The organism is Methylobacterium frigidaeris, assembly GCF_022179185.1.
Classification (GTDB): domain Bacteria; phylum Pseudomonadota; class Alphaproteobacteria; order Rhizobiales; family Beijerinckiaceae; genus Methylobacterium; species Methylobacterium frigidaeris.
This window is the reverse complement of the sequence record NZ_BPQJ01000034.1, coordinates 1-54674: the sequence shown is the minus strand read 5'-3', so window position 1 is coordinate 54674 and position 54674 is coordinate 1. Positions and strand designations below refer to the sequence as shown.

The 54674-nt window shown below is 70.0% G+C and carries 55 protein-coding genes and 1 pseudogene (1 of these 56 running past the window's edge); 24 read left to right on the top strand and 32 right to left on the bottom strand.

All coding sequences use genetic code 11. The features are described from left to right. Positions 1–370: the final stretch of an RluA family pseudouridine synthase gene (locus tag MFF64_RS26550; RefSeq protein WP_099906166.1), read on the top strand. The gene continues 620 nt to the left of window position 1, outside the view; only the last 370 of its 990 coding nucleotides appear in the window; its start codon lies off the left edge, out of view; its stop codon occupies positions 368–370. A 270-nt stretch (positions 371–640) separates the two neighbouring features. Next, on the top strand, positions 641–1531 hold the full coding sequence (gene rpoH, locus MFF64_RS26545; RefSeq protein ID WP_099906163.1) for an RNA polymerase sigma factor RpoH: 891 nt from the start codon (positions 641–643) through the stop codon (positions 1529–1531). A 31-nt stretch (positions 1532–1562) separates the two neighbouring features. On the opposite strand, the gene MFF64_RS26540 is transcribed toward rpoH, so the two are convergent. Beyond that, positions 1563–2495: an AEC family transporter gene (locus tag MFF64_RS26540; RefSeq protein ID WP_099906161.1), complete on the bottom strand. Its 933-nt coding sequence runs from the start codon at positions 2493–2495 to the stop codon at positions 1563–1565. 129 nt (positions 2496–2624) lie between these two features. Between MFF64_RS26540 and MFF64_RS26535 the strand changes: the two genes are divergently transcribed. After that, positions 2625–2783: a hypothetical protein gene (locus MFF64_RS26535; RefSeq protein ID WP_165795821.1), complete on the top strand. Its 159-nt coding sequence runs from the start codon at positions 2625–2627 to the stop codon at positions 2781–2783. Between the two features lie 73 nt (positions 2784–2856). On the opposite strand, the gene MFF64_RS26530 is transcribed toward MFF64_RS26535, so the two are convergent. The 4 genes from MFF64_RS26530 to MFF64_RS26515 all read right to left on the bottom strand — a co-directional run bounded on the left by MFF64_RS26530 (position 2857) and on the right by MFF64_RS26515 (position 7014). Beyond that, positions 2857–4179: a histidine kinase gene (locus MFF64_RS26530; protein WP_099906159.1), complete on the bottom strand. Its 1323-nt coding sequence runs from the start codon at positions 4177–4179 to the stop codon at positions 2857–2859. Positions 4180–4251: 72 nt separating this feature from the next. Then, the gene (locus MFF64_RS26525; protein ID WP_238192814.1) at positions 4252–5544 is read right to left on the bottom strand and encodes an adenylosuccinate synthase; all 1293 of its coding nucleotides are present in this window, start codon (positions 5542–5544) and stop codon (positions 4252–4254) included. A 160-nt stretch (positions 5545–5704) separates the two neighbouring features. After that, entirely contained in the window at positions 5705–6067 is a 363-nt protein-coding gene (locus MFF64_RS26520) for a hypothetical protein (RefSeq protein WP_238192813.1), read from the bottom strand. Between the two features lie 95 nt (positions 6068–6162). Beyond that, positions 6163–7014, bottom strand: a complete 852-nt coding sequence (locus MFF64_RS26515) for a D-amino-acid transaminase (RefSeq protein ID WP_099901631.1) — start codon at positions 7012–7014, stop codon at positions 6163–6165. Between the two features lie 209 nt (positions 7015–7223). Here MFF64_RS26515 and MFF64_RS26510 point away from each other — a divergent pair, with 209 nt between their 5' ends. Then, complete coding sequence (locus MFF64_RS26510) at positions 7224–8150, top strand: dihydrodipicolinate synthase family protein (protein ID WP_238192812.1); 927 nt, start codon at positions 7224–7226, stop codon at positions 8148–8150. A gap of 8 nt (positions 8151–8158) precedes the next feature. On the opposite strand, the gene MFF64_RS26505 is transcribed toward MFF64_RS26510, so the two are convergent. The 3 genes from MFF64_RS26505 to purB form a co-directional block, all read right to left on the bottom strand. Next, positions 8159–8455, bottom strand: coding sequence for a helix-turn-helix domain-containing protein (locus tag MFF64_RS26505; RefSeq protein ID WP_273557174.1), 297 nt, complete (start codon positions 8453–8455; stop codon positions 8159–8161). 20 nt (positions 8456–8475) lie between these two features. Next, positions 8476–9747, bottom strand: a complete 1272-nt coding sequence (locus MFF64_RS26500) for an SAM-dependent methyltransferase (RefSeq protein ID WP_238192810.1) — start codon at positions 9745–9747, stop codon at positions 8476–8478. Positions 9748–9908: 161 nt separating this feature from the next. Further along, on the bottom strand, positions 9909–11219 hold the full coding sequence (purB, locus tag MFF64_RS26495; protein ID WP_238192809.1) for an adenylosuccinate lyase: 1311 nt from the start codon (positions 11217–11219) through the stop codon (positions 9909–9911). 311 nt (positions 11220–11530) lie between these two features. Here purB and MFF64_RS26490 point away from each other — a divergent pair, with 311 nt between their 5' ends. Next, on the top strand, positions 11531–11875 hold the full coding sequence (locus MFF64_RS26490; protein ID WP_238192808.1) for a hypothetical protein: 345 nt from the start codon (positions 11531–11533) through the stop codon (positions 11873–11875). A gap of 59 nt (positions 11876–11934) precedes the next feature. Here MFF64_RS26490 and MFF64_RS26485 read toward each other — a convergent pair whose 3' ends face one another. The 5 genes from MFF64_RS26485 to MFF64_RS26465 form a co-directional block, all read right to left on the bottom strand. Continuing rightward, positions 11935–12309, bottom strand: coding sequence for an autotransporter domain-containing protein (locus MFF64_RS26485; RefSeq protein WP_099900258.1), 375 nt, complete (start codon positions 12307–12309; stop codon positions 11935–11937). Continuing rightward, the gene (locus MFF64_RS26480; protein ID WP_099900260.1) at positions 12303–12524 is read right to left on the bottom strand and encodes a hypothetical protein; all 222 of its coding nucleotides are present in this window, start codon (positions 12522–12524) and stop codon (positions 12303–12305) included. Before MFF64_RS26480 ends, MFF64_RS26485 begins: the two co-directional genes overlap by 7 nt. Before the next feature lie 121 nt (positions 12525–12645). Then, positions 12646–13059, bottom strand: coding sequence for an SGNH/GDSL hydrolase family protein (locus MFF64_RS26475; RefSeq protein ID WP_099900262.1), 414 nt, complete (start codon positions 13057–13059; stop codon positions 12646–12648). 288 nt (positions 13060–13347) lie between these two features. Further along, complete coding sequence (locus MFF64_RS26470) at positions 13348–14100, bottom strand: arginyltransferase (protein WP_238192807.1); 753 nt, start codon at positions 14098–14100, stop codon at positions 13348–13350. 160 nt (positions 14101–14260) lie between these two features. Continuing rightward, positions 14261–14788: an RDD family protein gene (locus MFF64_RS26465; protein WP_099904540.1), complete on the bottom strand. Its 528-nt coding sequence runs from the start codon at positions 14786–14788 to the stop codon at positions 14261–14263. 304 nt (positions 14789–15092) lie between these two features. On the opposite strand from MFF64_RS26465, the gene MFF64_RS26460 reads away from it, so the two are divergent. Together MFF64_RS26460 and MFF64_RS26455 are read left to right on the top strand one after the other, a co-directional pair. Then, entirely contained in the window at positions 15093–15380 is a 288-nt protein-coding gene (locus MFF64_RS26460) for a hypothetical protein (RefSeq protein WP_099904534.1), read from the top strand. A gap of 320 nt (positions 15381–15700) precedes the next feature. Further along, on the top strand, positions 15701–16630 hold the full coding sequence (locus tag MFF64_RS26455) for a transporter (RefSeq protein WP_238192806.1): 930 nt from the start codon (positions 15701–15703) through the stop codon (positions 16628–16630). A gap of 34 nt (positions 16631–16664) precedes the next feature. Here the strand turns inward: MFF64_RS26455 and MFF64_RS26450 are convergent, their stop codons facing one another. From MFF64_RS26450 to hemB, 3 genes are read right to left on the bottom strand one after another with little or no spacing between them, the layout of a single operon-like run. Further along, complete coding sequence (locus tag MFF64_RS26450) at positions 16665–17906, bottom strand: threonine ammonia-lyase (protein ID WP_099904536.1); 1242 nt, start codon at positions 17904–17906, stop codon at positions 16665–16667. A 47-nt stretch (positions 17907–17953) separates the two neighbouring features. Beyond that, positions 17954–18337, bottom strand: a complete 384-nt coding sequence (locus MFF64_RS26445) for a hypothetical protein (RefSeq protein ID WP_099904538.1) — start codon at positions 18335–18337, stop codon at positions 17954–17956. Positions 18338–18347: 10 nt separating this feature from the next. Continuing rightward, the gene (gene hemB / locus MFF64_RS26440; protein ID WP_238192805.1) at positions 18348–19397 is read right to left on the bottom strand and encodes a porphobilinogen synthase; all 1050 of its coding nucleotides are present in this window, start codon (positions 19395–19397) and stop codon (positions 18348–18350) included. Between the two features lie 236 nt (positions 19398–19633). On the opposite strand from hemB, the gene MFF64_RS26435 reads away from it, so the two are divergent. From MFF64_RS26435 to fcl, 5 genes are all read left to right on the top strand, one after another. After that, on the top strand, positions 19634–20686 hold the full coding sequence (locus tag MFF64_RS26435; protein WP_238192804.1) for an enoyl-CoA hydratase/isomerase family protein: 1053 nt from the start codon (positions 19634–19636) through the stop codon (positions 20684–20686). Between the two features lie 2 nt (positions 20687–20688). Then, positions 20689–21150, top strand: coding sequence for a DUF6163 family protein (locus MFF64_RS26430; RefSeq protein ID WP_099905364.1), 462 nt, complete (start codon positions 20689–20691; stop codon positions 21148–21150). 173 nt (positions 21151–21323) lie between these two features. After that, positions 21324–21839, top strand: coding sequence for a transcriptional regulator LdtR (gene ldtR / locus MFF64_RS26425; RefSeq protein WP_099905362.1), 516 nt, complete (start codon positions 21324–21326; stop codon positions 21837–21839). 234 nt (positions 21840–22073) lie between these two features. Then, positions 22074–23150, top strand: a complete 1077-nt coding sequence (gene gmd, locus MFF64_RS26420) for a GDP-mannose 4,6-dehydratase (protein WP_099905360.1) — start codon at positions 22074–22076, stop codon at positions 23148–23150. Then, positions 23140–24096 (top strand): GDP-L-fucose synthase, encoded by a 957-nt coding sequence (gene fcl / locus MFF64_RS26415; protein WP_099905358.1) that lies wholly within the window; start codon positions 23140–23142, stop codon positions 24094–24096. The genes gmd and fcl overlap by 11 nt, the downstream gene beginning before the upstream one ends. Before the next feature lie 51 nt (positions 24097–24147). Here fcl and MFF64_RS26410 read toward each other — a convergent pair whose 3' ends face one another. The 9 genes from MFF64_RS26410 to MFF64_RS26370 form a co-directional block, all read right to left on the bottom strand. Beyond that, a complete protein-coding gene (locus MFF64_RS26410; RefSeq protein ID WP_099905356.1) occupies positions 24148–24405 on the bottom strand; it encodes a DUF6894 family protein in 258 nt (85 codons plus the stop codon). A 253-nt stretch (positions 24406–24658) separates the two neighbouring features. Next, positions 24659–25144: a F0F1 ATP synthase subunit B family protein gene (locus MFF64_RS26405; protein WP_099905366.1), complete on the bottom strand. Its 486-nt coding sequence runs from the start codon at positions 25142–25144 to the stop codon at positions 24659–24661. A 21-nt stretch (positions 25145–25165) separates the two neighbouring features. Further along, positions 25166–25741 (bottom strand): F0F1 ATP synthase subunit B family protein, encoded by a 576-nt coding sequence (locus MFF64_RS26400; protein ID WP_099905354.1) that lies wholly within the window; start codon positions 25739–25741, stop codon positions 25166–25168. A 194-nt stretch (positions 25742–25935) separates the two neighbouring features. Further along, positions 25936–26163, bottom strand: coding sequence for a F0F1 ATP synthase subunit C (locus MFF64_RS26395; protein ID WP_012336551.1), 228 nt, complete (start codon positions 26161–26163; stop codon positions 25936–25938). Between the two features lie 126 nt (positions 26164–26289). Beyond that, complete coding sequence (locus tag MFF64_RS26390; protein ID WP_099905649.1) at positions 26290–27045, bottom strand: F0F1 ATP synthase subunit A; 756 nt, start codon at positions 27043–27045, stop codon at positions 26290–26292. Between the two features lie 91 nt (positions 27046–27136). Then, positions 27137–27514 carry an AtpZ/AtpI family protein gene (locus tag MFF64_RS26385; RefSeq protein ID WP_099905647.1) on the bottom strand — a complete coding sequence of 126 codons (378 nt, stop codon included), beginning with the start codon at positions 27512–27514 and terminating at the stop codon, positions 27137–27139. Positions 27515–27671: 157 nt separating this feature from the next. After that, positions 27672–31115 (bottom strand): chromosome segregation SMC family protein, encoded by a 3444-nt coding sequence (locus tag MFF64_RS26380; RefSeq protein WP_099905645.1) that lies wholly within the window; start codon positions 31113–31115, stop codon positions 27672–27674. A 120-nt stretch (positions 31116–31235) separates the two neighbouring features. Further along, entirely contained in the window at positions 31236–31895 is a 660-nt protein-coding gene (locus MFF64_RS26375; RefSeq protein ID WP_099905643.1) for a DsbA family protein, read from the bottom strand. A gap of 215 nt (positions 31896–32110) precedes the next feature. Continuing rightward, a complete protein-coding gene (locus MFF64_RS26370; protein ID WP_238192803.1) occupies positions 32111–32596 on the bottom strand; it encodes a DUF721 domain-containing protein in 486 nt (161 codons plus the stop codon). A gap of 171 nt (positions 32597–32767) precedes the next feature. Between MFF64_RS26370 and mutY the strand changes: the two genes are divergently transcribed. After that, the gene (gene mutY, locus MFF64_RS26365; RefSeq protein WP_099906059.1) at positions 32768–34006 is read left to right on the top strand and encodes an A/G-specific adenine glycosylase; all 1239 of its coding nucleotides are present in this window, start codon (positions 32768–32770) and stop codon (positions 34004–34006) included. Between the two features lie 12 nt (positions 34007–34018). Here the strand turns inward: mutY and MFF64_RS26360 are convergent, their stop codons facing one another. Further along, the gene (locus MFF64_RS26360; RefSeq protein WP_099906057.1) at positions 34019–35209 is read right to left on the bottom strand and encodes a site-specific DNA-methyltransferase; all 1191 of its coding nucleotides are present in this window, start codon (positions 35207–35209) and stop codon (positions 34019–34021) included. Between the two features lie 781 nt (positions 35210–35990). Here MFF64_RS26360 and MFF64_RS26355 point away from each other — a divergent pair. From MFF64_RS26355 to MFF64_RS26345, 3 genes are all read left to right on the top strand, one after another. Then, complete coding sequence (locus MFF64_RS26355; RefSeq protein WP_099906055.1) at positions 35991–36374, top strand: septal ring lytic transglycosylase RlpA family protein; 384 nt, start codon at positions 35991–35993, stop codon at positions 36372–36374. 70 nt (positions 36375–36444) lie between these two features. Beyond that, on the top strand, positions 36445–36759 hold the full coding sequence (locus tag MFF64_RS26350) for a polyhydroxyalkanoic acid system family protein (RefSeq protein ID WP_099906061.1): 315 nt from the start codon (positions 36445–36447) through the stop codon (positions 36757–36759). A gap of 63 nt (positions 36760–36822) precedes the next feature. Further along, the gene (locus MFF64_RS26345) at positions 36823–37044 is read left to right on the top strand and encodes a hypothetical protein (RefSeq protein WP_099906053.1); all 222 of its coding nucleotides are present in this window, start codon (positions 36823–36825) and stop codon (positions 37042–37044) included. Between the two features lie 5 nt (positions 37045–37049). Here MFF64_RS26345 and MFF64_RS26340 read toward each other — a convergent pair whose 3' ends face one another. Next, positions 37050–38882, bottom strand: a complete 1833-nt coding sequence (locus MFF64_RS26340; RefSeq protein ID WP_099906051.1) for a gamma-glutamyltransferase family protein — start codon at positions 38880–38882, stop codon at positions 37050–37052. A gap of 153 nt (positions 38883–39035) precedes the next feature. On the opposite strand from MFF64_RS26340, the gene MFF64_RS26335 reads away from it, so the two are divergent. The 4 genes from MFF64_RS26335 to MFF64_RS26320 all read left to right on the top strand — a co-directional run bounded on the left by MFF64_RS26335 (position 39036) and on the right by MFF64_RS26320 (position 45260). Further along, positions 39036–40856 (top strand): ABC-F family ATP-binding cassette domain-containing protein, encoded by a 1821-nt coding sequence (locus MFF64_RS26335; protein ID WP_238192802.1) that lies wholly within the window; start codon positions 39036–39038, stop codon positions 40854–40856. 374 nt (positions 40857–41230) lie between these two features. Beyond that, complete coding sequence (locus tag MFF64_RS26330; RefSeq protein WP_099904760.1) at positions 41231–42889, top strand: porin; 1659 nt, start codon at positions 41231–41233, stop codon at positions 42887–42889. Positions 42890–43083: 194 nt separating this feature from the next. Next, positions 43084–44946 (top strand): OmpA family protein, encoded by a 1863-nt coding sequence (locus MFF64_RS26325; RefSeq protein ID WP_238192818.1) that lies wholly within the window; start codon positions 43084–43086, stop codon positions 44944–44946. Positions 44947–44954: 8 nt separating this feature from the next. Continuing rightward, positions 44955–45260: a hypothetical protein gene (locus tag MFF64_RS26320; RefSeq protein WP_238192801.1), complete on the top strand. Its 306-nt coding sequence runs from the start codon at positions 44955–44957 to the stop codon at positions 45258–45260. Between the two features lie 71 nt (positions 45261–45331). Here the strand turns inward: MFF64_RS26320 and MFF64_RS26315 are convergent, their stop codons facing one another. Both MFF64_RS26315 and serA read right to left on the bottom strand, forming a co-directional pair. Continuing rightward, positions 45332–47428, bottom strand: coding sequence for a putative bifunctional diguanylate cyclase/phosphodiesterase (locus MFF64_RS26315; RefSeq protein WP_238192800.1), 2097 nt, complete (start codon positions 47426–47428; stop codon positions 45332–45334). 140 nt (positions 47429–47568) lie between these two features. After that, complete coding sequence (gene serA, locus MFF64_RS26310) at positions 47569–48816, bottom strand: phosphoglycerate dehydrogenase (protein ID WP_099902063.1); 1248 nt, start codon at positions 48814–48816, stop codon at positions 47569–47571. Between the two features lie 297 nt (positions 48817–49113). Here serA and MFF64_RS26305 point away from each other — a divergent pair, with 297 nt between their 5' ends. Further along, positions 49114–49707: an SCO family protein gene (locus MFF64_RS26305; protein ID WP_238192799.1), complete on the top strand. Its 594-nt coding sequence runs from the start codon at positions 49114–49116 to the stop codon at positions 49705–49707. Positions 49708–49716: 9 nt separating this feature from the next. On the opposite strand, the pseudogene MFF64_RS26300 reads toward MFF64_RS26305, so the two are convergent. Beyond that, positions 49717–50775: pseudogene (locus MFF64_RS26300) on the bottom strand (glycosyltransferase family 2 protein); the annotation flags it as partial. Positions 50776–50902: 127 nt separating this feature from the next. On the opposite strand from MFF64_RS26300, the gene MFF64_RS26295 reads away from it, so the two are divergent. Continuing rightward, positions 50903–51514 carry a hypothetical protein gene (locus MFF64_RS26295; protein WP_238192798.1) on the top strand — a complete coding sequence of 204 codons (612 nt, stop codon included), beginning with the start codon at positions 50903–50905 and terminating at the stop codon, positions 51512–51514. Between the two features lie 400 nt (positions 51515–51914). On the opposite strand, the gene MFF64_RS26290 is transcribed toward MFF64_RS26295, so the two are convergent. Next, positions 51915–52172: a helix-turn-helix domain-containing protein gene (locus tag MFF64_RS26290; protein WP_238192797.1), complete on the bottom strand. Its 258-nt coding sequence runs from the start codon at positions 52170–52172 to the stop codon at positions 51915–51917. Between the two features lie 113 nt (positions 52173–52285). On the opposite strand from MFF64_RS26290, the gene MFF64_RS26285 reads away from it, so the two are divergent. Both MFF64_RS26285 and MFF64_RS26280 read left to right on the top strand, forming a co-directional pair. Then, the gene (locus tag MFF64_RS26285; RefSeq protein ID WP_238192796.1) at positions 52286–53257 is read left to right on the top strand and encodes an IS1595 family transposase; all 972 of its coding nucleotides are present in this window, start codon (positions 52286–52288) and stop codon (positions 53255–53257) included. Then, positions 53257–53691, top strand: a complete 435-nt coding sequence (locus tag MFF64_RS26280) for a hypothetical protein (RefSeq protein WP_238192795.1) — start codon at positions 53257–53259, stop codon at positions 53689–53691. Before MFF64_RS26285 ends, MFF64_RS26280 begins: the two co-directional genes overlap by 1 nt. Positions 53692–53740: 49 nt before the next feature. On the opposite strand, the gene MFF64_RS26275 is transcribed toward MFF64_RS26280, so the two are convergent. Continuing rightward, positions 53741–54526, bottom strand: coding sequence for a hypothetical protein (locus MFF64_RS26275; RefSeq protein ID WP_238192794.1), 786 nt, complete (start codon positions 54524–54526; stop codon positions 53741–53743). Positions 54527–54674 lie beyond the last annotated feature (148 nt).

Here is a 54674-nt window from a genome sequence, read left to right as displayed (position 1 = left end):
GATCGCGGTGGTGCGCGAAGGACGTGGCCGCCACGCGATCACCCATTACCGCCTCGAGGCCGCGCTCGGGGAGCAGGAGCCGGTGGGGCTGGTGCGCTGCCGGCTCGAGACCGGGCGCACCCATCAGATCCGCGTGCATCTGGCCCATCGCGGCCATCCCCTGCTCGGGGACGCGGTCTACGGCGCGGCGTTCCGCACCAAGGCGAACCGCTTGGGAGCGGAGGCTCGCGCGGCGCTCGACGCCCTCGGCCGTCAGGCGCTGCACGCGGCGCTCCTCGGCTTCCGCCATCCCCGCACCGGCGAGTCGCTGCGCTTCGAGAGCCCGCCGCCGGACGACATGGCCCGCCTGATCGCGGCCCTGACGCCCTGAAAGCGGGGCTTTGTTGGACCTTGGCGGGACGAAAATCCCTTTCCCGTACGTTTCATTGACGGGGGCGGGCTCGCGTCTCACCCTACGGCAGTGCGGCACCGCACGCGGCGAACCGCCACGGCAGCACAAAACGCCGTCTCACGCGTTAGTCGCGACACCCGTCGCTACCCGGCCGGACCGCTCTCTGCTATGGTGGCAGATCGAACGACCGGCCAACGGGAGGTCGTTCGCGCTCGCCCATGTTGTCCGGGGAGCTTTGAGGAGGTTGGAATGGCTGCTGCACTTCCCGTGCTCGCCAATGAAGGGGGCCTGTCGCGCTACCTCGACGAGATCCGCCGGTTTCCGATGCTGGAGCCGACGGAGGAGTATATGCTCGCCAAGAGCTGGCGCGAACATGGCGATCGCGACGCCGCCCACAAGCTCGTGACCTCCCACCTGCGGCTCGTGGCCAAGATCGCCATGGGCTATCGCGGCTACGGCCTGCCGATCGGCGAGGTGGTGTCCGAGGGCAATGTCGGCCTGATGCAGGCCGTCAAGCGCTTCGATCCCGACAAGGGCTTCCGCCTCGCCACCTATGCGATGTGGTGGATCAAGGCGGCGATTCAAGAATACATCCTGCGCTCGTGGTCGCTCGTGAAGATGGGCACCACCGCGAACCAGAAGAAGCTGTTCTTCAACCTGCGCAAGGCCAAGGGGCGCATCTCCGCCCTCGACGAGGGCGACCTGCGCCCTGACCAGGTCAAGCAGATCGCCACCCGCCTCGGCGTGCCCGAGCAGGACGTGATCGACATGAACCGCCGTCTCGGCGGCGACGCGTCGCTCAACGCTCCCTTGCGCGAGGAAGGCGAGGGCGAGTGGCAGGACTGGCTCGTCGACGACACCCCGACCCAGGAGACCGTGCTCGCCCGCGAGGAGGAGGGGCAGAACCGCCTCGCCGCCCTCAAGGACGCGCTCGGCGTGCTCAACCCGCGCGAGCGCCGCATCTTCGAGGCCCGCCGCCTCGCCGACGACCCGATCACGCTTGAGGATCTGTCCAGCGAGTTCGGCGTCTCCCGCGAGCGGGTGCGGCAGATCGAGGTGCGGGCCTTCGAGAAGGTGCAGGACGCGGTCAAGCGCAACCTCGCCACCCGCGAGGCGCCGCGGGCGGGGGTGCCGGCCTGAACGGCCGGCCCCCGGTCCGGAGGACCGGCCTTCATCCCATCGGCACGAAAGCCGACAGGCCGATCAGCACCAGCGGCATCGCCACCAACGCCAGGACGGTCTGTACCGCCGTGATGCCGGCCATCAGCGGCGCATCGCCGCCGAGCTGACGCGCCAGGATGTAGGCCGAGGAGGCGGTCGGCAGCACCTGGAACAGCAGGGCCGTGGTCAGGGCCGGCCCATGCAGCCCGAGGCCGAGCGCTACCAGCACGGTCGCCGCCGGCATCGCCAGAAACTTCATCACCGAGGCCGACAGCACCGGCCGAATCCAGGTCCTGGCCCCCTCGAACGCGAGCGCCGCCCCGACGCAGAGCAGGCCGATCGGCAGCGAAGCCGCTCCCAGCGTGCGCAGGGCCGGCTCCAGCCCCGGCGGCAGCCCCCAGCCGAGGAGCCGGAAGGCCAGCCCCGCGAGCGATGACACGATCAGCGGGTTGGTCGCGAGCTGTCGGGCAATGCCCCGCGGCGTCAGCCGTGCCGCGCCATGGCGGGCGAAGACCAGCACGCACAGCGTGTTGACCGTCGGCACGATCGCCGCGTTGCAGATCGCCGCGAGCGCGATCCCTTGCGCCCCGAACAGACCGGCGGCCAGGGTGACGCCGACATAGTTGTTGAACCGAATGCTGCCCTGGAACACCGACGTGAAGGCCGGCCCGTCGACCCGGATCAGCGGCCGCACCGCGACGGCGAGGCTTGCGACGACGAGCGTCGAGAGGATCAGCGTGAGCGCGAGCGCGCCGACCGGCACCGCCTCGACCCGTGCGGTGGCGAGGCTGTGGAAGAACAGGCTCGGCAGCAGCACGAAGTAGCCCAGCCGCTCGGCCTGCGGCCAGAAGCTCTCCGCGAGAAACCGGCAGCGGCGCAGGGCCAGGCCGAGAGCCGTCAGAATAACAACGGGCAGGAGGGCCAGCAGGACGGCACCGGTCATGGTATGGGGTTCAACGTGAGACCATCTTCGATGGGCCGGGGATGCCGGCGGCGGGCTCGGGATGCGGGATCACGGCTCAGCTTAGCCTGCCGGATCGCGCCCTCACAGCCGATCGCGAGTAGGGCGGTCATGCGCGGATCGACGGGACCCGCCCGGGGCGCCTTCGAAGGCGGTACGCTGGCCTCGCGCATCGAGCCGGTGCTGGCCTCGGCCCCCGAGCTGTCGTGCCAGTCCGCGCACATCCCGGCCGGGGTGGCACGCTTCCTCGCCACGATCCAGGCCGCGTGAGTCCGACGAACCATCAACAGAGCGGGGTCCGTCGAATCCGGCGGGCTCGTCCGCTACGGCCGGGCGGCGGCGCTCACGGCTGCCACTGCTCGAACGCCTCCCGCAGCACCTTCTCCCCCGCATTTCCCTTCTCGAAGGTGAGGATCGCGCGGTTGCCGTTGGCGTAGCGGATCGGCAGGTCGATCCAGTTGCGCTTGAGCAGGAGGTCGGTGTTGCGCTCGATATCGGCCTTCAGGTTGGAGAGGCCGATCAGGAAGAGGTTGTCGCGCACCGGCACCGGCAGGCCGGAGACGGGAGAGCCGCGGCCGGATTCGTCATCCTTGAACTGGATCAGGCCGACGTCGCGAACGGTGCGATTCGGGTCGGTCGAGGTGAAGATGAGTTCGAGGATGTGCGACGCCGGCAGGGTCGCGTCGGTGTTGCGGCGCAGGACCATCGCTAGGCTCAGGCCCGCGTCGGGTACGTCCACATTCCCCCGCACCACGGTCTGGAGCGGCTGCCCCTGGCCGGCATTCACCGCGTCGAGGCGCCAGACCACCCGGGCCTGCGTCGCCTTCGGGGTATTGCCCTGGGCGCCGTTCTCCTCGTAGAGCGTGCCGCGCTGCGCGACCGCGATGTCGGGCGTCGGCGACGGGCGAGGGGCGCTGCCCTGCGGAGCGGCGGGGGCCGGCGCGGGCGCCGGGGCCTGGGGCGCCCGCTCGCCGCCGACCCGGTCGGCGAATTTCGAATCCTGGTTCTCGGCCGGCCGGTTGGGACCGTTCTCGGCGAAACCCGTCGGCAGGGCGGCGGGATTGTCGCGCAGGGACCAGGCGGTGACGGCGATGGCGCCCACCACTGCGGCCAGGACCGCGGCCACGATGCCGTTGCGCACCAGTCGCGACCGGTCTCGCTTCGGCGCCACCACGTCGAGGCGGGGGCGCTGCGGCACGGCGGCGTTCGCCTCCGAGGTCCCTGCCTCCTCCGCCGGTTCAGGCGTGCGCGGCCGCGCCGGCGGCAGCTTCAGCTCGACCGGTGGACCTGCCTCCGGCAGGGCGTCGGCGTGATACGGGGCCGGCGTCTCGGGGGATGGCGGCTCGGGCGGGGCAGCGGGTGCGACGGCGCGCGACAGCTCCGGCGGGCTCGACGGTTCCGGCGGAGGTTCCGGGGGGCGGGGCGGCTCGGGCGGGGCCGGCTCCGGTTCGGGCTGGCCGCCATGCTCGATCTCGAGCCGCGCGATCGCTCGGTCGAGGGAGACCCGCTCCGCTTCGATATCGGCCTCCGACAGGGGCGGATCGAGGGAGCGGAGCTGGCCGATCAGCGCCGCGCGGGCGCGCTCGTAGACCGTGTGCCGCAGGTCGGGCGAACGGTCCGGCAGGGCCTCGAGGGCGCGGGCGAGCAGGGGGTAGTAGTCGGCCATGGTCGCCGCATGCCTTGTCGTGCGGGGCGGCGGGCGTCAAGCTTCGCCCGCCGGGTGCGCGTAGGGTTCCCCTCAATCCTCGAAGGGGTTGTGGACCAGGATCGTGTCGTCCCGCTCCGGCGAGGTCGACAGAAGGGCGACCGGCGCGCCGATCAGCTCCTCGATCCGGCGCACGTACTTGATCGCCTGGGCCGGCAGGTCGGCCCAGGAGCGGCCGCCCGCGGTGGTCTCGCTCCAGCCCTCGAACGCCTCGTAGATCGGCTCGACCCGGGCCTGGTCGGCCTGGCTCGCCGGCAGATGGTCGATCTCGCGGCCGTCGAGGCGGTAGCCGGTGCAGATCTGGATGGTGTCGAAGCCGTCGAGGATATCGAGCTTGGTGAGCGCGATGCCGTCGATGCCCGACGTCCGCACGGTCTGGCGCACCAGGGCGGCGTCGAACCAGCCGCAGCGGCGCTTGCGCCCGGTGACGACGCCGAACTCGCGGCCGCGCTCGCCGATGCGCTCACCGATCGCGTCGGTGAGTTCCGTGGGGAACGGCCCCTCGCCGACCCGGGTGGTGTAGGCCTTGACGATGCCGAGCACGTAGCCGATCGCGCCCGGGCCGAGGCCCGAGCCCGTGGCCGCCTGCGCCGCCACGATGTTCGAGGAGGTCACGTAGGGGTAGGTGCCGTGGTCGACGTCGAGGAGGGCGCCCTGCGCGCCCTCGAACAGGATCCGCTTGCCGGCGCGCCGGGCGTCGTCGAGGAGCGACCACACCGTGTCGGCGAAGGGCAGGATCTTCGGGGCGATGGCCAGCAGCTCGGCCTTCAGCGCCGCGCCGTCGATCTCCTCGATGCCGAGGCCCCGGCGCAGGGCGTTGTGGTGGGCGAGCAGCCGGCCGATCTTGGCGTCGAGCATCTCGGCATCGGCGAGGTCGACGACACGGATCGCCCGGCGGCCGACCTTGTCCTCGTAGGCCGGGCCGATGCCGCGCTTGGTGGTGCCGATCTTGAGCACCGAATTCGAGGTCTCGCGAAAATGGTCGAGCTCGCGGTGCAGCGGCAGGATCAGGGTCGCGTTGTCGGCGATGCGCAGGTTCTCGGGCGTGATCGCCACGCCCTGCTGGCCGATCCGGGCGATCTCCTCGACGAGGTGCCAGGGATCGACCACGACGCCGTTGCCGATGACCGAGAGCGTGCCGCCGCGCACCACGCCGGACGGCAGCAGCGACAGCTTGTAGGTCACGCCGTCGATGACGAGGGTGTGGCCGGCATTGTGCCCGCCCTGGAAGCGCACCACGACGTCGGCTTGCTCGGAGAGCCAGTCGACGATCTTGCCCTTGCCCTCGTCGCCCCACTGGGCGCCCACGACGACGACGTTCGCCATATCACCAATACCCGTCCCTGCCCGCCGCGCGAAAAGCCCCGGCGCACGAGGCGCGGGGCTGATCGGCTGCGAATGGTGTCACGCGTGTGCGCTCTTCGGCGATCCGGGCCGGGAAATCAAGCGAGGGTCGACGGATGAGCCCTGCGCACAGGCTCCGGCTCTACTTCGCCTGCGTGTTCGGGCCCTGGCCCGGCAGTTCGCCCGGCTTGATCACCGGGGTCGAGTTCGGGGTCGGCTCCGGCGGCTTCACCGCCATGTCCGGGGTGCCGGTCGCCGGCGGCTTGATCACGCCGTCCGATTGCTGGAGCTTGTCGCTCAGGGTCGAGCCGGTGGTGTCGGACTTGTCGGCGTTCGAGGTCGCGTCGCCGGGCCGCACCTTCTCGGGGATCGTCTGGTTCAGGGGCGGCAGGTTCGGGTCGCGGTCGCGCCCCTTCAGAGGCACTTCGGGCGACTGGGCGAGGGCGGCGGTGGCGCCGGCGACGATCGCCAGCACGGCCAGCCCGCCGCGCATCAGCTTGGACATTCGGTTTCTCCCAGGATGGGGTCTCCTGAGGGAAACAGGGCCGGCACGTGTCAGTTCCGGCCCCGCTTGGCTTTCGCCGTCCGGCGCTGCCGGCTTCAGCCGGCCGCCGCCATCTCCAGGTAGAGGCCGCGCAGGCGCCGGGTCATCGGCCCGGGCTGGCCGCCGCCGACGCGGGTCCCGTCGATCTCGATCACCGGCATCACGAAGGCGGAGGCCGAGGTGAAGAACGCTTCGGCGGCCTGCATCGCCTCCTCGACCGTGAAGGCGCGCTCCTCGACCGTCAGGCCGTTCTCCTCGGCGAGGCGCATCACCGCCCTGCGGGTGATGCCCGGAAGGAGCGCCGTCGAGAGCGGGCGAGTGACGATGCGGCCGTCCTCGGTGATGATGAAGGCGGTCGAGGAGCCGCCTTCGGTAACGAAGCCGTCCTCGTGCATCCAGGCCTCGGCGACGCCGGCGGCGGCCGCCTGCTGCTTGGCCAGCACCTGGGCGAGGAGCGCCACCGACTTGATGTCCCGGCGCTTCCAGCGCAGGTCCTCGACGGTGATGACCTTGGCGCCGCGCTCGGCCAGCGGGTTCGCCGAGACGTTCTTGGCTTGCGTGAACATCACCACGGTCGGCGGCGTGCCCTCGGGTGGGAAGGCGAAGTCGCGCTCGGCCACCCCGCGTGTCACCTCCATGTAGACGAGGCCCTCCTTGAGGTCGTTGCGGGCGACCAGTTCCTCCTCGAGCCGCGTCCACTCGGCGAGGGTGTGGGGATTGCGGATGTGGATCTCGCCCAGCGAACGGTCGAGGCGGGCGAGATGGGCTTCGTTGTCGACGAGGCGCCCGTCCAGCACCGCGCTTACCTCGTAGATGCCGTCGGCAAACAGGAACCCGCGGTCCATGATCGGGATCGTCGCCTCCTCGAAGGGCACGAAGCGGCCGTTGACGTAGACGATGCGGGACATGCGGGTCTTCCTCTCGCGGCGCCGATGGCGCGGCCGTGCAAGAACGAGCCGTCCTTGCAAGAGGCCCTTGAAGCACCAGCCGGAGCCCGGCCGCAAGCGCGATTCCGGCCATCCCGCCTTGCATGATTCGTGCACGCAGCCGGCGCGCACGGCGGTTGCGCGGGTCGCTGCCTACGACCTATCGTCCGGCGACACCGAGAGGAAACGACATGCGGCTCACCCCCGACGCGAAGGGCGTCTTCCCCATCGCCCCGACCCCGTTCCATCCGGACGGCCGCATCGACGAGGCCTCGATCGACCGGATGACCGATTTCTACGGCGAGATCGGCGCCACCGGCCTCACCGTGCTCGGCATCATGGGCGAGGCGCCCAAGCTCGACGGCGCCGAGGCGGTGGCGGTCGCCTCGCGGGTGATCCGGCGCACCAAGCTGCCCGTCGTCATCGGCGTCTCGGCCCCGGGCTTCGCCGCGATGGGATCGCTGACCCGCGCGGTGATGGATGCGGGCGCCGCCGCCGTGATGATCGCGCCGCCGCCTTCCTTACGCACCGACGACCAGATCGTCGGCTACTATGCCCAGGCCGCCGAGGTGATCGGGCCTGACGTGCCGTTCGTGATCCAGGATTATCCCCTGACCTTGAGCGTGGTGATGACGCCCGGCGTGATCCGCCGCATCGTCACCGACAACGCGAACTGCGTCATGCTCAAGCACGAGGACTGGCCGGGGCTGGAGAAGATCTCGGCTTTGCGCGCCTTCCAGCGCGACGGCTCGCTGCGCCCGATCTCGATCCTGTGCGGCAATGGCGGCCTGTTCCTCGACTTCGAGTGCGAGCGCGGGGCGGACGGCGCCAATACCGGCTATGCCTTCCCGGAGATGCTGGTCGACGTGGTGCGGCTCTCAGCGGCCGGCGAGCGCGAGCGCGCCCACGACGTCTTCGACGCCCACCTGCCGCTCCTGCGCTACGAGCAGCAGCCGGGCTTGGGCCTCGCGGTGCGCAAATACGTGATGATGCGCCGCGGCATCCTGGCTTCGGACGCCCAGCGCAAGCCCGGAGCCGGATTGTCCGCGACGGCGCGGGCGGAGGTGGATTTCCTGCTGGAGCGGCTGGGGCGTCACGATCCGCGGGCGCGGGTCTGACGCCTGCCTCAGGCGGCGTCTTCCAGGTGGATGCGCAGGACGGATGCCGTCGCGATGGTGACGAGCGCGTCGAGCGAGAACGTGTCGCGCTTGCAGCGCATCAGGTCGTCGAGACGCGGGCGGGTCAGATCCAACCGGGTCGCCGCCCGCTCCTGGGGCAGATCCCAGCCCCGGATCCACTCGCGGATCTGGAGCAGCAGGTCCGCCCGCACGGTCATGTTCGCGGCCTCGGCTGGATTGCCGGTCAGGTCGAGCGCCCCTCTGCTCGGCCGTCGTTCGAACCCCGGCCTGGCTACACGCCGCATCGCGGAAGTGCTGCGGGTCGTCACCCCGCCGCCCGCATCGGCCCCATTCCCCGCTCCGCTTCCTCCTCCACCCGCCGCAGCCGCGCCTCGGCCTCCGCGATATAGTCCCGCGTCAGCGGCACCACGTCGTTGCGGCGGGTGAGCTGGAGCTGGAACACCACCGCGTCCTCGTACCGGAAGGCGGCCTCGGCGCTCGCCAGGTACCACTCCCACATCCGGCAGAAACGCTCGTCGTAGAGGGCGGCGGCCTCGTCGCGGTGGACGAGGAAGCGGGTGCGCCAGTCCCGCACGGTCTCGGCGTAGTGCAGCCGCAGCACCTCGACATCGGCGAGCATCAGCCCGGCGCGCTCGATCGCCGGCATCATCTCGGACAGGGTCGGCAGGTGGCCGCCGGGGAAGATGTAGCGGGTGATCCACGGGTTGGTCGGCCAGGGCACGCCGGTGCGGCCGATCGTGTGCAGCAGCATCACCCCGTCCTCGGCGAGGCGGTCGTGGGCGTTCCGGAAGAAGGTGTCGTAATGGGCCGGACCGACATGCTCGAACATGCCGACCGAGACGATGCGGTCGAAGGTCCCGTGGAGGGTGCGGTAATCCTCGAGCGTGAAGCGCACGCGGCCTGACAGACCCCGTTCGGCCGCCCGGGCCTGCGCCACCCTCTGCTGCTCGGCCGAGAGGGTGATGCCGCGCACGGACGAGCAGCCCGCCACCCCGGCGAGGTAGAGGCCGAGCGCGCCCCAGCCGCAGCCGATATCGAGCACCCGCTGGCCCGGACCGGCGAGGAGCTTGGCCGCGATATGGCGCATCTTGGCGGCTTGCGCCTCCTCCAGGCTCATGCCCGGCGTCGCGTAATAGGCGCAGGAATAGAGCCGGTCGGCGTCGAGGAAGAGGGCATAGAGCCGGCCGTCGAGGTCGTAGTGGCGCTCGACGTTGCGGCGCGCGCGCAGGAGCGTGTTGCGGCCGGCGACCCGGCGGCCGAGGCGGCGCAGGGCCGTCAGCGCCCGCATCTGGCGCAAGGACGGCTCGCCGCGGTTGCGCCCGAGCAGCACCGTCATCAAGTCCGGCAGGCTGCCGGATTCGAGGATCAGGCGCCCGTCGGTGAAGAGTTCGCCGAATTTCAGCTCGGGATCGAGGAGCAGCTCGCGCTCGGCGGCGGCATCGGCGAACCGGATCGTCGCCGTCGGGCCATCCCCGTCTCCGGCCCGGAAGCGGCGGCCGCTCACCGTGACCACCCTCAGGGTGCCGCTCAGGCCGCTGACGGTGAACGCCTTCTCCAGCAGATGATCGAGGACCACGCCGCCACCTCGTGAGACACGAAGATGCTCCCTCCGTGTCAGAGGTTGCCTTGTGGCGTCGAGGCGTCAAGGTCGCCGGATCGGCCTCGATGACCGTGGACCCTGCACCTTTCGCAGGTCAGCCCTGTGGTCGGGCGCCGCGGGGCGCCCGACCATTCTTTTTAGTTGTCGGAGCCGAACACGCGCCGGAAGATCGTGTCGACGTGCTTGAGGTGGTAGCCGAGGTCGAAGCACTCGGCGATCGCCTCGGGCTTGAGCGCCGCGGTGACCTCCTTGTCGGCCTGGAGCAGGGTGAGGAAGTCGCCCTCGCCGCGCCAGACCGGCATCGCGTTGCGCTGGACCAGCCGGTAGGCGTCCTCGCGCGACACGCCGGCCTGGGTCAGCGCCAGGAGCACCCGCTGCGAGTGGACGAGCCCGCCGAGCCGGTCGAGGTTGCGCTGCATCTGCTCGGGGTAGACGAGCAGCTTGTCGATGACGCCGGTGAGGCGGGCGAGGGCGAAGTCGAGGGTGACGGTGGCGTCCGGCCCGATCATCCGCTCGACCGAGGAGTGGGAGATGTCGCGCTCGTGCCAGAGCGCCACGTTCTCCATCGCCGGCAGGGCGTAGGCGCGCACCATCCGGGCGAGGCCGGTCAGGTTCTCGGTCAGCACCGGGTTGCGCTTGTGCGGCATCGCCGAGGAGCCCTTCTGGCCCTCGGAGAAGTACTCTTCCGCCTCCAGCACCTCGGTGCGCTGCAGGTGGCGCACCTCGATCGCCAGCCGCTCGATCGACGAGGCGACGACGCCGAGCACCGCGAAGAACATCGCGTGGCGGTCGCGCGGGATGACCTGGGTCGAGACCGGCTCAGGCACCAGGCCCATCTTCTCGGCGACGTATTCCTCGACCCGCGGATCGATGTTGGCGAAGGTGCCGACGGCGCCCGAGATGGCGCAGGTCGCGACCTCGGCCCGCGCCGCCACCAGGCGGGCGCGGGCGCGCTCGAACTCGGCATAGGCCTGGGCGAGCTTGAGCCCGAAGGTGACCGGTTCGGCGTGGATGCCGTGCGAGCGGCCGATGGTCGGGGTGAACTTGTGCTCGAAGGCCCGGCGCTTGAGGGCGGCGAGCAACCCGTCGATATCGGCGATGAGCAGGTCGGCTGCGCGGGCGAGCTGCACGTTGAGGCAGGTGTCGAGCACGTCCGACGAGGTCATGCCCTGGTGGACGAAGCGCGCCTCGGGCCCGACGATCTCGGCGAGATGGGTCAGAAACGCGATCACGTCGTGCTTGGTGACGCGCTCGATCTCGTCGATGCGCGCGACGTCGAAGACCGCGTCGCGGCCCTTCTCCCACACCTTGGCGGCCGCCTCCTTCGGCACCACGCCGAGTTCGGCGAGCGCCGTGGTGGCATGGGCCTCGATCTCGAACCAGATCCGGAAACGCGTCTCCGGCGACCAGATCGCCGTCATCTCGGGCCGGCTGTAGCGGGGGATCATCGTCGGGGCTCCTGGTCACGGGCGGGGTGGGATGCCGCGACGGCTATGGGATGCGGGGCGAGAAGGCAAGGAAGGGGAGGGGGCCTTGCCTGCCGGGCCCACCGCGAAGGCCGGCCGCCCGGTTCGGGTTCTCCGGACCGCGATCATCCGCAGGCTCGGGGCGGCATCGTCGCGGCGGATGCTCGCCATCTTCGACTTTCAGGGCCGTTCGATAAAATTTTATCCGGAGCCGCAGGCCGGTCTCAAGGGGGGAGGCGCATTCTGTCGATGTCGTCCAAGTGGCTCAAGAATATTTGGGATCGGGGTTCGAGATGGTTGATCGTCTGTCGTCCGGCGCGGCTTCACTGCGCAAGTGCGTGATCGCGGCGGCCGCCGCACTTCCGCTGATCGGCATGCAGGCGCCCGCGCAGGCCCGCGACGGCGGGGCCATCGCGGCCGGCATCATCGGCGGGCTGGCCCTGGGCGGCCTCGCCGCCGCGGCGGCGGCGCAGCCGCGCTATGCTTACCCGGCTTACGGCTCCCCGGCTTACGGCTATCCGGCCTATGGCTACCGACGCGTCTACTACGCACCGGCCCGGGATTGCTGGATCCAGCGCCGGCGCGCGCGCGACGATTTCGGCAATGTCTACTACCGCCGCGTGCGCGTCTGCGGCTGAGATCGCGACGGGTCCGAGTCCCCCGGGGCCTCGCCCGCGCGAGCCCCGGAGCTGCGGGGCTAGGATCGCGGTCGGAACCGCAGCGTCAGCCCGCCATTGACCGCATAGCCGTCCCCACCCGTCCAGGCGAAGGTGGTGCCGCCGGTGAGCGTCAGGCTCAGACCCGGGGTCACGTCGGCAGACAGACCCGCCTCGGCAAGGCCGTAGGTGCCCCGCGCCCCGCGGCCGAGCGGGGTCAGGATCGGCAGCAGCGGGGTCGAGGTAAGGGAGGTCACCAGCGTGCGGCCGCCATCCAGGACTTCGTGCTCGGCCGTGACGTTGACGAAGGCCCGCACCGGCAGGCCGACGAGGCTGAAGGGCGTGGCGCGCAGCTGCAGGCCGGCGCGGCCGACCAGCGAGTCGAGGCCGGTGGCGCCGATCGATTGCGTCAGCACCGGATCGCCCCGCTCGGTCTAGGCGCCGACCCGGGTGCGGGCATAGGCGAGGCCGACGATCGGCCCGAGGCGAACGGGACCGACCGTGTCGAATAGGGGGCGAAGCCGGCCTGGAGCCCGTCGAAGTAGGAGCGGGCGAACAGGTCGCCCGCGGCGGCGTTGCCCGAGGCCGCCACACGCGGCAGGCCGTTCAGGGTGGTGAAGGCGTTGAACACGATGGTGCTCGCATCGGCACCGACGAGCCGACCGACGTTGCCGACCGTGTTCGCTGCCGAGACCCGGCCGAGGAGGGGCGCCTGGGCCGGGGTGAGCCCTGTGAGCGTCGCCCCGATGCCGTCATTGCCGCCGATATTGATGGCGACAAGGTTGCCCGGACCGAGGCGCTGGCCGCTCGCCAGGAACGCCGCCCCCCGGGTTCAGCCCCGGCAACAGGGCCGAGCCGACATTGCCGGTGCCGGTCTGGGCGCCGCCGACGGCGGAGTTCGTCACGGCGGGATCGGGCAGGCCGTAGATCGCCTGCAGCCCGTCGACGAAGTTGGCGCCGTTGGAGTAGCGGCCGTTCACGTAGGGGGCGCCGAGGGGCCGGCCGGTGAAGCGCACGACGTTGCCGGTATAGGCGTAGCTGTCGCCGAAGACCGTGAGGCCGGTCACGCCCTGCGCCGCGGCGCCCTGCACGCCCGCCATCGCCGTGCCGGCGAGCCACGCGCCGACCCATCCTGCCCGGCGCAGGCGCCCGAAGCCCGTACCCATTCGTACGTATCCCCCCGAGCGCCGCGGCTTTCTGAAGCGCCTGCGGCGTCGACATGGGGCAGGGCAGCGGTAATCCGGTCAAGCTTGAGGACGATTGCGATACGGAGGCGAAAAAGGGAGGGGGCCATCCTGTTGCCGGGCGGCGACAGTCTCCAGGCTCTCACAGTGCTTCCGATCGACCGCTCGGCGATTGCTGCGCGGCCATTCTCACGGTGCGGAATCCGGCATCGCTCACGCGCTGCGCGGGCTTTTGGTTCAGCTTCCGAAAGCTCCCTTTCGGAAGCTGAATCACGCCTCCTCCACCCGGGCCCAGCCATTCGGCATCAGCCGCTCCTGGGGGGTGAACTTCGCCTTGTACTGCATCTTGCGCGAGCCCTCGACCCAGTAGCCCAGGTAGAGGTAGGGCAGGCCGAGGCTGCGGGCGCGCTCGATGTGGTCGAGGATCATGAAGGTGCCGAGGGAGCGCTCGGCCTCTGCGGGATCGTAGAACGAGTAGACCATCGACAGCCCGTCGGAGAGCACGTCGGTGAGGCAGACGGCGATCGGCGCGCCGGTGCCGCGGCCGTTGATCGCGGTGTCCGGACCCCGCTTGCGGTAGACCACCAGATGGGTTTCGACGTGGCTGTCCTCGACCATCATGGCGTAGTCGAGGACCGTCATGTCGACCATGCCGCCGTCGCCGTGGCGCGCGTCGAGGTAGCGGCGGAAGAGGGCGTACTGCTCCGAGGCCGGGCGGTTGGCCTGGGCCTGGCCGACGAGGTCGCGATTGCGCTTCAGCACCCGGCGCTGGCTGTCGCTGGGCGCGAAGTCGTCCACCACCACCCGCACCGAGATGCAGGCGCGGCAGGTCTCGCAGGCCGGCCGGTAGGCGATGGTCTGCGAGCGGCGGAACCCCCCTTGCGTCAGGATCTCGTTGAGGTCGCGGGCGCGCCGGCCGACGAGGTGCGTGAAGACCTTCCGCTCCTGCTGCCCAGGCAGGTAGGGGCACGGCGACGGGGCCGTGAGGTAGAACTGCGGTGCGTCCCGCGGATGGCTGGTCACGCTTCGTTGGTCTCGCAGGCAGGGGCCGGCGCGAGCGCCGGGAAGGGCAGGATAACACCGGCGCGGCCCGCCTCAACAGGCCTGGACCGCGCCGGCGCGAAATCCTGGGATTTAAGCGCGGCCGGCGCCGAAGGTTGCAGCCTTACGCCTCACGGGGCGCTCATGCCTCGCGCACGACTGCGAGATCGAGGACGAGGTCGTGGCCCATGCGCCGGTCGGCCCGCATCACGCCGATGCCGATATCGAGGAGCCAAAGCAGGAAGGTCGACAGCGCGACGTAGAACAGCAGCGCGTGCACGGCGGCGGTGATCCAGTCGATCGGCCCGCCGGTGGTCGCCCGCACCGCCCGCAGGCCCATCATCCGCATGCCGAGCGTGCTCTGGCGCGGCCCGCCGACGGTGATCGCGCTGTAGATGACGCCGCTCGCCGGCAGGATCGCGTAGAGCGCCCAGCCGACCCCGAAGGTGATGACGCCGAGGAGCGAGATCGCGAGCCACAGCAGGCAGCTGAAGCCGAAGATGAACACGATGTCGAGCAGATAAGCCAGGAAGCGCCGCGACAGCGAGCCGTGCGCCACCAGCACCGGCGGGCCGGCCCAGCCGGGAGCTGCCGGAGGAATCGTACCCTGCTGATAGGGGTTGCCCTGATAGGGACCGCCATACGGTCCGCCTTGCCAGGAATTCGCCATCGCGTCCGTCTCCGCCTGTTCGCCCGCCTCGATAAGGTGGGCGCGGCCGCGCTCCGTCTCAAGGGTGCGGCCGCGGCAATGGCAGGCCCCGGTCAATTTCGCATCTGCGTCATCCCGGATCGACATGATGTCCTGTCTGGCACGTGCCCCTACGCACACGGCTGTAGAGTTCGCGGGATTAAACTAAGATATACTTGATGTGCGTGTGCGCACATCAATCAAGCTCATTGTATTTCAGGCTCTCTATACGGAAGCGGGCGGGTTCCTGCGAGCAGGGACCGCGCCTCGGATCGAGGATCGACCGATGAGAGCACTCGCACTCACCACGCTGTTCGCCGCCACTCTGGCCCTGCCTCTCGCCGCCGCGAGCGCGGCCCTGGCCGATGGCGGCGGGGGCGGACGCATGCCGGCGGGCGGCGCGCATATGAGCAGCTACGTCCACCACCCCTATCACGACCCGCGCTCCTCGCATTCGCAGGCGCGCGGCACCGGTCAACTGCTTGGCGCACCGATGATGGCCGATCCGGCGACGCGGCTTCTCCCGCGTGGCGCCGGGGTCCCGGCCTGGGCGGTGCAGCCGAGGCGTCGCTGAACCGTCGCGATCCGGCGGCGCCTGGTCTGTGCCACCGGGCGCTGCGGCGGCGCTCTCGCAGCGTACGTTGCCCTACCTTGGAATAATCCGTGGCTTCATGACAAGTTTTCGTTGAACCTCAAGCGCCGCTGGGCGAAATACGACGCAGGGTAAGATAAATCATCTGTCTTAAAACTAGCAATTTGCCGAAGAAGGCAATCAAGCCGTGAGAGCGGGGAAAGCGCGTGGGCATGGCGGACTTGAAGCCGGGGCAGGGACATGAATCGTGGCGCTGGGGCCGTGGAGAGGGCCGAAGCATCGCTCTCGCGGGCCGGCTGCGGATGGACGGCATCCGGCATGCCCGGGCGACGTTCCGGCGGGGTGAGGCCGCCGGCAGGAGGTCGCGCGCTCCGCTCGGGCGGGCGCTCGCAGTCGCCGGCCTCGCTCTGGGGATATCCGGACCGGCCGAAGCGGGCTCCGCCGCGCAGCCTGGGCAGTCGGTCGGGCTGCCGGTCGGCGCGCAGATCCCGCACGGCCTCTACTGGATCACCGCCACGAATTTCGGCGTCCGCCAGACGAGCCCGGGCGTGATGCCGCTGAACGTCAACACGACGACCCTGGCCTGGGCGACGCCGTGGGACCTCGCCGGCGGCCGGCTGCAACTCTTCGCCGGCGTGCCCTACTCGGCCTTGGGCCCCCAGGACAGCGCCTGGCAGAGCGGCTTCGGCCAGCCGCTGCTCGCCGCCCAGCTCGCCTGGGATCTCGGCGGCGATGTCGGCTTCAGCTACCTGCTCGGCGGCTACCTGCCCAGCAAAACCGGCTTCGCGACGCAAACTTCGTCGCTGACGCACCGCTTCGCGCTCAGCTACGTCGGCAACGACTGGAACGTGACGGCGCACCTGTTCTACGGGCACTTCCTCGGCGACCGACCGCCACCGGGAGTGGCGACCTATCCCGACTACATGAACCTCGACCTGACGGCGACCCGCAACTTCGGCAAGTGGCAGCTCGGCGCGGTGGCCTTCGGCTCCACCGATCTGCCGACCGGGGTCGCGGGCTACCGCTCGCAGGGGCAAGTCGCGGTCGGCGGGCTGGTCGGCTACAATTTCGGCCCGGTGAACCTCCAGGCCTTCGTCACCCGCGACGTGATCGACCGCAATTACGGCGGCCGCGACACCCGCGCCTGGCTGCGCGCGATCGTGCCCCTGTACCAGGACAAGCAGGAGGCCGCGCCCGACCGCACGCTGCTGACGCGGGAGCAGACGCGCTGATCCGCGTCATCCGACAGGGAGTGAGCTTCGAGGCTCATCCCCCCGTCGCCGCATTCCCGTGCGGCCCGATCCGCCGCGGCTCCAGCCCCTCGCGGCTGAGCGTATCCAGGATCTCCGCGGTGTGGCCGGGGCCGCGGGTCTCGATCGTCACGTCGATCGAGACGCTCTTTGCCGGCACGTCGAGGTGGAGGCGGCCGTGCGAGACCTCCAGGATGTTGGCCCCTAACTCGCCGAGCCGCCCGGCCACCCGGCCGAGCACGCCGGGCCGGTCGCTCGCGGTCATCCGGAACGAGATGATCCGGTCCTCGCGCTCCAATTCGCGCACCATCACGGAGGCCAGCAGCCGCGCGTCGATGTTGCCGCCGCAGAGCACCAGGCCGACCGTGCGGCCGGCGAACAGGTCGGGCCGGGCCAGGAGCGCGGCGAGGCCGGCGGCGCCCGCGCCCTCGGCGAGGCTGCGCTGGAGCGTCGCGTAGTCGTGCACCGCCCGCTCGATCTGCGGCTCGTCGACGAGCACGATCTCGCGCACGAGGTCGCGGATGATCGGCAGGGTCAGGCGGCCGACGGTCTTGACGGCGATGCCCTCGGCCAGCGTCGGGCCGCCGATCGGCCGGCCCTGCCCGTCGATGGCGTTGAGGAACGAGGGGTAGAGGGCGGCCTCGACGCCGGTGAGCGACACCCGCGGCCGCAGGCTCGCACCAATCGCGATGCCGCTCATCAGCCCGCCGCCGCCGATCGGCACCACCAGGCAATCGAGGTCCGGGGCGTCCTCCAGCATCTCGAGCGCGATGGTCCCTTGGCCGGCCATCACCAGGGGATCGTCGTAGGGGTGGACCAGCACGAAGCCGTGCGCCTCGACCAGCCGCTCGACGGCGGAGGCCGCCTCGACCAGGGTGTCGCCCTCCAGCACCACGGTGGCGCCGTGGGCGCGGGTGTTCTCGACCTTCACCAGGGGGGTCGTCGCCGGCATCACGATGGTGGCCGGGATGCCGAGGCGCCGCGCGTGATAGGCCACGGCCTGGGCATGGTTGCCGGCCGACATCGCCACCACGCCGCGGCGTCGCTCGGCCTCGGTCAGGGCGCTGAGCCGGTTGACCGCGCCGCGCTCCTTGAAGGCACCGGTCGCCTGCATGTTCTCGTGCTTGACCAGGACCCGCGCCCCGGTCAGCTCGGACAGGCGCGGCGCCGGCACCAGCGGCGTGCGCAGCACGTGGCCGCGGATGGTGTGGGCGGCCCGGACGACGTCGTCCGGGGTGATGGCGTAGGGCTGGCTCAAGCGGGACTCTCCGGACGCGTTCACTCTAGAGCGCGCACGGTGCCGCGTCAGCCCGCTCCCGGCTCGGCGAGCGCCGCGTCCGGCGTGTCGAGGTAGTAGTGCTTGAGCAGGTAGAGCGCCGCGCCGCCGACCGGACCGCGGTCGCTCGCGAGCCCCGAGAGATCGGTGCGGCTCAAGCCGGAGAACTGGCAGACCGCGTAGCGCGGCAGCGGGCTGCGGCCCTCGCGCTCCTGCGAGAAGTCGATGCGGATGCTGCGCTCCTGCGGCCCGGTGGCCTCGCGCAACACCGCCACGCGGGATCCTGCCGGCACCAGGGTCGGCAGGGCGCGCCGGCAGATCCGGGCCTGCTCGGCGTCGGGGGTGCCGGAGCAGGCGCCGAGGCCGAGGAGGGCGGCGAGACCCGCGAGCCTCGCCCGTCGTCCTGGCCTCATTTTGCCGGCCTCACCCTTGCCGCAGCCGCTCGGCGACCCGCGGGGCGAAGTAGGTGAAGACGCCGTCGGCGCCGGCGCGCTTGAATGCGGCCAGGCTCTCCATCATGGCGCGCTCGCCGTCGAGCCAGCCGTTCTGGGCCGCGGCCGCGATCATCGCGTACTCGCCCGAGACCTGGTAGGCGAAGGTGGGCACGGAGAAGGTCTCCTTCACCCGGCGGATCACGTCGAGATACGGCATGCCGGGCTTGACCATCACCGAATCGGCGCCCTCGTCGAGGTCGAGGGCGACCTCGCGCAGGGCCTCGTCGGTGTTGCCGGCATCCATCTGGTAGGTGCGCTTGTCGCCGACCAGCGTGGCGCTCGTGCCGATCGCGTCGCGGAACGGGCCGTAGAAGGCGCTGGCGTACTTCGCCGCGTAGGTCATGATCTGCACGTCGCGGTGCCCGGCCCGGTCGAGCCCGGCCCGGATCGCGCCCACCCGCCCGTCCATCATGTCGGAGGGGGCGATGACGTCGGTGCCGGCCTCGGCCTGGATCAGGCTCTGCTCGACGAGGAGCGCCACCGTCTCGTCGTTGACGATCACTCCGTCCTCCAGGAGGCCGTCATGGCCGTGGCTGGTATAGGGGTCGAGGGCGACATCGGTGATAATGCCGATCTCCGGCACTGCCTTCTTCACCGCCCGCACGGCGCGGCAGACCAGGTTGTTGCGGTTGAGCGCCTCCGAGCCGGTCGCGTCGCGCAAGGGAGGCTCGACGAAGGGGAAGAACGAGATCGCGGGGATGCGCAAGGACGCCGCACGCTCGGCCGCCCGCACCGCCTCGTCGACCGAGAGGCGCTCGACGCCCGGCATCGAGGCGACCGGCTCGCGCCGGTTCTCGCCCTCGATCAGGAAGATCGGCCAGATCAGGTCGTCGACGGTGAGGGTGGTCTCTCGCACCAGGCGGCGCGACCACTCGGCCTTGCGGTTGCGCCGCGGGCGCTGGGTGAGCCCGAGGGCGGCCGGCTCGGTCCGGGCGGCTTCCCGGGCGAGCGGCCGGGGCATCGGCTGGATCTGCGACATCCGGGGTCGGGCCTCCTCGCGGCCCGCTTTCGCGCCGGGCCTGTCCTTCGTCGAATTCGTCCAATCCGCAGGTAGCACAGTCCGGCCGTCGCCAGAACCCAGGCGGAGGTGCATGGCAGGGTCGCGGGAGGCTTTCGGTCGCGAGGGCCCCTGAGTCGTCTCGTGCCTGAGTCGTCTCGCGCCGTTGACGCGGCGGGCGGCACCCGGTTAACCGCCATTAACCGGGAGGGTGCATCATGAGCGACGCGGGCGTGACGGCGGACGGCGCGGTTCTGTGCGAGCGGCGGGGTGCCGCCGGGCTCATCACCCTCAACCGGCCCAAGGCCCTCAACGCCCTCACCCTCGAGATGGTGCGCGCCATGCGCGCCGCCCTCGAGGCCTGGGCGGCGGACCCGGCGGTGACCCGGGTGGTGGTGCAGGGCGCCGGCGAGCGCGCCTTCTGCGCCGGCGGCGACATCCGCCGCATCCACCAGGAGGGCAGCGCCGGGAAGTACGCTGAAGCCCAGACCTTCTTCCGCGAGGAGTACGAGCTCAACGCGCTGATCCAGCGCTACGAGAAGCCCTACATCGCGCTGATCGACGGCATCGTGATGGGCGGCGGGGTCGGGGTGTCGGTGCACGGCTCGCACCGGGTCGCGGCGGAGCGCACGGCCTTCGCGATGCCCGAGACCGGCATCGGCTTCTTTCCCGATGTCGGCGCCACCTACGCCCTGCCGCGGCTGCCGGGCTTCGTCGGCACCTATCTGGCGCTCACCGGCGAGCGGATCGGTCAGGGCGACGTCCTCGCTTTCGGTCTTGCCACCCACGCTGCGCCCGCCGCGCAGTTCGAGGCAATCCGCGACGCGCTCAGCCAGGGGCAGCCGGTCGACCAGGCGCTCGGCACTCACGAGGTGCCGGCCCCCGGCCCGCTCCACGCCGAGCGGGCGCTGATCGAGACCTGCTTCTCGGCCGACAGCGTCGCGGAGGTGCTGGCCCGCCTCGACGCCGCCGGATCCGAGTTCGCCCGGACGACCGCCGCGACGATCCGCACCCGCTCGCCTACCAGCCTCACCCTGGCGCTGGCCCAGATGCGCCGCGGAGCCTCCCTGTCCTTCCCGGAGGCGATGCAGCTCGAATACCGCGTCCTGTGCCGGATCCTGCGCGGGCACGACTTCTACGAGGGCGTGCGCTCGGTGCTGATCGACCGCGACGGCCGGCCGGATTGGCGGCCCGCCACCCTGGAGGCTGTGCGTCCGGAGGAGATCGAAGCCCATTTCGCGCCGATGCCCGGCGAGCCGAGCTTCACCTGACCATGCGCTCCTTGAGCAAGGTCCGGGGTGGTCCCCGGCGGGCAGGCCTCGAGGAGGCGGCCGACCGCATCGAGCGCCGGGCCCCGCGGCCCGAGACGCGCTGGGACGTGGTGCTGGTCTGGCTGATGCGGGTCGTCGCCGTGGTCTGGATGGTCAAGGGCCTCAGCGCCTGGGCCGAGATCCTGGGCGCCCGCCCCAACGCCGCGCCGTTCGAGGCCGCGCCCATCGGCCGGCAGGCGGTGATCGTCTATTTCGGCGTCATCAACCTGCTGGCGGCGGTGGGCCTGTGGCTCGCCACCGCCTGGGGCGGCGTGGTCTGGCTGCTCGCCGCCACCTCCGCCATGGTGCTCGCCCTGCTGACCCCGCAGCTCCTGCCCATGTCGCTGCCGAGCCTCGCCTTCGACGGCATGATCATCCTGGTCTACTTCACGGTCTCCTGGCTCGCCTCGCGCGAACTACGCTGAACCTCAACCTTTCTCGAAAGTGAACGATCAGGTTCATCTTCGGTTTACCGACAGAGGTAAATCGAGAATTTATCCTGTCGTTTAAACTCACATTCACGGGGCGCGCCTAATTTGAACTCATAAGCGGAGCGGGAGACACCGCCGAGCACCCCCGTACAGAGTGAGGCGTTCCGATGAAGACCCAGGCGACGAAGGTGGCGCAGACGATCTCCGCTCCCGAGACCGAGACCGCCGTCCGCCCCCACTACCTCGAGGCGCTCCACCTGGTCGAGCGGCTGCACCGTCGGCTCCTCGACGTGATCAAGGACGAGTTTGAGCGCCGCGGCCGCGAAGACGTCAACAGCGTCCAGGCGCTGCTGCTCTACAATATCGGCGACAAGGAGCTGACCGCGAGCGAGCTGCGCACCCGCGGCTACTATCTCGGCTCGAACGTCTCGTACAACGTCAAGAAGCTGGTCGAGACCGGCTACCTGCACCACGCCCGTTCGAAGACCGACCGCCGCTCGGTCCGCATCAGCCTGACCGACAAGGGCCGCGAGGTGCACGAGATCGTCCGCGGGCTCTACGACAAGCACGCCAAGACCATCCAGCCGATCGGCGGCATCTCGGAGGACGATTTCGGCCGCCTCAACCAGGCCCTCGCCCGCCTCGAACGCTTCTGGACCGACCAGATCCGCTACCGGCTCTGAGCCGCCGACGGTGGCCTGTGCCCGCTCTCCGCGCCCGATCGCCGGGCGCGGGGCGGTGCTGCAATCGTGTCAAAGTACTGAGGCCAGAGAATTCGGGGATTAAATTCGCTATTCATTGATGCCGGCCGATGCGTCAAGATGTCATGCGCATCCAGCCGCGGCGTGTCGGGTTGCCTTCGAAGTCGTGTTTCCAATATAATTATGGAAATACGTAAGTAATTCAACGGGCGGCCTATGACAGTCGATCGATCGAAGAAAGTTGCCTTGATCACGGGCGTGACGGGGCAGGACGGTGCCTACCTGTCGGAGATCCTGCTGCAGAAGGGCTACGTCGTCCACGGCATCAAGCGCCGCTCGTCCTCGTTCAACACCGGGCGAATCGAGCACCTGTACCAGGATCCCCACGTCCTCGATCAGCGCTTCGTGCTCCATTACGGGGACATGACCGACTCGACCAACCTGATCCGGGTGATCCAGCAGGTCCAGCCGGACGAGATCTACAACCTGGCGGCGCAGAGCCACGTCCAGGTCAGCTTCGAGACCCCGGAATACACCGCCAATGCCGACGGCATCGGCACGTTGCGGATCCTGGAGGCGATCCGCATCCTCGGCTTGACCCGGCACACCCGCTTCTACCAGGCCTCGACCTCGGAGCTGTACGGGCTGGTGCAGCAGGTGCCGCAGAGCGAGACGACACCGTTCTATCCCCGCAGCCCCTACGCGGCCGCGAAGCTCTACGCCTACTGGATCGTGGTGAACTACCGCGAGGCCTACGGCATGCACGCCTCGAACGGCATCCTGTTCAACCACGAGAGTCCGCTGCGCGGCGAGACCTTCGTGACCCGCAAGATCACCCGCGCCGTCGCGGCGATCCGGCACGGGCATCAGGACCGGCTCTATCTCGGCAATCTCGACGCTCGTCGCGACTGGGGCCACGCCCGCGAGTACGCCCGCGGCATGTGGATGATGCTGCAGCAGGAGACGCCCGACGACTACGTGCTGGCGACTGGGGAGACGACCCTGGTGCGCGACTTCGTCACCACCGCCTTCGCGGAGGCCGGCATCACGCTCGAATGGTCCGGCCGCGGCGTCGACGAGAAGGCGGTCTGCACCCGGTCCGGGCGTGTTCTCGTCGAGGTCGATCCGCGCTACTTCCGGCCGACCGAGGTCGACCTGCTGATCGGCGATCCCACCAAGGCGCGGGAGAAGCTCGGCTGGGTCCACGAGACCAAGTGGCAGGAACTGTGCGCCGAGATGGTGCGCCACGATCTCGCGGCCGTCGCCAAGGAGCAGCACCGCCATGCGGAATGAGCTTCTCTACCCGCTCGCTGGCAAGCGCGTCTGGGTCGCCGGGCACCGGGGCATGGTCGGGAGCGCGGTGGTCCGCCGGCTCGCGCGCGAGGGCTGCGAGATCCTCGCCGCCGACCGCCGCACCGTCGACCTCACGCGGCAGGCCGAGACGGAGGCGTGGATGGCGGAGGCGCGGCCCGATGCGGTCGTGCTCGCCGCCGCCAAGGTCGGCGGGATCCTCGCCAACGACACCTATCCGGCCGATTTCCTCTACGACAACCTCATGATCGAGGCGAACGTGGTCGAGGCGGCCCGGCGCACCGGAGTGAGCAGGCTGCTGCTCCTCGGATCGAGCTGCATCTACCCGAAATTCGCGCGCCAGCCGATCACCGAGGATGCCCTGCTGACCGGGCCGCTCGAGCCGACCAACGAGTGGTACGCGGTCGCCAAGATCGCCGGGATCAAGCTCGTCCAGGCCTATCGCCGCCAGCACGGCTGCGACTTCATCTCGGCGATGCCGACCAACCTCTACGGCCCGGAGGACAATTTCGACCTCACCGGCAGCCACGTCCTGCCGGCCCTGATCCGCAAGGCCCACGAGGCGATGCTGCGGGGCGACGACGAGCTGGTCATCTGGGGTACCGGCACGCCGCGGCGGGAATTCCTGCACGTCGACGATTGCGCCGACGCGCTGGTCTTCCTGCTCCAGACCTATTCGGGCGACGCGCACGTCAATGTCGGGTCCGGCACCGACATCGCGATCGCGGATCTCGCCCGCATCGTCGCCGAGGTCGTGGGTTTTCGCGGGCGGATCGCGAACGACCTGAGCAAGCCGGACGGCACGCCGCGCAAGCTGATGAGCGCGGACACGCTCCAGGCCATGGGATGGGCGCCGCGCATCCCGCTCCGGGACGGGATCCGGTCGGTCTACGTGTGGTTCAGGGAGAACTGGAGGGGAGCGGCGTGAGAGCTGGCCGGTCGAGCGGACCGGTCACCTCCGCGAGCCGGCTTCTTCGCCCTAATTCCGCAGCGCCCGACTGCGATTGTCCCGGGCCCGCACGGTCGTCATCGGCAGGCGGAGGACGCGGCGCTGATGCTGGTCCTCGACCCGGAAGGCGCTGCGCGTCCAGTCGCAGGCGACTTCGCGATCGTCGAGCAGGCCGGCCGCCAGCTTGGCCGCCACTTCCAGGGCGTCGGCCGTACTGCGCAGCTCGACCCCCTCGGGGTCCATGATCAGGCGGCGGCCCGATTGGAAGTGGAAGTAGTAGACGGTCATCACGGGCTCGACGGCGATTCGTCCCGTTCTATGCCACAGAAAACGTCGGCCGGCGATCCTCTTGTGGTTAAACATGTAAAGTCTGCGCATCTTCAGCGAAGCCGAGTCCAGACGTCGACGTTATGTCTTAAAATAATTCCTTTGACCGCAAGCGAAGACTTTGCGGCATGACCGAATGGGGTTTCGCTTTCGCCCAATAAGAAAGCCGCCCGAAGGCGGCTCTCAGAAGCGTTACCGCAATTGTCGCGACAGGTCAGGCCCGCAGGCGGGTCCGTACCTCGCCGAGGCTGCGGCGGACCAGGTCCTGAGCGGCGTCGCCGCTGACCTTCTCCCGCAGGATGGACTCGGAGACCCGCACGGCGGCTTCCGCCGCGGCGGCTCGCACCTCGGCGGCGGCCTGGGCCTCGGCCTGGGCGATCTTGGTCTCCGCCGCCTTGGTGCGGCGGGCGACGAACTCGTTCAGGCGGGCATGACCCTCGGCGGCAGCGGCCTCGGCCTCGGCGCGGGCGTTAGCGACGATCTCGGCGGCCTCGCGCTCGGCCTCGGAGCGGCGGCGCTTGTAATCCGCCAGGACGGCCTCGGCCTCCTCGCGCAGGCGCCGGGCCTCCTCGAGTTCCTTGCGCACGCGGGCGCCGCGCTTGTCGAGCCCGCCGATGATCTGGTCGAACAGGCCCATCTTCCAGGCGATGCCGCAGAACACCACGAAGGCGACCGCGACCCAGAATTCCGCATCGAACAGCATGTCGTGATCTCCTGCGGCTCAGTGCACGGTCTGGGGCCGCGCGGCGGCGCGGTCGTAGGCCGCCTCGACGGCGGCGCGGTCCGGCGCCTGGCCGGTCAGGCGCTCGACGATGGCGGTCGCGGCGTCGGCGGCTACCTCGCGCACGCTGCTCATCGCGGTGGCGGTGCGGGTGCGGATCTGGCCCTCGGCCTCGGCGAGCTTGGTCGCCAGGTCGGCCTCGAGGGACTTGCGGCGGGTCTCGGCCTCAGAGGCGAGCTGCTCGCGGGTGGTCTGGGCGATGCCCTTGGCCTTGTCCTGGGCGTCCTTGAGCGCGCGCTCGTAGGTGTCGCGGGCGCTGTCGGCCTCGGCCTTGGCGCGGACGGCCTGGTCGAGGTCGCCGGAGAGGCGGGCCTGCCGGTCGTGCAGGATGCCGGCGATCTGCGGCAGGGCGACTCTCGACATCAGGTAGTAGAGCAGGCCGAAGGCGAGCGCGAGCCAGAGGATCTGCGCCGCGAAGGTGCTGCTCTCGAACGGCGGGAATCCGCCGCCATGCTCGGAGGCCGGCACGTTGATGATCCCTTCGTTGGTGGGAGCCGGTGCATGTGGCTGCGCCATGGTGTCGTCCGGGTGTGAGGGGAGACGAAGCGCTCCCGCCGAGCGCTCGGCCGGGCCGGCCGTCGCACCGCCACGCCTCGCGGGGGCGGCGGCTGCACGAAGTCGTGGTGTCAGGCGCCCTTAACGCGCGCGCACCGGACCCTCCTGGAAAGGCCCGGTGCGCGGGTGGACCACCTGAGGCAATCCTCGCCGGATCAGACGGCGAACAGCAGCAGCAGCGCGACGAGCAGCGAGAAGATGCCCAGCGCCTCGGTCAGCGCGAAGCCGAGGAGCAGGTTGGCGCGCTGGCTGTCGGCCGCGGAGGGGTTGCGCAGGGCGCCGGCGAAGAACTGGCCGAACAGGTTGCCGAGGCCCACGGCGGCGCCCGCCATGCCGAGGCAGGCGAGGCCGGCGCCGATGTACTTCGCAGCAACGGGATCCATCGTGGTGCTCCTAAGGTCGTCTAGTCGTCTGGCGGGTGGGATCCGGCCGCGACACGGCGAACCGGGGTGGGAAGCTCGGGTGTTGCGATCGCGGGCGAGGGGCGGGGCCTGATGGCCCCGGCCGCCTCAGTGGCCCGGATGCAGGGCGTCGCTGAGGTAGATCGAGGTCAGCGTCGCGAAGACGTAGGCCTGCAGCACCGCGACCAGCATCTCGAGGGCCGTGACGGCGACCGAGAGGGCGAGGGGCAGGGGCGAGAGGATGCCCCAGACGCCGGCGGCGAGCAGGGCCGGGACGAAGCCCGCGAAGATCTTCAGCGCGATGTGGCCCGCCAGCATGTTGGCGAAGAGACGGACCGAGAGGCTGATGGGACGCGAGATGAACGACACGACCTCGATCACCACGATCAGCGGCTTGAGCCAGCCGGGCACGCCGGGGGGCACGAACAGGCCGAGGAAGTGGGTGCCGTGGGCCATGAAGCCGTAGATCACCACGGTGAGGATCACCACCAGCGCCAGCATGAAGGTGACGATGATGTGGCTGGTCACCGCGAAGGCGTAGGGGATCATCCCGAACAGGTTCAAGAGCAGGATGAACATGAACAGGGAGAAGACCAGCGGCACGAAGCGCTCGCTGCCGTGGCCGGCCGACTGGTGCACCGTCTGGCCGATGAACTCGTAGAACACCTCAGCGAGGGACTGCGCCCGGCCCGGCACCACCGCGCGGCTGCGCGTGGCCCAGATCGTCAGGAGCGCGATGAGCCCCACGGCCAGGAACATGTACAGCGCCGACTGGGTGAAGGCGATGTTCTGGTGGCCGATATGCCCGAACGAAACCAGCGGCTTCAGCTCGAACTGGTGGATCGGATCCATCTTGACGGCCATGCCGGTCCCGCCCCCTCGTGTGTCGCTGCCGCGGGCTTTTCCCGCCGCGCTGCCAATCCGTGCAGGCGGATGCACGGCATCCACCGGATGATCAAGACCCTGGCGGGCCTTTCTTCGTGTCCGCGGCCGGAAAAAATCCGGAAACGCGCATCACGTTGTAGATTCCGGCCGCGAAGCCCAGGACGAGCAGGACGATCAGGCCCCAGGGCTTGGTGCCCAGGAGACGATCGCAGCCCCAGCCGAGGAGGCCGCCCGCCAGCACGCCGGCCACGAATTCCGTGGACAGCCGCATGGCGACGCCGAGGGACGAAGGCTGGCCGCGGTCTTGACGCGACGAAGGATCGGGAGCCGCCGCGGGGCGCTTCCGGTCGATCTGCATCTCGAGACGCTTGAGCCTCGCGGAGAGGTCGTCGTCGGGGGAGGAGCCCTCACCGGTGCCGTCCTTCCCTCGCGGGTCGTTGCCGCTCATGGCGAAACCTCGCGTGTGAAGGATGAGGAGATCCGGTCCGGCTACCCCCGTCGAGCGGGCGCACCATAGTTTCGCCCACCTTGGGTGTCAAGGCATCCCGGGCTCTCGTTAAGTCATTGGACTTTCGGCGGATTTCGCAATTTTTGCGGTGCCCTGGTTAAACCGTCTCGACCAGCCGTTCGGCCGTCGCGAGGTCGACCGAGACGAGCTGCGACACCCCCCGCTCGGCCATCGTCACGCCGAACAGCCGGTCCATCCGCGCCATGGTGATCGGGTTGTGGGTGATGACGATGAAGCGGGTGTCGGTGTCGCGGGCCATCGCCGACAGCAGGTCGCAGTAGCGCTCGACATTGGCGTCGTCGAGGGGCGCGTCGACCTCGTCGAGGACACAGACCGGCGACGGGTTGGTGAGGAACACCGCGAAGATCAGCGCGGTCGCCGTCAGGGCCTGCTCGCCGCCCGAGAGCAGCGTCATGGTCTGGGGCTTCTTGCCCGGCGGCCGGGCCAGGATGTCGAGGCCGGCTTCCAGCGGGTCGTCGGAATCGACGAGCGTCAGCTCGGCGGTGCCGCCGCCGAACAGGGTCGTGAACAGGCGCTCGAAATGCCCGTTCACCGCCGTGAAGGCGGCGAGCAGGCGCTCGCGCCCCTCGCGGTTGAGGCCCTGGATCGCACCGCGCAGGCGCCGGATCGCCTCGATCAGCTCGTCGCGCTCGCGCCCCAGCTCGTCGCGTCGCCCCTCCGTGTCGCGCAATTCCTCCTCGGCCCGCAGGTTCACGGCGCCGAGCCGGTCGCGGTCGGCTCGCAAGGCGGCGGCCTTCGCCTCGACGGCGGCGACCTCCGGCAGGGGATCGCCGGGCGTCGCGCCGGCGAGGCCGTAGAGGCCCTCCGGATTGGTCTCGAGGCTGTCGACGATGGCGCGCACCACCTCGGCGAGGCGTCGCGTCAGGGCCTCGTGGGCGGCGGCGGCGGCTGCCCGGGTCTCGCGGGCGGACGCGAAGGCGTCGAGGGCATCCCGCGCCCGCGTCTCGGCCTCGGCCAGGTGCGTCTCACCGGCGATCAGGCGCTCGCCGGCCTGAGCCCGGGCGGCCTCGGCGCGGTCCGTCTCAGCGGTGAGCCGGCGGCGTTCCTCGGCGAAGGTCTCGGGCGCCTCGGCGAGTTCGGCCTGTTCCTCCTCGGCGGCGGCGAGGCGGTCATTGAGTTCGTCAAGCGCCGCTTCGGCCCGCTCGGCTCGCTCCTGCCAGCGTGCCCGGTCGGCGGCGAGTGCGGCGCGACGGGCGGCGGACTCCTCGGCGGCGCGGGTCAGCGACAGGCGGGCCGCCCGGGCCTCGGCGGCGGCGAGCCGGCACGCCTCGGCCGTCATCCGGGCGGCGTCGAGGCGGGTGGTGAGGTCACCGGGCTCGTCGAGAGCGGCCAGGGCCTCCTCGGCGGCCTCGGCTCGGGCGGTCGCCTCCTCGGCATCCGCGGCGAGGCGCGCCTCGGCCTCGAACAGTGCGACCCGGCGGGCGGCGGCCTCGGCCTCCCGACGCTCGGCGTGGCTCAAGAGTTCGCGGGCACCGTCGAGGTTGCGCCGGGCGAGGCGGGCGCCGTCGAGGGCGCGGATCTCCGCCGCGGCCGCTTCCCGGGCCCGGGCCTGGAGCGCGTCATGGGTTTCCCGCGCGGCCTCCGCCTGCTCCCGGGCCTCGGCCGCCGCTTCGTTCAACGTCTCGATCCGGTTGCGCTCGGAGAGCCGGCGGGCCGCCGGCTGCGGCGCTTCCGCCGCGGCCGTGAGGCCGTCCCAGCGAGTGAGGTCGCCCCGCTTGGTGACGAGGCGCTGGCCCGGATGCAGGCGCTCGCGCAGACCCGCCGCGTCCTCCGGCTCCACCAATCCGACCTGGCGCAGGCGGCGGGCGAGGGCGGGTGGGCCGGTCACCCGCTCGGCGAGGGGCCGGGCGCCGGCCGGCAGGTCCGGATCTGTGCCGGGATCGGGCAGGAGCGCCCAGTGGGTCGGGGCTTGCGGGTCGAGGGCGGCTTCGAGGTCGTCGCCGAGGGCCGCCGCCAGGGCCGCCTCGTAGCCCGGTTCCACGGTGATCGCGTCGAGGATCGGGGAAAAGCGCGCTTCGGTGCCCGGTGCCACCAGGCGGGTGAGGGTGAGGGCCTCGGTGTCGAGCCGCGCCGCCTCCCGCTCCGCCGCCGCCAGGACCGGCCGGCCCCGCGCCTCGGCGTCGCGGGACTCTGCCACCGCGTCGCGGGCGGCTGCCGCCGCCTCCTCGGCGCCCTCGGCCGCCTCTTTCGCCGCGTCGTAGGCCTCGCGCAGGGCATTCAGCCGCTCCGACCCCACGTGCGCGGCCGTCTCGCCGGCGAGGCGGGCCTGCTCCGCTGCGAGACGGGTGGCCCGGGCACGCTCGTCGGCCGCCGCGCGGATCAGGGCGCCGCGCCGTGCCGCGTGCTCGGCCTGGGCGCCTTGCGCGGCGGCGAGTGCCGCCTCGGCCCCCGCGAGGCTCGTCTCCGCCGCCGCCTCCCGGGCCACGGCCTCCTCCCGCGCCGCTTCTCCGTCCTCGGCTTCGATCAGCGCCGCCGCCTCGCCGTCCAGGCGCTCCCGGGTCGCCTGCGCGTCGTCCCGGGAGGCGGCCTCGCGGGCGAGGTCGCGGCGCAGGTCGACGATCCGCCGGCCGAGGTCGCGCAGCCGCTCGGCGCTGCGGCGCTCCTGCGCCTCGAGCTGCGCCGCCGCCAGGGTCAGGCGCTGCAGCGCGGCCGCGGCGGCGCTTTCCGCCTCGCGCAGGCGCGGCAGCGCGGCGGCGGCGATGCCTTGCGCGGTCGCGGAGTCAACCTGCTCGGCTTGCGCCGCCGCCAGCCGGTCGAGGGCCTGGGCGAGGGCGGCTTCCGCCGCCAGAGTCTCGCGGCGGGCATTGGTGTGCCCGATCAGCAGCAGCAGCGCCTCGTGCCGGCGGATCTCGGCGGCGATGGCCCGGTAGCGCTGGGCCGAGCGGGCCTGGCGGCGCAGGGAGTCGACGCCGGCGGTGATCGCCGTCAGCACGTCCTCGACGCGCGACAGGTTCTCCTCCGCGGCCTTCAGGCGCAGCTCCGCCTCGTGCCGGCGGGCATGCAGGCCGCCGATGCCGGCGGCGTCCTCCAGGATGCGGCGGCGCGCCTGGGGCTTGGCCGCGATCAGCTCCGCCACCTGGCCCTGGCGCACCATGGCGGGGGAGCGCGCGCCGGTCGCGGCGTCGGCGAACATCAACTGCACGTCGCGGGCCCGGACCTCGCGGCCATTGACCTGGTAGGTCGAGCCGGCGCCCCGGTCGATGCGGCGCGAGACCTCCAGCAGGTCGGCGGCGTTGAAGGCGGTGGGCGCCGTGCGGGCCCCGTTGTCGAGGGTGAGCGTCACCTCGGCGTGGCTGCGCCCGGCCCGCCCGCCGGAGCCCGAGAAGATCACGTCGTCCATGCCGGAGGCGCGCATGCTCTTGTGCGAGCTCTCCCCCATTACCCAGCGCAGGGCCTCGACGAGGTTCGACTTGCCGCAGCCGTTCGGCCCGATCACCCCGGTCAGGCCGGGCTCGATCAGGAACTCGCTCGGCTCGACGAAGGTCTTGAAGCCGACGATGCGCAGGCGCGTGAATTTCATGAGGAGGCGCAGTGCGCGGCGTCGGATCGCTACGTCCCCTCCCCGCGAGGGGGGAGGGGAGGCGTTCCACGTGTCAGGTCAAGCGCAGCTGGTCAGGGCCTTGTCGGAGTCGTTGCCGCCTCACGCCCCGACGATCGGCTTGATCACCTTCTCCATGCCGTCGATCGTCATCTCGCCCTGGTACTTCTGGCCGTTGATGAAGAAGGTCGGCGTGGCGTTCACCTTGAAGGTCGTCATGGCCTTCTCCTTCACGGCGTTGACCGCGTCGTAGAGCGTCTGGTCCTTCAGGGTCGCCTCGAACTTCTCCTTCGAGAAGCCGGCCTGGCGCATCATCTGCTCGAGAGCATCGAGGGGCTTGGGCACGAAGGCCCAGTTCTGCTGCTGGTCGAACAGCATGTCGGTGATGGGATAGTAGCGCGCGCCGTTGTCGGACCGCGCCAGCATGAAGGCCGCGGTGGCGAGCGGGTCGAGGGGGAATTCGCGCAGGGTGAAGCGGACCTTGCCGGCATCGATCCAGCGCTCCTTGAGCGCCGGCCAGGTCGTCTTGTGGAAGGCGGCGCAGTGCGAGCAGGTCATCGAGGCGTACTCGATGATGGTGCAGCGGGCATTGTCCGGCCCGAGCCAGACGTCGCCGAGGGGGCCGGGCTGCATCAGGCCGTCGACCACCGGCCCCTGGGCCAAGGCAGCCTGGGTGAGGGCGGAGAACGGCAGGGCCGGCGCGAGCAGAGCCGCGCCGAGGGCCGAGCCGGTGAGTGTCAGGGCCTCGCGACGGGTGAGCATGGCAGGCGTCCTCGTGGAGGGTGCGGGAGGGTCCGCGATCGTGAGTGCGGTAGAATCCCGGCCGCCTCGTGGCAAGCAGCCGGCGCATCAACAGCCCGCGACGCTTTCATCCCGGGTGCGGTCGCGTGCCGCGACGGCGTCCGACGCATGGGCGCCGACGCCCGCTCGGGCTTGCCGCAGGTGAGACCCGTGGAATGCGTAGAGGGCGGTCGCGGTCAGCGCGAGCGCTGCGCCCCGAGTACCGCGAGGCCGAGCCGGTCGAGGGCGTCGCGCAAGGCCGCCTCGCTCACGGTGGAGACGGCGAGCGCGACCTCGCCGCGGCGCACCGGGTCGAGGGGCGGGGGGGCGGCGGTCCGCCGGCGCGCCTGCGCGACCCGGTCCTGGCGCAGGCGGATCTTGCCGACGCAGGCCCAGCCGTAATGCCGGTTGATGCGCTCGATCACCAGCGGCACGAGGTGCTGGAGCTCGAGGGCGAAGGCGCCCTCGACCCGCACGGTCAGGGTGCCGGGTTCCGGCCGCTCGCGCGTGCCGCCGCGCCGGCGCGGCCATTCGAGCTTTTCCGGCTGGCAGGCCCGGGCCAGCCGCTCGCCGACGATCTCGGCCCAGGAGGCCAGGATGTCGGTCGAGGCGAAGCCCTGCGCCGCGAAGACGGGGCCGAGGGACCGCTCGATCAGCTCGCTCAAGGGTTTGGGCCGCGCCATCGCCCGTCCGTCCTGAAAGATCGCCGCTCCCGGCGTGAAGCCCCGAGAGATAGAGCCTTCGTGTAAGGGAACACTTAACCCTCGATCCCGCTGCCGCCAGGGCCGTGTCTGGCGACCGAGATCCCGAAATCCCGCTCCCGCAATCGCGGAAAACCCGCTAAGGCGGGCGGCATGGTAGCGCCCGCCGCGTCGCACTCAAGGCCGGATGCCGCCGACCTCCTGGTCTGGTACGACCGCCATCGCCGCGCGCTGCCCTGGCGCGCGCTGCCCGGCGTCGCGCCCGATCCGTACCGGGTCTGGCTGTCCGAGATCATGCTGCAGCAGACCACCGTCGCTGCGGTGAAGCCCTACTTCGCCCGCTTCCTGGAGCGCTTCCCGACCGTCGAGGCCCTGGCGGCGGCGCCCGAGGAGGCGGTGATGGGCGCCTGGGCCGGCCTCGGCTACTATTCCCGCGCCCGCAACCTGCATGCCTGCGCGAAGGCGGTGGCGGAGGCCGGCGCCTTCCCCGATACGGTGGAGGGGCTGAGGAAGCTCCCGGGGATCGGCGCCTACACGGCCGGCGCCATCGCGGCGATCGCCTTCGACCGGCCGGCGGCGGCGGTGGACGGCAATGTCGAGCGGGTGGTGTCGCGGCTCTACGCGATCGAGGCGCCGATTCCCGCCGCGCGCCCGGAGATCCGCCGCCTCGCCGAAGCCCTGGTGCCGCAGCGGCGCCCCGGCGACTTCGCACAGGCGGTGATGGATCTCGGCGCCACGCTCTGCACCCCGAAGCGGCCGGCCTGTGCCCTGTGCCCGTGGATGCAGCCCTGCCGCGCCCGGGCCGAAGGGCTGCAGGAGACGTTCCCGCGCAAGGTGAAGAAGGTGGCGGGGCAGCTGCGCCGGGGCGCCGCCTTCGTGGTGCTGCGGGCCGGCGACGACGCGGTGCTCCTGCGCACCCGGCCGCCGGAAGGCCTGCTCGGCTCCATGGCCGAGCCGCCGACGAGCGAGTGGCGGGCCGATTACGACCCGGCGCAAGCCCTCCTCGATGCGCCTCTCGACGCGCGCTGGAAGCGGCTGCCGGGAAGCGTGCGCCACGTCTTCACGCATTTCCCGCTCGAGTTGACGGTCTTCCTCGCCAGGGTCGCCGCCGGCACGCCGGCCCCCGAGGGCATGCGCTTCACCCCGCGCCCCGGCCTCGAGGCCGAGCCGCTGCCCGGCGCGATGAAGAAGGTTCTGGCCCACGCCCTGGAGCAGAAGCTGGCCGCACCCCCTCCCGCCCCGGCGCCGCCGCCGGAACCCGACCTCGCGACGCTCCCCGAACCCGAGCCGCCGCCGCGGCGGGCGCCGCTACAGAAGGTGCTGTCGCGCCGGCCGGCCGCCGCGGCACCGGTGGTCAAGACGACCGGGCGCGGACGGCCGAAGGGACGGTGAGGTGCCGCCGCCTCAGGCGGCCGAGCCCATCCCGGCCCGCATCGTGCCGCGGAAGTCGTCGATGCAGACGAGGCGTCCGCCGCGCTCGGCGTGCCAGAAGGTCCAGCCGTTGCAGGCCGGCAGGCCCTGGACCAGGGCACCGATCTTGTGGATCGAGCCCGAGGCCGGGCCGACCCCGAGCGTGCCGTCGGGCCGCACCAGGGCCTTGTGGCGCCGCCGCTCGTCGGTGAGCGTCTCGCCGGCCCGGACGTGGCCAGCTTCCAGGAGGCTCAGGAACGGCACCCGCGGCTCGGCGCGCTTCGTCGGCGCGGTGAGGAGCGCGGCACGCGACAGGGGCTCGATGCCGGCGATGCGCTCGCGCGCCGCCGCCGCATAGGCCGGCTCCTGCTCGATGCCGATGAAATGCCGGCCGAGGCGCTTGGCCACCGCACCGGTGGTGCCGGTGCCGAAGAAGGGATCGAGCACCACGTCGCCGGGATTCGACGACGACAGGATGGTGCGGGCGAGCAGAGCCTCGGGCTTCTGGGTCGGGTGCAGCTTGCGCCCGTCCTCGCCCTTCAGGCGCTCGTCGCCGGTGCAGAGCGGGATGAACCAGTCCGAGCGCATCTGCAGGTCGTCGTTGCCGCCCTTCAGCGCCTCGTAATGGAAGGTGTAGCCCTTCTGCTCGCTGCGCGAGGCCCAGATCAGGGTCTCGTGGGCGTTGGTGAAGCGCTTGCCGCGGAAGTTCGGCATCGGGTTGGCCTTGCGCCACACGATGTCGTTCAGGATCCAGAAACCAAGATCCTGCAACGCGCTCCCGACGCGGAAGATGTTATGGTACGACCCGATCACCCAGAGGGTGGCGGTCGGCTTCATCACCCGGCGGCAGGCGGAGAGCCAGGCGCGGGTGAAGGCGTCGTAAGCCTCGAAGCTGGCGAACTGGTCCCAGTCGTCGTCGACGGCGTCGACGGTGCTCTGGTCCGGGCGCAGCAGGGCGCCGGCGCCGAGCTGGAGGTTGTAGGGCGGATCCGCGAAGACCAGGTCGACACTGGCCGGCGGGAGCCGATCGAGGGCAGTGAGGCAATCCCCGAGGATGACCTCGTCCAGGGGAAGACGCTGTGCGGGGGTAACGAGACCCATCCGCGGCGCCGACACCACTCGCCCGGTACGCGAGACCTGATTCCGGGCGGCGGCGCCGGCGACCGCGGTACGCGGGGAAGCCATGGCAAACACCGGTTACGCGACTGACCACCAGACATTGCCGCCGCTACGGTAAAGGTCACGTTTCCCGCAGGCACGAATTGCGTCTCGAAATGGGGCTGCACTTCTTGCCTAGTCGTCGGGCGGCCGGGCTCATCCGTTAATGAAGCGCTACAGTCGACGCAGATGGTGTGCCCTCGTCGTTGCGGTGCGGTGGCGTCCGGTTCGGGAGGGGCCGTTCCACTGAAGAGCGAGGCGCGGCTTCCCCTTCTCCCCGCAGGCGGGGAGAGGGTTGCGACGACCTTGGCGTCGGCGCAGCGAGACCGCAGGGCGAGGGTGAGGTGGATCTCCGGAAGAGACTCCTCCGGCACCTCACCCCTCGCTTCGGCTTCGCTTGCGCTCACGTCGTCGACGACAGGGGGAAGCTCTCTCCCCACGGCCGAAGTCGGTCCTGCGCGACTTCGCGCCTCGCTCGCAGATCCCGGCCAAGCCCGGGATCGGTCGGGGAGGGGAGGCGTCCGCGCCTCCCCCTTCCACGGCACGGCCCTGCCACTCGCCTCGGTGCCGCGGGCACCGCCGCGCGGCCCGCGCTTCTTCCGAATGCTGAAAACCCGAGTGCAGCTGCCCGCTCCCGCAAGTCGCCAATAAGGTTTCGCATTTCTCCATGACTTGAAAAGTCATTTCTTAACGAATTTCAAGATATCGGCCGAGAATGCGGCACTATCTGCCACAAATCGGGCGGTCATATTTTCGTCCTGTTTGGTCTCGATTGGCTCTGTCGTCAGCAACCACCAAGGACAGTGGAATGAACAGCGCCCAGCCTGTGCGTCGGTCGAACGCGGCCCGGATGGTGGCTCTCGGAGGGGGCTTCGCCCTCGCCGGATTGGGCAGCCTCGCCGCTTCGTCGACGGCTCAGGCCCAGAGCGGCAAAGCCTCCTGGTACGCGTCCGGCCATCGCACCGCGAGCGGCGAGCGCTTCAACCCCAACGGCCTCACGGCGGCGCATCGCAGCCTGCCCTTCGGCACGCGGGTGCGGGTGACCAACCAGTCCAACGGCCGCTCGGTGGTGGTGCGGATCAACGACCGTGGGCCGTTCGCGCATGGGCGCATCATCGATCTCGCCCGCGGCGCGGGCCAGGCGATCGGCATGAACGGCATCGCCCGGGTCGCCGTCGCGGTGGTGGACTGATCCAGGCCCCGGCGTTGCCGTCGGGCTGCGCCTCCCCACATCAGGCTCATCGTGCGAGCGGAGCGTGATGATGGCAAAGCCCCTGGTTGTCGTGATTCCCCATCAGCTCGGCCGGGCCGAGGCCCGACGCCGGCTCGAGAACGGAATCGGCCAGGCCAAGGAGATGCTGCAGAAGGCGGGCCTCAGCATGGCCGACGCGACCTGGAGCGGCGACCGGCTCTCGTTCCTGGTGGCCGCCATGAACCAGCGCGTCGACGGCGACATCGACGTCGAGGACGACGCGGTGCGGGTCGAGGTCCGGATGCCGCTGCTGCTGTCGCTCTTCGCCCACAAGATTCAGCAGATCGTCAGCCAGAACGGCACCAAGCTCCTGACCAAGCAGTAGCCGGACGCAGCGGAACCGGGGCCCGGCGCCCCGGTTTGAAAACGACAGAGAGAGGAGCGCTCGATGTCGAATCCCGGCCCGATCCCGGACCAGCCCTACGATCCCGTACCGCCTGCGCCGGGTCCCGACAATCCTGGCCCCGATACGCCGAATCCCGGCGGGCCCGACCTGCCGAGCGAGGCCCCGGGCGATCGGCCGGTCGAGATTCCGGTGAACGATCCCGGCAACTCCCCGGCCATCACCCCCGACCCTTCCCCGACCGGGCCCGCCAACCCGACGATGTAAGGCGCTCACCGCCCCGCGGCATAGCCCTGCATGCCGCGCGGGTTGGCCGCCGCCCGCAGGCGGCGGCCGTCGCGGCTCGCCGCGGTCAGGCGGCCCTCCGACCAGTCGGACCCGACCTCGACGAGGTGGCCGCGCCGGCGCAACTCCGCCACCGTGCCGGAGCTGACCCGGTTCTCCACCACCACGACGCCCGGCCGGGCCGTGCGCGGCCAGAACGAGGACGGGAAGTGCTCGGTGTGCCAGGCCGGCGCGTCGATCGCCGCTTGCAGGTTCATGCCCGCATGGATGTGGCGCAGGAAGAATTGCGGGATCCACTGGTCCTGCTGGTCGCCCCCCGGCGAGCCCCAGGCGAGGTAGGGCTCGCCGTCGCGCAGGGCCATCGTCGGCGAGAGGGTCGAGCGCGGCCGCTTGCCCGGGGCGAGGGCTGCCGGATGCGCCTCGTCGAGGACGAACATCTGCGCCCGGGTGCCGAGGCAGAAGCCGAGCGCCGGGATCACCGGCGAGGATTGCAGCCAGCCGCCGGACGGCGTGGCGGTGATCATGTTGCCGTGCCGGTCGATGATGTCGAAGTGGACCGTGTCGCCCCGAACCACGCCCGCACGGGCATCGTCCGGCGGGACCGTCGCTGCGATCTTGCCGACCGTCGGCTCACCGGCCCCGGTGCTGGCGACGGCTGTGCGGGCGCCGCTGCTCACCCGGGCGTCGAGGGCCTTGCCGAAGCCGTGGATCGTGCCGGGCCGCTGCTCCAGCGAGGCGGTCTCAGCCACGAGCCGGCGGCGCTCATCGTTGTAGGCGTCCGAGAGCAGGATCTCCACCGGCACGTCGACGAAGGCGGGATCGCCGTAGAACGTGTCCCGGTCGGCGAAGGCGAGCTTGGCGCACTCGACCTGGAGGTGGATGAAGTCGGGCCCGGCCGGATCGAGGCCGTCGAGGGAGAAGCCCTTGAGCAGGGCGAGCTGCTGCAGGGTGGCGAGCCCCTGCGTCCACGGCCCGGCCTTCAGCACGGTGTAGCGGCCGTACTCGTAACCGACCGGCTCCTCGACGCTCGCCTGCCAGGCCGCCATGTCGGCCCCGGTGAGGAGACCGCGATGAGGCCGGCCCGTCACGTCCATCACCGCCTGCGTGCGGCAGAACGTGTCGATCGCCTCCGCGACGAAGCCCTGCGACCAGATCCGGCGGGCGCGCTCGATCTCCTGCTCGCGCGTGCCCCCCGCGGCCTCGCGCACGATCCGGGCATAGGTCTCTGCGAGAGCCGGGTTGGTGAACAGCGTGCCGGGGGCGGGCACGCCGCCATCCTGGAGGTACGTCGCCGCCGAACTCGGCCAGTGCTCGCGAAACAGCCCCTCGACGGTGGCGATGGTGGCCGAGACCCGCTCGACCAGCGGGAAGCCGTCCCGCGCGTAACCGATCGCCGCTTCCAGCACGTCGGCGAGACGCCAGGTGCCGTGGTCGCGCAGGATCAGCATGTAGGCGTCGAAGGTGCCCGGCACGCACGGGGCCAGGAGCCCGGTGCCCGGCACGAGGTCGAGGCCGAGATGGTCGCGTAAGCGCGCGATGGTGGCGGCCTGCGGCGCCGGGCCCTGCCCGCACACCACCTGCGGCCGGCCAACCCGGACGTCGTGCAGGATCACCGGCACGTCGCCGCCCGGCCCGTTGAGGTGCGGCTCGACCACCTGCAGCACGAAGGCCGTGGCGACCCCCGCATCGAAGGCGTTGCCGCCCCGCTCCAGCACGCCCATGCCGACCGCGGTGGCGATCCAGTGCGTCGACGCCACGACCCCGAAGGTGCCGTCGATCTCGGGCCGCGTGGTGAAGGGGTCTGGGGTGACGAAGCTCATCGGTGGTCCTCTCCGGGGCGCCCGCGGTGGGAATTGTCCTGTCGGTGCGCACTGTAAGAGCCCCGACAGGCTTGGGGAGCCCCGCCGGCGGCACCCCCTGCGCTCCCTGGCGCAGGGCTCGCCTTTCGCCCGGCCCTGCCGTATCCCCCGGCCATGGCCGCTCCTCCGCTCCTCACCCTCCAGGGCATCGCGCTCACCTTCGGCGGCACGCCGCTGCTCGCCGGGGCCGACCTCTCGCTCGCCCCCGGCGACCGCACCTGCCTCGTCGGCCGCAACGGCTCGGGCAAGTCGACCCTGCTCAAGGTCGCCGCCGGGCTGGTCGAGCCCGACAAGGGCGTGCGCTTCGTCCAGCCCGGCACGACCGTGCGCTACCTCGCCCAGGAGCCGGATTTCTCGGGCCACGCCACCACCCTGTCCTTCGTCGAGGCGGGGATGGGGCCCGGCGACGAGCTCTACCGGGCGCGCTACCTGCTCGAGAGTCTCGGCATGACCGGCGAGGAGGATCCGAGCCGGCTGTCGGGGGGCGAATCGCGCCGCGCGGCTCTGGCCCAGGCGCTGGCGCCCGAGCCCGATATCCTGCTCCTCGACGAGCCGACCAACCACCTCGACCTGCCGGCGATCGAGTGGCTCGAGGCCGAGCTGAAGGGCAGCCGCTCGGCCCTGGTGCTGATCAGCCACGACCGGCGCTTCCTCGAGGCCCTGTCCCGCGCCACCGTCTGGCTCGACCGGGGCACGACGCGGCGGCTCGACCAGGGGTTCGCCGCCTTCGAGGGCTGGCGCGACCAGGTGTTCGAGGAGGAGGAGCGCGACCGCCACAAGCTCGACCGCAAGATCGCGGCGGAGGAGGACTGGCTGCGCTACGGCGTGACGGCGCGGCGCAAGCGCAACGTCAAGCGGCTCGCCGGCCTGCACGAGCTGCGCCGCAAGGCCCGCGAGCATCGCGGCCCGGTCGGCGCCGCGACGTTGACGGTGAGCGAGACCGAGGCCTCCGGCGCCCTGGTGGTCGAGGCGCGCGACGTGTCCAAGTCGTACGGCGACCGCCCGATCGTCCGCGACCTGTCGCTGCGCATCGCCCGCCGCGACCGGCTCGGCATCGTCGGCGCCAACGGCACCGGCAAGACGACGCTCGTCAACCTGCTCACCGGAAGCCTCGAGCCCGATTCGGGCGAGGTGAAGATCGGCGCCAACGTCACCCTCAACCTCCTCGACCAGCGCCGCAGCGCGCTGGATCCCGAGCGCACCGTCGCGGACGTGCTGACCGGCGGGGGCAGCGACAGCGTCCAGGTCGGCGGCCAGAGCCGGCACGTCGTCGGCTACATGAAGGACTTCCTGTTCTCGCCCGAGCAGGCGCGCACCCCCGTCGGCGTGCTCTCCGGCGGCGAGCGCAACCGGCTGCTCTTGGCCCGTGCGCTCGCGGAGGCCGGCAACCTGCTGGTGCTCGACGAGCCGACCAACGACCTCGACCTCGAGACCCTGGACCTCCTCCAGGAGATGCTCGGCGACTATGCCGGCACCCTGATCCTGGTCAGCCACGACCGCGACTTCCTCGACCGGGTGGTCGACACGGTGCTGGTCTCGGAAGGGGAAGGGCGCTGGGTCGCCTATGCGGGCGGCTACAGCGACATGGTCGCCCAGCGCGGCGCCGGGGTGCAGGCGCGCGGCGCCGTGAGCCCGAAGGGGGCGGCCAAGGACACGGTCCAGGCCTCGAAGCCGGCGCTGGCCCGTCCGACGGCCAAGCGGCGCCTCGGCTTCAACGAGCAGCACGAGCTCAAGACCCTGCCGGCCCGGATCGCGGCGCTGGAGGGCAACCGGGCTAAGCTGCGGGCCGCCCTCGACGACCCGACGCTCTACGCCCGCGACCCCGCCCGCTTCGAGGCGATCTCCCGCACCCTGGCGACGACCGAGACCGACCTCGCCAGCGCCGAGGAGCGCTGGCTCGAACTCGAGATGATGCGCGAGGAACTGGAAGGCTGAGTCCACCGACGCAACCAGGGACAAATACAGGTTGTGGTCGCGGGACGGGCTCCCGGCCCAGGAGACGACAGAGCGACGCGCGAGATCTTTAGTTCTCACGCGCATGGGCGCGGATTTAGCTGACCCGCGTAAGGTTTCGTGGCGTCCGTGCAACATTACGGCGGAAAGCCGGTGCCTTGGCCGTCCCGGACGCGGATGCCGGTTGATCGGCGTTAGCGCCTCGCACATGGTGCCTCTGCGCCGGGCACAACCCGGTGCGGCCCGGATGACATCCCCCAGGGAGCGCCGGGCGCAAGGGGATAAGAGTGGCGTGGTTCGGCATTCGTCGAGACACAGTCGTTCACCCCCAGGGTCTCGAAACTTTGGAGGTCTCGATGAAGCTCGTGAAGAGCCTTCTGCTGGGTTCGGCTGCCGGCCTGACTGTCGTGGCGGGGGCGCAGGCTGCCGATCTGCCGGTCAAGAAGGCGGCGCCTGTCGAATACGTTCGTGTCTGCTCGGCCTACGGTGCCGGCTTCTTCTTCATTCCCGGTACCGACACCTGCCTGCGCGTCTCCGGCCGCGCGCGGTTCGAGGCGACCTACTCCCAGGGCTACAGCCGCTCCGGCGCCAACGGCGACCTGATGGGCTACCGCGGTCTCGGCCGCCTCAACCTCGATGCCCGCACGCAGACCGCCTACGGCACGCTCCGTGCCTTCGTGCGCTTCGAGCTCGCCTCCCGCACCGGCGCCTACCTGAAGTCGGGCACCCAGGAGCGCATCGCCAACGCCTTCACGGCGACCGGCATCGACACCTTCGGTCGCGCCCAGCAATACGTGAACGTCGACAAGGCGTTCATCCAGTTCGCCGGCCTCACCGCCGGTCGCGCGGCCTCGTTCTACGACTTCTACGCCCACGACTTCGAGATCATCGGCACCTCGCTGGGCTCCGACGTCGCCTCGACCAACCTGCTCGCCTACACCGCGACCTTCGGCGAGGGCTTCTCGGCGACGCTCTCGGTCGAAGACCCGATCTTCCGCAAGAACCCGCTGTTCGGCACCGCCACCGCCGGCAACGCGGCGAGCCAGTTCCAGGTCTTCGGCGCCGCGGCGAACAACTTCACCCCGGTCGTCGCCTACAACGCGGCCGGCGTGCCGATCGGCGAGGCGTTCTACAACGTCGACCAGCGCTCGCGCATGCCCGACTTCGTCGGCGTGCTGCGCTACGACGCCGGCTGGGGCTCCGCTCAGCTCTCGGCCGCGGTGCACGAGCTGACCGTCGGCAACGCCGCGACGGTTCTGAGCTTCGGTGGCGTGCCGATCGTCAACGGCACCACGGCCACCAGCGTCGCCGTCGCTCCGCGCGTCCAGAACGAGTACGGCTGGGCCGTCCAGGGCGGCGTGAAGTTCAACCTGCCGTTCATCGCTCCGGGCGACGCCCTCTATCTCCAGGGCTCGTACGGCGAAGGCGCTCAGATCTACACCGGTTACTCCCAGTACATCGGTACCTACACCCAGAGCGCCAACAACACGCAGGGCGGCAACTTCTCGACCTTCTTCACCGATGCCGCGGTGAACCCGCTGACCGGCCGGATGGAGCTGTCGACCAGCTGGACTGTGGTCGGTTCGTACCTGCACTACTGGACGCCCGAGCTGCGCTCGGCCTTCATCGGCAGCTACGGCGAGATGAGCTTCGGCAAGACGAGCCGCAACCTGCTCGGCGGGCTGAACTTCAACGGCCTCGGCAACCCGGTCAACAGCCCCGGCGCCTTCCTGTACAGCAACGCCCTGCGCGACACGAGCCAGGTCGTCGCCGGCGCGAGCCTGATCTGGTCGCCGGTGAAGGACCTCGATATCGGTGTCGAGGGTCTCTACAACCGCGTCGACATCCGCGGCGGCGGCCGTGTGGTGGACGTGAACAAGGCCGCGGTCGGCCCGAACACCGTCGCCGGCCTCAACGCCGCCGGCCTGCCGATCAACTCGGCCGGCGCCGTGCTGCCCACCACCAACTACACGGACACTTTCCAGGTCCGCATGCGCGTCCAGCGCGACTTCTAAGTCGCGACGGCGGCCCCCACGGGGGCCGCCTATCGGACGAGATTCCTCAGGGTCCCGGCTCGCGCCGGGACCCTTTTTCTATTGCCCGCCGATCGCGTGTCGCGCCTTGCTGATGCCGGAAACCGGCGCCAGGGTGGCGGCTTGCGCGCGAGGCTCCCGCCGCGCGCGGTTCCGCGACGAGGTCCAGTGTGGCGATGCGCTCGATCGGCTGGCTCGCCGGCCTTCCCCTCCTCGCCGGTGCGTGGGTCGCCGCCACGGCTTTCGCCGAGCCGCGGCTCGAATCCGCCCTGGAGGCGCCTGCGGCGGCGATCGCGGCGGGCACCGGCCGCGACGGGGCCGAGCCCTGGCTGCGGGTCGAGGCGCGGGGCCGCGACTTCGTGGCGAGCGGCGAGGCGCCGATGCAGGCCGCCCTCGACGAGGCCCGCGTCGCCCTCGCCGCCGTGCCGGGCCATCGCCGCATCCTCGACCGCCTCGGCCTCGTCGCCGAGGTCGCGCCCTTCACCTGGGCGGCGATCCACCGCGCGCCGGACCGCCTCGACCTCATCGGCCACCGCCCGGCGGAGATCGGTCGCACGGCCCTCGCCGAGACCCTGGGAGGCGGCCTGCCCGCCGGGCTCGGCTTGCGCGACGCCGCGCGGGCCGCCCGCGGCGCGCCGGAGAACTTCTCCGCGGCGGCCCGCTTTCTCCTCGCGCAGGCGCAACGCCTGAAGCCCGGCGCCACCGCGGCGATGAGCGACCGCGTCCTCTCGATCCGCGGCGAGGCGGCGAGCGTCGAGGCCTATGCCGGTCTCAAGGCCGACCTCGACCGGCCGCCCGCCGGCTTCACGATCGGGGAGGTCGCGGTCGAGCCGGCCCTGGTCTCGCCCTTCACCTGGGCGGCGAGCCGCGGCCCCGAGGGCCTCCGCCTCGACGGCTATACCGTGTCGGAGGCCGACCGCGCGGCGATCCTGGCCGCCGCGCGGCTCCTCGCCGACGGCGCCCCGGTGACCGACGCGATGCGCACCGCTCGCGGGCTCCCCGCCGGGATCGACGCGCGGGCGCTGATCGACCGCGCCTTCGCGGCCCTGGCGCTCGTGCGGGAGGGCAGCGTCTCGCTCGACGGCGCTGCCCTGTCGATCCGGGGCGCCGCCATCGACGTCCAGGCCGTGCGCGAGGCCGATTCCCTCGCCGATACCCTGCCTGCGGGCCTCTCCCGCGGCACGGTCGCCCTGACGGCGAGCCCGGTCTCGCCCTACCTCGTCACGGTCCGGCGCGGGCCCGACGCCTTCACCCTCACCGGCCACCTGCCGGATGCCGAGGCGCGCGCCGCGATCCGGGCGACCTTGCGGCCCTACCTCTACGGCGAGCGGATCGTCGATCGCACCCGCCTCGCGGACGGCGCACCGCCGGCCCTCATCGCCGGTCTGACCGCCGGGATCGGCATCCTCGGGCAGCTCGCGGAGGGCGAGGTCACGGTGCGCGACCAGAGCCTGCGCGTCGCCGGCGAAGGGCTCTACCGCGAGAGCGCGCGCCGCGTCGCCGCCGAGGCCGCGCGGATCGCGCCGGCCGGCTGGCGGATCGACGTCGCGGTCGATGCCCGCGGCGCCGCCCCGGTCCGGGATCCGGCGGCCTGCCGCGAGACCTTTGCGGCGCTCGCCACGGAACCGACCCTGCGCTTCGACCCCGGCAGCGCCGATTTGAAGCCGGCCTTCTATCCCGTCCTCGACGAGGTCGCGGGCCTCGCCCGCGCCTGCCCTCAGGCCCGGATCGAGGTCGCCGGCCACGACGACCCGCCCGGCACCGTTCCGCCGCCGGCCCCCAAGGAAGCACCCGCTCCCGCACTCAGCCGGGCCAAGTCCGCGGTGAAGCCCGGCAAGCAGGCCGAGAAACCTCCGGAGAAGCTCGCCCCGAAACCCGCCGAGACATCCTCTATGCCCGATCCCGGCCTGCCGCAACGGCGCGCCGCCGCGATCGTCGACTACCTGCTCAAGGCCGGCATCCCGGCCGACCGGATCGCCGCCGCGCCGGCCGGGGCCGCCGCCGACCGCCGGGCGGTCGCCTTCGCCCTGCGCTCCTGAGGCCCGTCGTGTCGATCTTCTCCCCCGTTGCGATCCTGGCCTCCGTCGCCTGGCCGGGCCTCCTCGCCGCCCTGCTGATCGGGGCCGGCACCGGCCGCTGGGCCGGCCTGCCCGCCGGCAGGGGCCCGCGCCTCGCCGCCGGCCTCGTCGTGCTCCTTGCTCTCGCCGCCGGGGCGGCGGCCCTCGCCGGTCTCGCGCCCGGATCCCTCGCCGTGCCGGGGCGGGAAGGCTTCTGGCTCGAGACCGCTGCCCTGATGCTGGCTTTCTACCTCGTCGGTTGCCTCCTCGGGGCCGCCCTGCCGCGGCGGGCGTGACGCGTTCTTCCGGTGCCCCGAAATGCCGATGTCTCAGGATTGATGGCCCGAGAGGCTGATGCGTCGCCGTTTCAGACCGCCTTCCGGGCGACCGCTGCCGGCGTGAGGAGGCTCGCGATCACCGGGACGTCGGCGTCCCGCGGCGCCGGGCGGCCCAGGAGGTAGCCCTGCACCTCGGTGCAGCCCTCGGCGATGACGAGGTCGAGATGGGCCTTCGTCTCGACGCCCTCGGCCACCGTGGTGACGCCGAGGCGCCGGCCGAGATCCGCCACCACCCCGACGATCGCGGCGCAGTCCGGCCGCGTCACGGCGTCCCGCACGAACGAGCCGTCGATCTTGATCTTGTCGAAGGGGAAGGCCCGGAGATGGGCCAGCGACGAGAAGCCGGTCCCGAAATCGTCGAGCGCTACCCGCACGCCCATGTCCCGGATGCGACGCAGATCCGCCAGGCCGGCCTTCTCGTCGCCGAGCAGCGCGCTCTCCGTGACCTCGATCTCGAGCCGATCCGGCGACAGGCCGCTGGCCAGCAGCGCCTCGAGCACCGCCGGGGCGAGGGTGCCGGTGCCGAGCTGGCGCGGCGAGACGTTGACGGCCACGCGAGCGCCGTCCGTCCACGTCGCCGCATCCTCGCAGGCGCGGCGCAGCACCCAGGCGCCGAGGTCGCGGATCAGGCCGCTCTCCTCGGCGGTGGGAATGAACTCCGCCGGCGAGATCCAGCCCCGGGCCGGGTGATGCCAGCGGATCAGGCCTTCCCGCGCCGTCGCCGAGCCGGTGCGGACGTCGATGATGGGCTGGTAGAACAGGAAGAGCCCGTCCTTGGTGCCGAGCGCCGTGCGCAGTCTCGCCTCGAGGCGGAGGCGTTCGTGGAGCCGCGTCTCCATCTCGTCGCTGAACAGCCGGAAGGTCCGCTTGCCCGCGGCCTTCGCCGAGTAGAGCGCCATGTCGGCGCGGGCGAGGAGGGCTTCCGGCTCGTGCCCGTGCTCCGGCGCCACCGCGATGCCGATGCTCGCCCCGACCTCCAGCGAGCGCTCTCCCTCCGCCGGGTAGGGCGCCACCAGGGCGTCGATGAGCCCCTCGGCGAAACCTGCGAGCGCACCGAGCTCCGTCTGCGGCGTCATGATGGCGAACTCGTCGCCGCCGAGGCGCGAGACCAGCACGCCGGGCTGGTCGCACAGGGCGCGCAGGCGGTCGGCGACCTGGCTCAGGAGCGCGTCGCCGACGAGGTGGCCGTTCGAGTCGTTGATGATCTTGAAGCCGTCGAGATCGATGAAGAGCAGCCCCAGGGCACTTCCCTCCCGGATGAGGGCCGCCCCCAGATTCTCGCGGAAGGTCGACCGGTTGGCGAGCCCGGTCAGCGTGTCGTAATGGGCGAGCTGCTGGATGCGTGCCTCGGCCGCGACCTGCTGGGTGACGATCGACCAGGTCAGCATCGGGCCGAGATAGGCGCCGTCGGTCCCGCGCACCGCCGAGGCCTGGAGGTCGAGCACTTCGGGGCCGACCTTGATCCGGGCGTGGTGGGGCAGGTTGGCGGGATCGGCGAGGAGCCGTCGCTGATGCGTCGGGTTCCGGTGGAACACGTCGATGGAAGCGCCGAGCAGGTCCGAGGCCTTGATCGGCAGATGCGTCTCGATCTGGCCCAGCGTGCGCTTCGAGGTCTCGTTGACGTAGGTGATGCGGTAGCTCGTGGGATCGACCGTCATCACCGCCACCGGCATGTCGTCGATCATGCGCAGGAGGCGGTACTCCTCCTGCTCCTTGAGCACCTCCGCGGTCGCGATCGACCAGACGAGGAGCGCCCGGCTGACCCGCCCCCCGGATTCGGGCAGGGCGTGGATGCTCAGGTCAAGCCACTCGTCGCCGAAGCGGATGCGCGCCTTGTGCGGAAGGTTGACTGGCTCGCTGAGCAGGTTGCGCTGGTAGGCGGGATCCTTGTGGAAGATGTCGATCGACGTCCCGATGATCGCCTCGGGATCGATTCCCAGCGTGTCGCGAATCGAATGCAGCAGCTCGATCGAGGAGGGATTGGCGTAGTCGATCGTGAAGGTGGTGAGATCGCAGGTCATCGCCCCGATCGGCATCACGTCGCAGATCTGCGCGAAGGAGATCGGTCCGGGTGGTCCCGCCGCCTGCTGCGCGAGGACCACGCTGGAAAATGGACACCCCGTCATGCCCGCACGCGTCCCGTCACCTGCCGTATCGCGCGCCGGTATGGCGCGAGATGACGTTAGGAAATATGGGTGGACAGTTAGGGAATCCTGAAGGGGCGGGAAGTGGGGGGCGGGGGCCGCTGGCGGCCCCCGGCGTGGCCTCAGCGCCGCTCGTAGAGCAGCCGAGCCCGGATCGTGCCGTCGATCGAGCGCAGCTCCTCGAGCAGGGCCTCCGGATCGACGTCGGTCGCGTCGGTCTCGACCACGACGTAACCGACCTCGCCGTCGGTCTGGTAGAACTGCGCCGCGATGTTGATCTGCTTGCGGGCGAAGGTCTCGTTGAGGCGCCCCAGCATGCCCGGCAGGTTGCGCTGCACGTGGATGAAGCGCAGGCCGGTCGGCCGGGCCGGCAGCTGCACCTGCGGGAAGTTCACCGCGCCTACCGTCGAGCCGATATCCGAGTAGTCGACGAGCTTGCGCGCGACCTCGGCGCCGATGCGCTCCTGCGCCTCCTCGGTCGAGCCGCCGACATGGGGCGTGAGGATGACGTTCTCGAGGCCCTGGAGCGGCGAGACGAAGCGCTCCTGGTTCGACTTCGGCTCGACCGGGAACACGTCGACGGCGGCCCCCCGCAGGTGGCCGTCCTTCAGGGCGGCCGCCACGGCGTCGAGGTCGACCACCGTGCCGCGGGAATTGTTGATGAGGTACGAGCCCGGCTTCATCGCCCGGATCTGCGCCTCGCCGATCATGTTGTGGGTCGAGGCGGTCTCGGGCACGTGCAGCGAGACCACGTCGCTCTGGGCGAGCAGCGCGTCGAGGCTGTCCACCGGCTCGGTGTTGCCGTGGCGCAGGCGGTCGGTGAGGTCGTGGAAGATCACCCGCATGCCCATCGCCTCGGCGAGGTTCGAGAGCTGCGAGCCGATGTTGCCGTAGCCGACGATGCCGAGCGTCTTGCCGCGGACCTCGAACGAGCCGTTCGCCGACTTGTCCCAGCCGCCGACATGGGCCGAGACCGAGCGCGGCACGATGCGGCGCAGCAGCATCACGATCTCGCCGATGACCAGCTCGGCCACCGAGCGGGTGTTGGAGAACGGCGCGTTGAAGACCGGGATGCCGCGCCGGCGCGCTGCGTCGAGGTCGACCTGGTTGGTGCCGACCGAGAAGCAGCCGACGGCCATCAGCCGGTCGGCGGCCTCGAAGGCGGCCTCGTCGAGCTGCGTGCGCGAGCGGATGCCGAGGATATGGACGCCCTTGAGCGCCTGGTGCAGGTCGGCCGGGTCGAGGGCCTTGGCCAGCCGCGTGACCGTGACGTAGCCGGCCGCCTCGAGCAGCGCCACCGCGCTGTCGTTGATGCCTTCGAGCAGCAGGACGCGAATCTTGTCCTTGGGCAGTGAGAGCTTGTCGGCCATGGCGGGTCTTCTTGGCAGGTATTTTTGGGAGTGGGGGCGGAGACCGCGGCAGGCGCGGTCCGGTCGTCGCGAGCGATAGGAGAGCGGGCGACGCAACGCAACATGGGGTCCGGTTACCTGGGTCTGCCCACGCGCAGGGCAGCGCTGCGCCCACCGCGCGGGCAATCCGGCCGACCGACCTTTCGGGGCGGCCCCGTGCCCCGTTCCCATCGGGGCGACCCCGTGCCCCCTTGCCGCCGCGGGCAGGCGGTGCTCCACCGGCCCCGTCCGTCTCGGCAAGCCAGGAAGAGACCGCCGATGCCCCTCACGCCCCGGATGCGCCGCGCCGCGATCCCGCTCCTCGTCTTCGTTCTCGGCCTCGCGGTGCTGGGCCTCGCCGCCAGCCTGATGCTCGGCCGCCCGGCCACCGGCACCAGTGCCGTCGGCGGACCGTTTACCCTGGTGAACCAGGACGGCCGCACCGTCACCGACCGGGATTTCGCCGGCAAGCCGCATCTGGTCTTCTTCGGCTTCACCCACTGCCCGGACATCTGCCCGACCACCCTGCAGCAGATCTCCGACGTGCTGGCCGCTCTGGGGCCGCAGGGCCGCGACGTGAAGGCGTTGTTCATCAGCGTCGACCCGGAGCGCGACAAGCCGGCGGCGCTCAAGGACTACCTGTCGAGCTTCGACCCCCGCATCGTCGGGCTGACCGGCTCGCCCGAGGCGGTGGCCGCCACCGTGAAGGCCTACCGCGCCTATAGCCGCAAGGTGCCGCTGAAGGAGGGCGACTACACGATGGAGCATACGGCGCTGGTCTACATCATGGACGGGCGTGGCAACTTCGTCGGCTCGCTCAACCTGATGCGCCCGGCCAAGGACGCCGCCGCCGAGGTGGCACGCCAGCTCTGAGGCTCAACTCCGCCGCCGCATCGCCCCCGTGCGAGAGGTGACGGAGAGCCCGTGATCGGTCTTGTTCCAGCGGTAGGGCGCCAGCAGCCATTCGAGAAGGCCGAGCCAGGCCGCCGCGCTGACGAGGCCGTAATAGACCGGCAGCACGAGCACCCACGGGACGAGGCTCCACCAGCCGCGCCGCAGGCCGCCGACGAGCGCCGGCAGCCACATCGCGCCGAGGCCGGCCGCGAAGACGACGGCGCCCGTCGCCGTCACCAGGTTGGCGAGGAAGTCCGGGCCGGTCGGCAGCGGATCCGACGCGAGGTGCCAGACCGCCAGTGCGATCGCGAACGGGTAGGCCAGCGCCGAGACGACAGTGCCGGGCACCATGGCGACGGCGCAGAGCAGGCCGAGGGGCCCGAGGCGCCGGAGGGCCCGGACGGGGTGCCGGCTGTGGGTGATCGTGGTCTGGACGAATCCCTTCATCCAGCGGGTGCGCTGGCGCAGCCAGGGCCGGAGGACGGCGGGGGCCTCCTCCAGGGTCGAGAGCGGCAGGTCGCCGACCCGGTAGCCGGCGAGGCTCAGGCGCAGGCCGAGATCGGCATCCTCGGTGACGTTCCAGGCGTCCCAGCCGTGCAATTCGCGCAGCACCTGCGTGCGGAAGTGTGCGGTCGTGCCGCCGAGCGGCACCGGCAGGTGCGCTGCCGTCAGCAGCGGCAGCAGCACGTCGAAGAGCGCCGCGTATTCGAGGGTGAAGCAGCGGGTGAGCCAGGAATCGTTCGTGTTGTCGATCACCAGCCGGCCCTGCAGGCAGGCGAGCCGGTCGGAGCCGGTGCGGAACAGGGCGGCGGCGGCCTTGAGCTGGCCCGGATCCGGCACGTCCTCGGCGTCGTAGACCACGAGGTGCTCGCCACGGGCGAGCGGCAGGGCGACGTTGAGGGCGCGGGGCTTGGTGCGGGGCAGGCCGGCGGGCGCCGTCACCACCTCGAACCGCGCCGGCAGCGGCAGGGCGGCAAGCGCCGCCGCCGTAGCGCGATCGTCTGCCTCGATCACGAATTTGAGGTCGAGCTTCGAGGCCGGGTAGTCGCGGTATTATGCAGCAAGCTCACCGGAAAGCGTTGAGATAGGCGTTATGATTTCAGGCGTTGACCCCTCCGAACGACGAGCGGTTGGGGAGGAACCCGCGTCCCTTCCATCTCTCTCCGTTTGCCGCTTGCCATTTGAAGAGATCGCCGATACGCTCTCCAAAATTCGGGCGAGTCCTATGGGCATCGAGCAAGCACTCAGCGAAGAGATTGCCGATTTGGAGCGGGAGCTAGGGAATGACCCTCGCTTCCGAAAGTTGCGTGCCTTGCGGGCTGCCCTTGCGCTTTACCAGCCTGACTCTGCCTCCGTGCAAGGTGGACACGGCCCCAATAACCAGTTCGACGCACACCTTCATTCGCGAGGTGCAACGGCAACCGTCTACTTGGGTGAGACAAAGCGCAGGCCCGGAAGGCAGCGCGATCCTGAGCGGCAGCGCGCCTTGGATGAAGCTGTCAGTTTTGTCCGCAATTACGACGGCATGCCGACTACCGCCGATGTGTACGACCACCTTGTTTCATTGGGCATCAAGATCGGCGGCCAGAGCCCAGCGGGCAATCTGTCGGCGATGCTCTACAAGGACGGCCGTCTGACATCGCATGGGCGGGCTGGCTGGTCCTTTGGACCGCCGCCAACCAACAGCCCGGAGTCTGAAGAGGGTTCCGAAGAGAATGAGCCGTACAACGATGGTGCGTCGTACGGCTCAGATACAGAGCCAGTTGATGAGGACGATCTCCTCTAAAATCTGGCTCTCCGTCCCACCCCGCGTCCGGTCAGGCGCCAACGAGGAGAACGATATAGCGATCATTCAACCCCTCTAAGAGAGGGAAGAGGCCGAGTCAGCGGCGCCAACCGCCAACCCGGCCACCAACCTAACCAACCGGCCTACGGAGAGGCTGGACGTGCAAGGCTCAGCAGCCCTAATGTTGCACGTCCAAGCGCATCCTTCAAGCCGGGTAGCCAGAAATCGCTATTCAGCGACAAGGAATATCCATGCGTAAATATGAGTTCCCCTGCGACCGTGAAACGGCAGGGCACATCCTTCATGCGGTCAAAGTGCTTGGCTGGTCTCAGGCCAGAGCGTCACACTACTTCTGCGTTAACGGCGGCACGGTTAGCAAGATCGTCCGCGGCCTCGCACATCACGGAGTAGGACCGCTTCCCTTCTGATCTGATGCAGAAGCGTCGCCCGTAAAGGCGATCCCGGCCGGGCCATCCAACATGGTGAGCCCGGCTTCCTCGAAAGCACGTCTCATCGCCAGAAGGTTGTTGGCGATGGGCGTGCGCAAGCCGTTCTCGAACTGGCGGATCGTGCTCAGTCCTACGTTCGAGCGTTTGGCTAGGTCGGGCTGCGACCAGTCTAGCCATCCTCGGGCGGCGCGGCATTGCTCAGGCGTCATCGTCACAGAGAGGTAGCGCGACCGAGTTTTTGCGTCAAGGGCGATTGAAAGCGTTGACTTGGCATCTTTGAGCGCATAACGTCCACCTTAACGCAAAACGTTGAGGCGGAACCGTGGCTCAGCACTTCCTTCTCTCCACCGCTGCCCGCTCCCTGAGCCTCGTCAGCGTCGCTCGTATGTCGGACGATGAGGCTTGGACGACCTTCAAGCTCATCCGCTGGGCCAGGACCAAGGGCGAGCCCTACTGCCCGCGCTGCGGCTGCCTCACTCACAACTTCCTGTCCACCCGCAAGCTGTGGAAGTGCAAGGGCTGCTCCCATCAGTACAGCGTGACCAGCGGCACCATCTTCGCCAACCGCAAGCTCGCGATCCGCGACTACCTCTTGGCGATGGCGATCTTCGCCAACGGCGCCAAGGGCCACAGCGCGCTTCAACTCTCCCGCGATCTCAACGTCCAGTACCGCACGGCCTTCGTCCTAGCTCACAAGCTCAGGGAGGCGATTGCTGCTGAGAAGGCAGAGGCGACCGTCTCCGGTACGGTAGAGGTGGATGGCGCCTACTTCGGGGGCTACGTGAAGCCCTCTAACCACAAGGAAAACCGCGTAGACCGACGCCTCGCTGTCAACCAGACCGGCAAGCGTCGGGTCGTGGTCATCATGCGTGAGCGAGGCGGGATCACCCTCCCCTTCGTCTTCAAGAGCGAGACGGCTTCGATTGAGACGATCGGCAAGCGGGTCGCCGTGGGCAGCACCATCCACGCTGACGAGGCCGCTGGTTGGGACGTGCTCCACAAGCGCTACCTGACCAAGCGCATCAACCATCAGCAGGCGTACAGCGCCGACGACGCCTGCACCAACCAAGCGGAGTCGTTCTTCTCCCGCCTCCGTCGCGCTGAGATCGGCACGCACCATCACATCGCCGGCCCCTACCTCGCCGCCTACGCTGGCGAGATGGCGTGGCGTGAGGACAACCGCCGCATCAGCAACGGTCAGCAGTACCTTCGGATGGCCGAAGCCTCCCTTCGCCATCCTCCGTCCCTGGTTTGGACGGGCTACTGGCAGCGGCATCAGGCGAAGGTGGCGTGATGGCTCTCCCCCAGGTCGTCACCACCCTTCGCACTAAGCGGGATGAGATAGAAGCTCATATTGCCGAGTTGCGGCGCCAACTGGCGGCGGCTGAGCGCGACCTGTCAAGCGTGACAGCCGTCCTCGCGCTCTACGACCTTTCCCCCGCCACGCAGACCCGCTTCCCGGCCTACGCCCATCTCAATCGGCTATTCGCCTATGGTGAGATGTTCAAGTTGTGTAAGATTGCTCTCGTTGAAGCTGGACGTCCACTCACTACGAGAGAGTTGGCGCTTCAGGTGATCAGAGCCAAGCGATGGGACGAAGGTGACGCAATGCTACGAAAGGCGGTTGCATACCGCCTGATCCAATCCCTAACTCGGGCGTCATTGCATAAACGTATTGAGAAAATCGGCAAGCATAAAAATGTTTGCCTGTGGCAATTAATTGAATAAAAACGATGGGGCTCAATCTTCACTAGACAGCCCCATCGCGTTTTGTTTTTCAATCCACTTTATATTTATTTTCCGTTATGGCTTGAACAAGCCCAGAAGATATAGCTCGTTTGTTTGCATCAGGAACCCAGCTTAAACGAAGGATTTCATTTCGAAGCTCTGGCAGATACAGCTTATAACACGATGGGCTTTCTTCTTCGAGTCCTACTTCCAGAACGCCATTTTCCTTGATCCTAATGGCTTTCACAGATGTTGGCGGGTTATCTTTATGAAAATTCAAAATAATAGTTATATTGTGCTGAGAGTAAGTTCCGGCGAGCATTTTCATCGTGGGCCGAGTATTGTTAAACTCGTTTTCGTATCTAATTGTCACTCTTCGAGTCATGATATGACTTCGTATAAATCCAAATAGAAGTTTTGACTCGCGATTGAGTATCCATATAGGGATCAATGGCATATACCAAGCGTATGGCAGTGACCTTCCGAAGTTATGAATGATCTCAAATCCCTTCTTTTCGGTTCCAAACCATTCAAGGCTGTCCTTTATGTCCCTCCCATGACAGAATACGTTGCCAGATATGCTATTTTCAACAACTATACCGTTATCGGAAGTGGGCCTTGCAGAGAAAAAATATGCCGTCACATTGGTCTGGTTTGCTCTTAACAGTTGCTTACGATCAAACTGCACCCTTTGACCAGCCTCGTCTTCAAAATTAATCGTGAATATAGTACTAATAACACTTATGGGAATGTTTTTATAAATTCTTCCAATGATAAGAGTGTATATGGAAGCAACCAATACGAGTAAACTCAACCAGCGCATGGCAAAATTCATGGACGGGTCGAGCGTAAAAAGAGAAAGAATTATTTGAGTAAAGCTGGGTTCGCGCTCGAAAAAAGCTGGATATATTATGCCGTACACACCTGAGGTAATTACTCAGGGGTGCGCTCGGTCGCGGCGTGAGGCCGGCGAGGAGCCGATG

Bases quoted from the DNA above. Each gene is read 5' to 3' on its own strand.
- rpoH (WP_099906163.1), top strand. From the start codon at position 641: ATGGCTGCTGCACTTCCCGTGCTCGCCAATGAAGGGGGCCTGTCGCGC.
- MFF64_RS26540 (WP_099906161.1), bottom strand. From the start codon at position 2,495: ATGACCGGTGCCGTCCTGCTGGCCCTCCTGCCCGTTGTTATTCTGACG.
- MFF64_RS26535 (WP_165795821.1), top strand. From the start codon at position 2,625: ATGCGCGGATCGACGGGACCCGCCCGGGGCGCCTTCGAAGGCGGTACG.
- MFF64_RS26530 (WP_099906159.1), bottom strand. From the start codon at position 4,179: ATGGCCGACTACTACCCCCTGCTCGCCCGCGCCCTCGAGGCCCTGCCG.
- MFF64_RS26525 (WP_238192814.1), bottom strand. From the start codon at position 5,544: ATGGCGAACGTCGTCGTCGTGGGCGCCCAGTGGGGCGACGAGGGCAAG.
- MFF64_RS26520 (WP_238192813.1), bottom strand. From the start codon at position 6,067: ATGTCCAAGCTGATGCGCGGCGGGCTGGCCGTGCTGGCGATCGTCGCC.
- MFF64_RS26515 (WP_099901631.1), bottom strand. From the start codon at position 7,014: ATGTCCCGCATCGTCTACGTCAACGGCCGCTTCGTGCCCTTCGAGGAG.
- MFF64_RS26510 (WP_238192812.1), top strand. From the start codon at position 7,224: ATGCGGCTCACCCCCGACGCGAAGGGCGTCTTCCCCATCGCCCCGACC.
- MFF64_RS26505 (WP_273557174.1), bottom strand. From the start codon at position 8,455: ATGCGGCGTGTAGCCAGGCCGGGGTTCGAACGACGGCCGAGCAGAGGG.
- purB (WP_238192809.1), bottom strand. From the start codon at position 11,219: ATGATCCCCCGCTACAGCCGGCCCGAGATGACGGCGATCTGGTCGCCG.
- MFF64_RS26490 (WP_238192808.1), top strand. From the start codon at position 11,531: ATGGTTGATCGTCTGTCGTCCGGCGCGGCTTCACTGCGCAAGTGCGTG.
- MFF64_RS26475 (WP_099900262.1), bottom strand. From the start codon at position 13,059: ATGGGTACGGGCTTCGGGCGCCTGCGCCGGGCAGGATGGGTCGGCGCG.
- MFF64_RS26465 (WP_099904540.1), bottom strand. From the start codon at position 14,788: ATGGCGAATTCCTGGCAAGGCGGACCGTATGGCGGTCCCTATCAGGGC.
- MFF64_RS26460 (WP_099904534.1), top strand. From the start codon at position 15,093: ATGAGAGCACTCGCACTCACCACGCTGTTCGCCGCCACTCTGGCCCTG.
- MFF64_RS26455 (WP_238192806.1), top strand. From the start codon at position 15,701: ATGGACGGCATCCGGCATGCCCGGGCGACGTTCCGGCGGGGTGAGGCC.
- MFF64_RS26445 (WP_099904538.1), bottom strand. From the start codon at position 18,337: ATGAGGCCAGGACGACGGGCGAGGCTCGCGGGTCTCGCCGCCCTCCTC.
- hemB (WP_238192805.1), bottom strand. From the start codon at position 19,397: ATGTCGCAGATCCAGCCGATGCCCCGGCCGCTCGCCCGGGAAGCCGCC.
- MFF64_RS26435 (WP_238192804.1), top strand. From the start codon at position 19,634: ATGAGCGACGCGGGCGTGACGGCGGACGGCGCGGTTCTGTGCGAGCGG.
- MFF64_RS26430 (WP_099905364.1), top strand. From the start codon at position 20,689: ATGCGCTCCTTGAGCAAGGTCCGGGGTGGTCCCCGGCGGGCAGGCCTC.
- ldtR (WP_099905362.1), top strand. From the start codon at position 21,324: ATGAAGACCCAGGCGACGAAGGTGGCGCAGACGATCTCCGCTCCCGAG.
- gmd (WP_099905360.1), top strand. From the start codon at position 22,074: ATGACAGTCGATCGATCGAAGAAAGTTGCCTTGATCACGGGCGTGACG.
- fcl (WP_099905358.1), top strand. From the start codon at position 23,140: ATGCGGAATGAGCTTCTCTACCCGCTCGCTGGCAAGCGCGTCTGGGTC.
- MFF64_RS26410 (WP_099905356.1), bottom strand. From the start codon at position 24,405: ATGACCGTCTACTACTTCCACTTCCAATCGGGCCGCCGCCTGATCATG.
- MFF64_RS26400 (WP_099905354.1), bottom strand. From the start codon at position 25,741: ATGGCGCAGCCACATGCACCGGCTCCCACCAACGAAGGGATCATCAAC.
- MFF64_RS26395 (WP_012336551.1), bottom strand. From the start codon at position 26,163: ATGGATCCCGTTGCTGCGAAGTACATCGGCGCCGGCCTCGCCTGCCTC.
- MFF64_RS26390 (WP_099905649.1), bottom strand. From the start codon at position 27,045: ATGGCCGTCAAGATGGATCCGATCCACCAGTTCGAGCTGAAGCCGCTG.
- MFF64_RS26385 (WP_099905647.1), bottom strand. From the start codon at position 27,514: ATGAGCGGCAACGACCCGCGAGGGAAGGACGGCACCGGTGAGGGCTCC.
- MFF64_RS26380 (WP_099905645.1), bottom strand. From the start codon at position 31,115: ATGAAATTCACGCGCCTGCGCATCGTCGGCTTCAAGACCTTCGTCGAG.
- MFF64_RS26375 (WP_099905643.1), bottom strand. From the start codon at position 31,895: ATGCTCACCCGTCGCGAGGCCCTGACACTCACCGGCTCGGCCCTCGGC.
- MFF64_RS26370 (WP_238192803.1), bottom strand. From the start codon at position 32,596: ATGGCGCGGCCCAAACCCTTGAGCGAGCTGATCGAGCGGTCCCTCGGC.
- mutY (WP_099906059.1), top strand. From the start codon at position 32,768: ATGGTAGCGCCCGCCGCGTCGCACTCAAGGCCGGATGCCGCCGACCTC.
- MFF64_RS26360 (WP_099906057.1), bottom strand. From the start codon at position 35,209: ATGGCTTCCCCGCGTACCGCGGTCGCCGGCGCCGCCGCCCGGAATCAG.
- MFF64_RS26355 (WP_099906055.1), top strand. From the start codon at position 35,991: ATGAACAGCGCCCAGCCTGTGCGTCGGTCGAACGCGGCCCGGATGGTG.
- MFF64_RS26350 (WP_099906061.1), top strand. From the start codon at position 36,445: ATGGCAAAGCCCCTGGTTGTCGTGATTCCCCATCAGCTCGGCCGGGCC.
- MFF64_RS26345 (WP_099906053.1), top strand. From the start codon at position 36,823: ATGTCGAATCCCGGCCCGATCCCGGACCAGCCCTACGATCCCGTACCG.
- MFF64_RS26340 (WP_099906051.1), bottom strand. From the start codon at position 38,882: ATGAGCTTCGTCACCCCAGACCCCTTCACCACGCGGCCCGAGATCGAC.
- MFF64_RS26335 (WP_238192802.1), top strand. From the start codon at position 39,036: ATGGCCGCTCCTCCGCTCCTCACCCTCCAGGGCATCGCGCTCACCTTC.
- MFF64_RS26330 (WP_099904760.1), top strand. From the start codon at position 41,231: ATGAAGCTCGTGAAGAGCCTTCTGCTGGGTTCGGCTGCCGGCCTGACT.
- MFF64_RS26325 (WP_238192818.1), top strand. From the start codon at position 43,084: ATGCGCTCGATCGGCTGGCTCGCCGGCCTTCCCCTCCTCGCCGGTGCG.
- MFF64_RS26315 (WP_238192800.1), bottom strand. From the start codon at position 47,428: ATGACGGGGTGTCCATTTTCCAGCGTGGTCCTCGCGCAGCAGGCGGCG.
- serA (WP_099902063.1), bottom strand. From the start codon at position 48,816: ATGGCCGACAAGCTCTCACTGCCCAAGGACAAGATTCGCGTCCTGCTG.
- MFF64_RS26305 (WP_238192799.1), top strand. From the start codon at position 49,114: ATGCCCCTCACGCCCCGGATGCGCCGCGCCGCGATCCCGCTCCTCGTC.
- MFF64_RS26290 (WP_238192797.1), bottom strand. From the start codon at position 52,172: ATGACGCCTGAGCAATGCCGCGCCGCCCGAGGATGGCTAGACTGGTCG.
- MFF64_RS26280 (WP_238192795.1), top strand. From the start codon at position 53,257: ATGGCTCTCCCCCAGGTCGTCACCACCCTTCGCACTAAGCGGGATGAG.
- MFF64_RS26275 (WP_238192794.1), bottom strand. From the start codon at position 54,526: ATGAATTTTGCCATGCGCTGGTTGAGTTTACTCGTATTGGTTGCTTCC.